Origin of the sequence: Bradyrhizobium sp. WSM1253 (genome assembly GCF_000244935.1) — a bacterium.
GTDB lineage: Bacteria > Pseudomonadota > Alphaproteobacteria > Rhizobiales > Xanthobacteraceae > Bradyrhizobium > Bradyrhizobium canariense.
Genome location: NZ_JH600073.1, coordinates 834,492 through 888,255, shown reverse-complemented (window position 1 = coordinate 888,255; position 53,764 = coordinate 834,492). Strand labels below are relative to the sequence as shown.

General features: G+C 64.7%; 54 protein-coding genes and 5 pseudogenes (2 of these 59 only partly in view). 28 read left to right on the top strand and 31 right to left on the bottom strand.

From position 1 onward, the window contains the following. On the top strand, positions 1-552 hold the 3' portion of the coding sequence (locus BRA1253DRAFT_RS06225) for an SDR family NAD(P)-dependent oxidoreductase (protein WP_007592248.1). 366 nt of this gene lie to the left of the window's left edge; the window shows 552 of its 918 coding nt (coding positions 367-918); its start codon lies beyond the left edge, outside the window; the stop codon is at positions 550-552. Further along, on the top strand, positions 549-1,775 hold the full coding sequence (locus BRA1253DRAFT_RS06220; protein WP_007592246.1) for a TIGR03862 family flavoprotein: 1,227 nt from the start codon (positions 549-551) through the stop codon (positions 1,773-1,775). Before BRA1253DRAFT_RS06225 ends, BRA1253DRAFT_RS06220 begins: the two co-directional genes overlap by 4 nt. 8 nt (positions 1,776-1,783) lie before the next feature. On the opposite strand, the gene BRA1253DRAFT_RS06215 is transcribed toward BRA1253DRAFT_RS06220, so the two are convergent. Further along, on the bottom strand, positions 1,784-3,001 hold the full coding sequence (locus tag BRA1253DRAFT_RS06215; protein WP_007592245.1) for an MFS transporter: 1,218 nt from the start codon (positions 2,999-3,001) through the stop codon (positions 1,784-1,786). 91 nt (positions 3,002-3,092) lie between these two features. Here BRA1253DRAFT_RS06215 and BRA1253DRAFT_RS06210 point away from each other — a divergent pair, with 91 nt between their 5' ends. Next, on the top strand, positions 3,093-3,995 hold the full coding sequence (locus BRA1253DRAFT_RS06210; RefSeq protein ID WP_007592243.1) for a LysR family transcriptional regulator: 903 nt from the start codon (positions 3,093-3,095) through the stop codon (positions 3,993-3,995). Here the strand turns inward: BRA1253DRAFT_RS06210 and BRA1253DRAFT_RS06205 are convergent, their stop codons facing one another. From BRA1253DRAFT_RS06205 to BRA1253DRAFT_RS06195, 3 genes are all read right to left on the bottom strand, one after another. Continuing rightward, complete coding sequence (locus tag BRA1253DRAFT_RS06205; protein ID WP_007592240.1) at positions 3,996-5,075, bottom strand: alanine racemase; 1,080 nt, start codon at positions 5,073-5,075, stop codon at positions 3,996-3,998. It lies immediately after the preceding gene. A 64-nt stretch (positions 5,076-5,139) separates the two neighbouring features. Next, complete coding sequence (locus BRA1253DRAFT_RS06200) at positions 5,140-6,945, bottom strand: ABC-F family ATP-binding cassette domain-containing protein (protein ID WP_007592239.1); 1,806 nt, start codon at positions 6,943-6,945, stop codon at positions 5,140-5,142. 8 nt (positions 6,946-6,953) lie between these two features. Continuing rightward, a complete protein-coding gene (locus BRA1253DRAFT_RS06195; RefSeq protein WP_007592237.1) occupies positions 6,954-7,451 on the bottom strand; it encodes a YaiI/YqxD family protein in 498 nt (165 codons plus the stop codon). Positions 7,452-7,592: 141 nt separating this feature from the next. Between BRA1253DRAFT_RS06195 and BRA1253DRAFT_RS06190 the strand changes: the two genes are divergently transcribed. Beyond that, positions 7,593-8,393, top strand: a complete 801-nt coding sequence (locus BRA1253DRAFT_RS06190) for a hypothetical protein (protein ID WP_007592236.1) — start codon at positions 7,593-7,595, stop codon at positions 8,391-8,393. Between the two features lie 173 nt (positions 8,394-8,566). On the opposite strand, the gene BRA1253DRAFT_RS06185 is transcribed toward BRA1253DRAFT_RS06190, so the two are convergent. After that, entirely contained in the window at positions 8,567-10,939 is a 2,373-nt protein-coding gene (locus BRA1253DRAFT_RS06185) for a xanthine dehydrogenase family protein molybdopterin-binding subunit (protein WP_007592234.1), read from the bottom strand. 212 nt (positions 10,940-11,151) lie between these two features. On the opposite strand from BRA1253DRAFT_RS06185, the gene BRA1253DRAFT_RS06180 reads away from it, so the two are divergent. Together BRA1253DRAFT_RS06180 and BRA1253DRAFT_RS06175 are read left to right on the top strand one after the other, a co-directional pair. Beyond that, positions 11,152-12,219 carry a Ppx/GppA phosphatase family protein gene (locus tag BRA1253DRAFT_RS06180; protein ID WP_035994944.1) on the top strand — a complete coding sequence of 356 codons (1,068 nt, stop codon included), beginning with the start codon at positions 11,152-11,154 and terminating at the stop codon, positions 12,217-12,219. A 1-nt stretch (position 12,220) separates the two neighbouring features. Continuing rightward, complete coding sequence (locus BRA1253DRAFT_RS06175; RefSeq protein ID WP_007592230.1) at positions 12,221-12,907, top strand: RlmE family RNA methyltransferase; 687 nt, start codon at positions 12,221-12,223, stop codon at positions 12,905-12,907. A gap of 104 nt (positions 12,908-13,011) precedes the next feature. On the opposite strand, the gene BRA1253DRAFT_RS06170 is transcribed toward BRA1253DRAFT_RS06175, so the two are convergent. After that, positions 13,012-14,502 carry an MFS transporter gene (locus BRA1253DRAFT_RS06170; RefSeq protein ID WP_007592228.1) on the bottom strand — a complete coding sequence of 497 codons (1,491 nt, stop codon included), beginning with the start codon at positions 14,500-14,502 and terminating at the stop codon, positions 13,012-13,014. Between the two features lie 390 nt (positions 14,503-14,892). On the opposite strand from BRA1253DRAFT_RS06170, the gene guaB reads away from it, so the two are divergent. Beyond that, the gene (guaB, locus tag BRA1253DRAFT_RS06165; RefSeq protein WP_007592224.1) at positions 14,893-16,383 is read left to right on the top strand and encodes an IMP dehydrogenase; all 1,491 of its coding nucleotides are present in this window, start codon (positions 14,893-14,895) and stop codon (positions 16,381-16,383) included. 100 nt (positions 16,384-16,483) lie between these two features. On the opposite strand, the pseudogene BRA1253DRAFT_RS06160 reads toward guaB, so the two are convergent. Continuing rightward, positions 16,484-17,898: pseudogene (locus BRA1253DRAFT_RS06160) on the bottom strand (IS30 family transposase). A gap of 148 nt (positions 17,899-18,046) precedes the next feature. Between BRA1253DRAFT_RS06160 and BRA1253DRAFT_RS06155 the strand changes: the two are divergent. Both BRA1253DRAFT_RS06155 and BRA1253DRAFT_RS06150 read left to right on the top strand, forming a co-directional pair. Then, entirely contained in the window at positions 18,047-19,069 is a 1,023-nt protein-coding gene (locus BRA1253DRAFT_RS06155) for an NADP-dependent oxidoreductase (protein WP_007592222.1), read from the top strand. A gap of 151 nt (positions 19,070-19,220) precedes the next feature. Continuing rightward, the gene (locus BRA1253DRAFT_RS06150) at positions 19,221-19,511 is read left to right on the top strand and encodes a hypothetical protein (protein ID WP_007592220.1); all 291 of its coding nucleotides are present in this window, start codon (positions 19,221-19,223) and stop codon (positions 19,509-19,511) included. 9 nt (positions 19,512-19,520) lie between these two features. Here the strand turns inward: BRA1253DRAFT_RS06150 and BRA1253DRAFT_RS06145 are convergent, their stop codons facing one another. The 10 genes and pseudogenes from BRA1253DRAFT_RS06145 to BRA1253DRAFT_RS06100 form a co-directional block, all read right to left on the bottom strand. Beyond that, the gene (locus tag BRA1253DRAFT_RS06145; protein ID WP_007592219.1) at positions 19,521-20,585 is read right to left on the bottom strand and encodes a LacI family DNA-binding transcriptional regulator; all 1,065 of its coding nucleotides are present in this window, start codon (positions 20,583-20,585) and stop codon (positions 19,521-19,523) included. Between the two features lie 142 nt (positions 20,586-20,727). Continuing rightward, entirely contained in the window at positions 20,728-21,756 is a 1,029-nt protein-coding gene (locus BRA1253DRAFT_RS06140; protein ID WP_007592216.1) for a succinylglutamate desuccinylase/aspartoacylase family protein, read from the bottom strand. A 63-nt stretch (positions 21,757-21,819) separates the two neighbouring features. Then, positions 21,820-22,164, bottom strand: a pseudogene (locus BRA1253DRAFT_RS06135) (RidA family protein). Between the two features lie 56 nt (positions 22,165-22,220). Next, positions 22,221-23,018: a transporter substrate-binding domain-containing protein gene (locus BRA1253DRAFT_RS06130; protein WP_007592214.1), complete on the bottom strand. Its 798-nt coding sequence runs from the start codon at positions 23,016-23,018 to the stop codon at positions 22,221-22,223. Between the two features lie 35 nt (positions 23,019-23,053). Continuing rightward, complete coding sequence (locus BRA1253DRAFT_RS06125; RefSeq protein WP_007592212.1) at positions 23,054-23,782, bottom strand: amino acid ABC transporter ATP-binding protein; 729 nt, start codon at positions 23,780-23,782, stop codon at positions 23,054-23,056. After that, positions 23,769-24,419 carry an amino acid ABC transporter permease gene (locus BRA1253DRAFT_RS06120; protein ID WP_007592210.1) on the bottom strand — a complete coding sequence of 217 codons (651 nt, stop codon included), beginning with the start codon at positions 24,417-24,419 and terminating at the stop codon, positions 23,769-23,771. The genes BRA1253DRAFT_RS06125 and BRA1253DRAFT_RS06120 overlap by 14 nt, the downstream gene beginning before the upstream one ends. Before the next feature lie 11 nt (positions 24,420-24,430). Further along, positions 24,431-25,090 carry an amino acid ABC transporter permease gene (locus BRA1253DRAFT_RS06115; protein WP_007592208.1) on the bottom strand — a complete coding sequence of 220 codons (660 nt, stop codon included), beginning with the start codon at positions 25,088-25,090 and terminating at the stop codon, positions 24,431-24,433. Between the two features lie 11 nt (positions 25,091-25,101). Next, entirely contained in the window at positions 25,102-26,397 is a 1,296-nt protein-coding gene (locus BRA1253DRAFT_RS06110; RefSeq protein ID WP_007592206.1) for an alanine racemase, read from the bottom strand. A 140-nt stretch (positions 26,398-26,537) separates the two neighbouring features. Continuing rightward, positions 26,538-27,380, bottom strand: coding sequence for a metallophosphoesterase (locus BRA1253DRAFT_RS06105; RefSeq protein ID WP_007592203.1), 843 nt, complete (start codon positions 27,378-27,380; stop codon positions 26,538-26,540). Positions 27,381-27,450: 70 nt separating this feature from the next. Then, positions 27,451-28,110, bottom strand: coding sequence for a hypothetical protein (locus tag BRA1253DRAFT_RS06100; RefSeq protein WP_007592201.1), 660 nt, complete (start codon positions 28,108-28,110; stop codon positions 27,451-27,453). 169 nt (positions 28,111-28,279) lie between these two features. On the opposite strand from BRA1253DRAFT_RS06100, the gene BRA1253DRAFT_RS06095 reads away from it, so the two are divergent. After that, positions 28,280-28,702 (top strand): MAPEG family protein, encoded by a 423-nt coding sequence (locus BRA1253DRAFT_RS06095; RefSeq protein ID WP_007592199.1) that lies wholly within the window; start codon positions 28,280-28,282, stop codon positions 28,700-28,702. A gap of 34 nt (positions 28,703-28,736) precedes the next feature. Beyond that, a complete protein-coding gene (locus BRA1253DRAFT_RS06090) occupies positions 28,737-30,035 on the top strand; it encodes an RsmB/NOP family class I SAM-dependent RNA methyltransferase (RefSeq protein ID WP_007592197.1) in 1,299 nt (432 codons plus the stop codon). 125 nt (positions 30,036-30,160) lie between these two features. Here the strand turns inward: BRA1253DRAFT_RS06090 and BRA1253DRAFT_RS06085 are convergent, their stop codons facing one another. From BRA1253DRAFT_RS06085 to BRA1253DRAFT_RS06075, 3 genes are all read right to left on the bottom strand, one after another. Then, the gene (locus BRA1253DRAFT_RS06085; protein WP_007592195.1) at positions 30,161-30,370 is read right to left on the bottom strand and encodes a cold-shock protein; all 210 of its coding nucleotides are present in this window, start codon (positions 30,368-30,370) and stop codon (positions 30,161-30,163) included. A gap of 258 nt (positions 30,371-30,628) precedes the next feature. Next, positions 30,629-30,961, bottom strand: a complete 333-nt coding sequence (locus tag BRA1253DRAFT_RS06080) for a DHCW motif cupin fold protein (RefSeq protein ID WP_007592192.1) — start codon at positions 30,959-30,961, stop codon at positions 30,629-30,631. A gap of 235 nt (positions 30,962-31,196) precedes the next feature. Further along, positions 31,197-31,568 (bottom strand): nuclear transport factor 2 family protein, encoded by a 372-nt coding sequence (locus tag BRA1253DRAFT_RS06075; RefSeq protein ID WP_007592190.1) that lies wholly within the window; start codon positions 31,566-31,568, stop codon positions 31,197-31,199. Between the two features lie 76 nt (positions 31,569-31,644). Between BRA1253DRAFT_RS06075 and guaA the strand changes: the two genes are divergently transcribed. Beyond that, positions 31,645-33,315 (top strand): glutamine-hydrolyzing GMP synthase, encoded by a 1,671-nt coding sequence (guaA, locus tag BRA1253DRAFT_RS06070; protein WP_007592188.1) that lies wholly within the window; start codon positions 31,645-31,647, stop codon positions 33,313-33,315. Positions 33,316-33,428: 113 nt separating this feature from the next. Here the strand turns inward: guaA and BRA1253DRAFT_RS06065 are convergent, their stop codons facing one another. Next, positions 33,429-33,821 (bottom strand): VOC family protein, encoded by a 393-nt coding sequence (locus tag BRA1253DRAFT_RS06065; RefSeq protein ID WP_007592186.1) that lies wholly within the window; start codon positions 33,819-33,821, stop codon positions 33,429-33,431. A 119-nt stretch (positions 33,822-33,940) separates the two neighbouring features. On the opposite strand from BRA1253DRAFT_RS06065, the pseudogene BRA1253DRAFT_RS46130 reads away from it, so the two are divergent. The 4 genes and pseudogenes from BRA1253DRAFT_RS46130 to BRA1253DRAFT_RS06045 form a co-directional block, all read left to right on the top strand. Further along, a pseudogene (locus tag BRA1253DRAFT_RS46130) lies at positions 33,941-34,033 on the top strand (integrase); the annotation flags it as partial. Positions 34,034-34,092: 59 nt separating this feature from the next. Next, the gene (locus BRA1253DRAFT_RS06055; RefSeq protein WP_007592184.1) at positions 34,093-34,476 is read left to right on the top strand and encodes a hypothetical protein; all 384 of its coding nucleotides are present in this window, start codon (positions 34,093-34,095) and stop codon (positions 34,474-34,476) included. A 76-nt stretch (positions 34,477-34,552) separates the two neighbouring features. Continuing rightward, positions 34,553-34,963 carry an SMI1/KNR4 family protein gene (locus BRA1253DRAFT_RS06050; RefSeq protein WP_007592181.1) on the top strand — a complete coding sequence of 137 codons (411 nt, stop codon included), beginning with the start codon at positions 34,553-34,555 and terminating at the stop codon, positions 34,961-34,963. Positions 34,964-35,207: 244 nt separating this feature from the next. Then, entirely contained in the window at positions 35,208-35,951 is a 744-nt protein-coding gene (locus BRA1253DRAFT_RS06045; RefSeq protein WP_007592179.1) for an SDR family oxidoreductase, read from the top strand. Positions 35,952-36,073: 122 nt separating this feature from the next. On the opposite strand, the pseudogene BRA1253DRAFT_RS06040 reads toward BRA1253DRAFT_RS06045, so the two are convergent. From BRA1253DRAFT_RS06040 to BRA1253DRAFT_RS06020, 5 genes and pseudogenes are all read right to left on the bottom strand, one after another. Next, positions 36,074-36,706 (bottom strand): annotated as a pseudogene (locus BRA1253DRAFT_RS06040) (methyltransferase). A gap of 17 nt (positions 36,707-36,723) precedes the next feature. Further along, positions 36,724-37,128: a nuclear transport factor 2 family protein gene (locus BRA1253DRAFT_RS06035; RefSeq protein WP_007592178.1), complete on the bottom strand. Its 405-nt coding sequence runs from the start codon at positions 37,126-37,128 to the stop codon at positions 36,724-36,726. 70 nt (positions 37,129-37,198) lie between these two features. Then, positions 37,199-37,798 carry an NADPH-dependent F420 reductase gene (locus BRA1253DRAFT_RS06030; protein ID WP_007592176.1) on the bottom strand — a complete coding sequence of 200 codons (600 nt, stop codon included), beginning with the start codon at positions 37,796-37,798 and terminating at the stop codon, positions 37,199-37,201. A 32-nt stretch (positions 37,799-37,830) separates the two neighbouring features. Continuing rightward, on the bottom strand, positions 37,831-38,583 hold the full coding sequence (locus BRA1253DRAFT_RS06025) for a glucose 1-dehydrogenase (RefSeq protein ID WP_007592174.1): 753 nt from the start codon (positions 38,581-38,583) through the stop codon (positions 37,831-37,833). Positions 38,584-38,635: 52 nt separating this feature from the next. Next, positions 38,636-39,370 (bottom strand): SDR family NAD(P)-dependent oxidoreductase, encoded by a 735-nt coding sequence (locus BRA1253DRAFT_RS06020; protein WP_007592172.1) that lies wholly within the window; start codon positions 39,368-39,370, stop codon positions 38,636-38,638. 262 nt (positions 39,371-39,632) lie between these two features. On the opposite strand from BRA1253DRAFT_RS06020, the gene BRA1253DRAFT_RS06015 reads away from it, so the two are divergent. From BRA1253DRAFT_RS06015 to BRA1253DRAFT_RS06005, 3 genes are all read left to right on the top strand, one after another. Next, the gene (locus tag BRA1253DRAFT_RS06015; RefSeq protein ID WP_007592170.1) at positions 39,633-40,529 is read left to right on the top strand and encodes a LysR family transcriptional regulator; all 897 of its coding nucleotides are present in this window, start codon (positions 39,633-39,635) and stop codon (positions 40,527-40,529) included. A gap of 104 nt (positions 40,530-40,633) precedes the next feature. Further along, complete coding sequence (locus BRA1253DRAFT_RS06010) at positions 40,634-40,876, top strand: type II toxin-antitoxin system Phd/YefM family antitoxin (RefSeq protein WP_007592169.1); 243 nt, start codon at positions 40,634-40,636, stop codon at positions 40,874-40,876. Positions 40,877-40,879: 3 nt separating this feature from the next. Next, positions 40,880-41,317, top strand: coding sequence for a type II toxin-antitoxin system VapC family toxin (locus BRA1253DRAFT_RS06005; RefSeq protein ID WP_007592168.1), 438 nt, complete (start codon positions 40,880-40,882; stop codon positions 41,315-41,317). Between the two features lie 49 nt (positions 41,318-41,366). On the opposite strand, the gene BRA1253DRAFT_RS06000 is transcribed toward BRA1253DRAFT_RS06005, so the two are convergent. Further along, entirely contained in the window at positions 41,367-42,272 is a 906-nt protein-coding gene (locus BRA1253DRAFT_RS06000; RefSeq protein WP_007592166.1) for a LysR family transcriptional regulator, read from the bottom strand. Positions 42,273-42,379: 107 nt separating this feature from the next. Between BRA1253DRAFT_RS06000 and BRA1253DRAFT_RS05995 the strand changes: the two genes are divergently transcribed. From BRA1253DRAFT_RS05995 to BRA1253DRAFT_RS05985, 3 genes are all read left to right on the top strand, one after another. After that, the gene (locus BRA1253DRAFT_RS05995) at positions 42,380-43,024 is read left to right on the top strand and encodes a DsbA family protein (RefSeq protein ID WP_007592163.1); all 645 of its coding nucleotides are present in this window, start codon (positions 42,380-42,382) and stop codon (positions 43,022-43,024) included. Between the two features lie 72 nt (positions 43,025-43,096). Further along, entirely contained in the window at positions 43,097-43,993 is an 897-nt protein-coding gene (locus BRA1253DRAFT_RS05990; RefSeq protein ID WP_198288229.1) for an MBL fold metallo-hydrolase, read from the top strand. A gap of 1 nt (position 43,994) precedes the next feature. Then, positions 43,995-44,399 carry a nuclear transport factor 2 family protein gene (locus BRA1253DRAFT_RS05985; protein WP_007592160.1) on the top strand — a complete coding sequence of 135 codons (405 nt, stop codon included), beginning with the start codon at positions 43,995-43,997 and terminating at the stop codon, positions 44,397-44,399. A 75-nt stretch (positions 44,400-44,474) separates the two neighbouring features. Here BRA1253DRAFT_RS05985 and BRA1253DRAFT_RS05980 read toward each other — a convergent pair whose 3' ends face one another. Continuing rightward, positions 44,475-45,119, bottom strand: a complete 645-nt coding sequence (locus BRA1253DRAFT_RS05980; RefSeq protein ID WP_007592158.1) for an NADPH-dependent F420 reductase — start codon at positions 45,117-45,119, stop codon at positions 44,475-44,477. Between the two features lie 141 nt (positions 45,120-45,260). After that, positions 45,261-45,707, bottom strand: a complete 447-nt coding sequence (locus tag BRA1253DRAFT_RS05975) for an Rrf2 family transcriptional regulator (protein WP_007592157.1) — start codon at positions 45,705-45,707, stop codon at positions 45,261-45,263. A gap of 376 nt (positions 45,708-46,083) precedes the next feature. Here BRA1253DRAFT_RS05975 and BRA1253DRAFT_RS05970 point away from each other — a divergent pair, with 376 nt between their 5' ends. After that, on the top strand, positions 46,084-46,542 hold the full coding sequence (locus BRA1253DRAFT_RS05970) for a suppressor of fused domain protein (RefSeq protein ID WP_157158548.1): 459 nt from the start codon (positions 46,084-46,086) through the stop codon (positions 46,540-46,542). Between the two features lie 71 nt (positions 46,543-46,613). Here the strand turns inward: BRA1253DRAFT_RS05970 and BRA1253DRAFT_RS05965 are convergent, their stop codons facing one another. After that, the gene (locus tag BRA1253DRAFT_RS05965; RefSeq protein WP_007592152.1) at positions 46,614-46,961 is read right to left on the bottom strand and encodes a hypothetical protein; all 348 of its coding nucleotides are present in this window, start codon (positions 46,959-46,961) and stop codon (positions 46,614-46,616) included. 323 nt (positions 46,962-47,284) lie between these two features. Here BRA1253DRAFT_RS05965 and BRA1253DRAFT_RS05960 point away from each other — a divergent pair, with 323 nt between their 5' ends. From BRA1253DRAFT_RS05960 to BRA1253DRAFT_RS05950, 3 genes are all read left to right on the top strand, one after another. Beyond that, complete coding sequence (locus BRA1253DRAFT_RS05960) at positions 47,285-48,166, top strand: GyrI-like domain-containing protein (RefSeq protein ID WP_007592151.1); 882 nt, start codon at positions 47,285-47,287, stop codon at positions 48,164-48,166. A gap of 168 nt (positions 48,167-48,334) precedes the next feature. Next, on the top strand, positions 48,335-49,093 hold the full coding sequence (locus BRA1253DRAFT_RS05955) for an SDR family oxidoreductase (RefSeq protein WP_007592149.1): 759 nt from the start codon (positions 48,335-48,337) through the stop codon (positions 49,091-49,093). Between the two features lie 111 nt (positions 49,094-49,204). Continuing rightward, positions 49,205-50,464, top strand: coding sequence for a serine hydrolase (locus BRA1253DRAFT_RS05950; RefSeq protein ID WP_007592147.1), 1,260 nt, complete (start codon positions 49,205-49,207; stop codon positions 50,462-50,464). A gap of 7 nt (positions 50,465-50,471) precedes the next feature. Here BRA1253DRAFT_RS05950 and BRA1253DRAFT_RS05945 read toward each other — a convergent pair whose 3' ends face one another. Further along, positions 50,472-52,022, bottom strand: a complete 1,551-nt coding sequence (locus BRA1253DRAFT_RS05945; protein ID WP_007592145.1) for a carboxylesterase/lipase family protein — start codon at positions 52,020-52,022, stop codon at positions 50,472-50,474. Positions 52,023-52,271: 249 nt separating this feature from the next. Here BRA1253DRAFT_RS05945 and BRA1253DRAFT_RS05940 point away from each other — a divergent pair. Together BRA1253DRAFT_RS05940 and BRA1253DRAFT_RS05935 are read left to right on the top strand one after the other, a co-directional pair. After that, a pseudogene (locus tag BRA1253DRAFT_RS05940) lies at positions 52,272-53,068 on the top strand (helix-turn-helix transcriptional regulator). Between the two features lie 56 nt (positions 53,069-53,124). Then, on the top strand, positions 53,125-53,764 hold the 5' portion of the coding sequence (locus BRA1253DRAFT_RS05935) for an SRPBCC family protein (protein WP_007592144.1). The gene runs 23 nt beyond the window's last position; only the first 640 of its 663 coding nucleotides appear in the window; the start codon lies at positions 53,125-53,127; the stop codon falls past the right edge of the window.

Genomic DNA, 53,764 nt, shown 5'->3' with positions numbered 1-53,764 from the left:
GTGCACCTCGTCGGGACCTTTTATTGCTGCAAGGCGGCCTGGGCCGGCATGCGCGATCGCAACTATGGCCGCATCGTCCTGACGACGTCGTCCTCCGGCCTCTACGGCAATTTCGGCCAGGCCAATTACGGTGCGGCCAAGTCCGGCATGGTCGGCCTGATGAACGTGCTGGCGGAAGAGGGCCGCAAGACCGACATCCGTGTCAACATCATCTCGCCGACGGCGGCAACCCGCATGACGGAAGAGCTGCTGCCGCCGCAGGCGCTGCAGTTGATGAAGCCGAACGCGATCACGCCCGCGGTCGAGTACATGCTGAGCGAGGACGCGCCGACCCGCACCATCATGGGCGCCGGCGCCGGCTCGTTCGCGGTAATCAAGATCGTCGAGAGCGAAGGCATCAACCTGCCGGAATCCGAGTGGACCCCGGACGCGGTCGCGGCGCATTTCGCCGAGATCAGCGACATGTCGAAGGCGAAGGCGCTGCAGGGGGCTTTCGAGCAGACGCAGAAATATGTGGCGCAAGCCGCTGCGCGTGCCGGGGTAAAACTCTGACAGCCGTCGCCGTCATCGGCGCCGGCCCTGCCGGGCTGATAGCGGCCGAAGTGCTCGTGCAGGGTGGTGCTCGCGTCACCGTCTACGATTCGATGCCGTCCGCTGGCCGGAAATTCCTGATGGCCGGCCGCGGCGGGCTCAATCTCACCCACAGCGAACCGCTGCCGCAGTTCATCACGCGCTACCGCGAGGCGGCGCAGAGGTTGCAGGCTGCGATCGACGCGTTTCCGCCGGACGCGCTGCGCGCGTGGAGCGAGGCGCTGGGCGAGCCGACTTTTGTCGGCTCCAGCGGGCGTGTGTTTCCGAAAGCGTTCAAGGCGTCGCCCTTGCTGCGCGCCTGGCTGCGACGCCTCGATGCGGCCGGCGTCCGCTTTGCCTTTCGCCAGCGCTGGATGGGGTGGGATAGAGACGGACAACTGGTCTTTGACACACCCGGCGGCGGCGCCGCCATCGCCGCGGATGCCACGGTGCTGGCACTCGGCGGCGCAAGCTGGCCGCGACTAGGCTCCGATGGCGGCTGGACGACGATCCTCGCCGACAAAGGCGTTGCGATCTCGCCGCTGCGGCCGGCGAACTGCGGCTTCACCGTCGCCTGGTCCGAAATCTTCAGCACGCGCTTCGAAGGCCAACCGCTCAAGGCCATCGCGCTGTCCTTCGGCCCACAGCGCGCGCGCGGCGAGGCCATGATCACAACCGGCGGGATCGAAGGCGGGGCGATCTATGCGTTGTCGGCCGAACTGCGCGAGGCGATTGCGGCGAACGGCGAAGCGGTCCTGCACGTCGCGTTGCGGCCGGATGTCCATCATGGCGAACTCGTCCAGCGCCTATCCGCCGCGCGCGGCAAGCAATCGTTCTCCAATTTCCTGCGCAAGGCTGCACAGCTGTCTCCGGTCGCGGTCGGGCTGTTGCAGGAAGCTGCCATCAGTGCCGGCCAGTCGTTGTCGGCGATGTCGGCTGAGCGATTGGTGGAGCTCATCAACGCCGTGCCGGTCAAGCTCACGGGCGTCGCGCCAATCGCGCGCGCGATCTCCAGCGCCGGCGGGATTTCCTTCGATGAACTCGACTCGGAATTCATGATCCGCAAGCTGCCGGGCGTGTTCGCGGCCGGAGAGATGCTGGACTGGGAGGCGCCGACGGGTGGCTATTTGCTCCAGGCCTCGTTCGCGACGGGGGCTGCGGCGGGTAGGGGTGTGTTGCGACGGCTCGCCCAATTGTCGCCCTGACCATCCCGTCATGACGTTCCGGTCCGGGTTGCGAGATCCGTGAGGAGGCCGAGCACGCCGAAGCTTGCCGCCACTGCGCAGACCATCGTCCAGCCGCCAAAACTCCAGGCCAGCGATGCCGCCGCCGCGCCGACGCCACCGCCAATGAAGAACAGCGCGACGAACAGGCCGTTCATGCGACCGCGGGCCTCGGGGCGCAACAGGTTGATGGCGCGACGGCCCAACGTCTGGTCGGTGGTGATGCCGACGTCGAGCAGGATCGTGCCGAGGCTCAGGACCAGCAGACCGGTGATCTGGGATTCAAGCACGCTCGCCCAGGCACAGAGCGCAAGCGACCCGATGATGAGCAGATGGGCGGCAAAGAACATCGGCCGCGCCCGGCCCCTGTCGCCCCAGCGGCCGGCCATCGGTGTCGCCGCGGCGCCCGCCACGCCGATCAGTGCGAAGGCGGCAACTCCCTTGGCGTCGAGGTCGAACGGCGCCTCCGGCAGCCGCAGCGCGACCGCCGACCAGAACGCCGTGAAGGAAGCCATGACCAGCGATGCGGTCCAGGCCCGCACGCGGAGCACGGGCTCTTCGCGGAGCAGTCTTGGAAAGGACAGGAGCAAGTCGGCGTAGCTCGCGCGTCCCGTCGGTTGAAGGGTTGGAAGGTAGCGGGCGAGCGCGCAGGCAAGCAGGGTCATCAGAATGGCCGAGACGACATAGTAGGCGCGCCAGCTCCAGAGATCGGCGATCAGGCTCGCCGCAGGTCGCGACAACAGGATGCCGATCATCAATCCGCCCATCACCTCGCCGATGGCCTGGCCGCGGCGATCCGGCGCCACCATCGATGCGACAAGCGGAACTATCATCTGGATCGCCGCGCAGCAGGCGCCGAGGATGAAGGTGGCGAGCAGCAGGAGCGCGGGCGTCGGCGCGAGCGCCGTCGCCACGGCGGCGAGGATCGCGCAGCCAAGCGTGCGGAGGATGACAAGCCGGTTCTCGACCAGATCGACCAGAGGCACGAGCAGCAGCAGGCCGAGTGCGTAGCCGAGCAAGGTCAGCGTGCTGATCAGGCCCGCCTGCCACGCGGGCATGGACATTGACCGGCCGATCAGGCCGAGCAGGATCTGCGGCGCGAACAGATTGGTGACGACGACACCGGCGGTGATCGCGCCGAGCCAGATCAGCGGCCGCTCGGCGAGCTGGTTTCGGGGCGCGGGCCTGGTGGTTTCGGAGATAGTCATGGGACCTCGCAGCTGTGGCGCGGGACCCTTTAAGCGGACCGAGCAATATGCTACAATTCAAATAAGCCGATAAAGAATATGCGGGTTTGTTATGAATACCCATGACCTCGTCGCTTTCGTCGCCGTCGTCGAGACCGGATCGATTGTCGCAGCCTCGGCGCGTCTCAATCTCACCCAGCCTGGCGTGACCCGACGTATCCAGAATCTCGAGGAGATGCTGGGGGCGCAGCTTCTGGATCGGCTCTCGAAGCCCCTGAAGCCGACGGCGGCGGGCCATGAAGCCTACGAGCAGGGCAGGCGCCTGCTCAGGATGCTGGACGACCTCAAGTCGGGCGTGGCCAACGACGGAATGGTCCGCGGCGAGTTCAGGCTCGGTCTGACGCCGTTTCTCTCCGAAGCGGGCTTGACCGCACCACTCGATGCAGTGCGTGCCGAATTTCCCGCGCTGGCCGTGCGGGTGGTCTCCGGTTGGTCGCCGAACCAGCTCGAGCGCGTCTGCCGCAACGAGCTCGATGCGGCCGCGATTTGTCTCCCCGACGGTGCAGTGCCGCCCGCCGATCTCGCGGCCGACGATCTCGGCGCGCAGCCCGTCGTCTTCGTCGTCGCACGCGAGATGAAGATCCCGCGCACCGTCGATCTGGAACGGCTGTCCCAACTGTCGTGGGTAATCAACCAGGATGGCTGTGGATTTCGCGATACGCTGAAGCGAAAATTCGATGCCTCGCATCTGCCGTTCAACATCGCGGTCGAGGCGCTGGATAGTGAGCTTCGCCTGTCGCTGGTGTCGCGTGGTCTCGGCGTCGGGCTGGTCACCCCGATCGCCCTGAAACGCAGCGCATTTCGCGACAAGCTCAAGCCGGTCGCTGCGCGCGACTTCAAACCCGCGGTGCGCGCATGGGTGGTGCATCGCGCCCCCGCCGGTCGGCTGGAGCGGCCGATCAAGCTCTTCCGCGATGGACTGGTCCGGGAACTCCAGGCGCTGATCGGGGGCTAGCTACCGCAGCTTCCCCCGTGCCGCCACCGGCAGCGTGCCGATGATCTCCTCGCCGCGCACCATCACGACTTCGTCCATCATGTTGACGACGACGCAGACATGATTGGGTACGACCCGCACGACGTCGCCGACATTGGGGCGGGTGTTGCTGCGGGAGAGGTCGAGGAAGCCGTGCTCCTCGGCGAAGCGTGCGATCTTGACTTCGGGGTGCTCCAGGATGAGGCCGTGGCCGTCGAGGCCGCCGGTGTCCGTCGTCAGAGTCTTCGAGCCGGCGTCGAGGATGCCGCGCTCAGGCGCGGCGCGGCTGACCACGGTCGAATAGATGTGCAGCGCGCAGTCGTCCCAGGTGGCGACGCCGGCCGCGACCTGCATGCGGTCGTTGTAGATATAGGTGCCGAAGCGATGCTCGGTGCCGCCCTTGAGCTTGCCGATATTTTTCAGGTTCGGCGTTCCGCCGGTCGAGACGATTTTTGCATCGAGTCCATGCGCGCGCACGCCAGCCAGAGCTTCGTCATAGAATTTTTGCGCGTCCGCCCAGCCTGTCTCGATCGGATACATCATGAAGCCGGCGAATTGCAGTCCCTTGGATGCAGCAATCTCCTGCGCCAGGGCAATGGCCTCGGCGGGCGTCTCGACGCCGGCGCGCTTGCGGCCGGTATCGCATTCGACCACAACCGACAGCGGTCGGCCTGAGGCCGCAGCGGCCTTGGGCAGGCCGGCAACGACGGTCGAATTGTCCGCGGCGACCGTCATGTTGGCCTTCGCCTGCAGCGCCCCTAACCGCGCCATTTTTTCTTCGCCGAGCAAATTGTAGCTGATCAGGATGTCGTCGATCCCGGCATTGACCATGATCTCGGCTTCACCGAGCTTCTGGCAGGTGATGCCCTTCGCGCCGGCCGCGATCTGCATCCTCGCGATCGTGGGGTTCTTGTGCGTCTTGATGTGGGGACGGTTGGCAACTCCGGCGTCGTCGCAGGCCTTCTGGATCCGCGCGATGTTGCGCTCGACCTTGTCCATGTCGATGACGGCGCAGGGGGTGCCGTATTCGCGGGCGATCTTGGCGGCAAGGGTCGTTGTCATGGAAGTCTCTGAGTTGGCGCGCATCCCGTTTGCAAAAGCGGTGCCCACTTTTGCGAAATGCACGCTAGGCCTGTTCAATCTCTTCGCGCCGCACTTCGAGCTCCAGCCATTTGTCCTCGGCCTCGGCCAGTTCCTTTTGCGCCTTCGTCAGAGCGTCGGAGGCCTGATCGAAGCGCTTGCGATCTTTCCGGAACAGATCGGGGTCGTCAAGGAAGCGCTGCTGCTTGGCGATCTCGGCCTGCAGCTTGGCGATGGTCTTGGGCAACGTCTCCAGCGCGTGTTGCTCGTTGAAGGTCAACCGTCGCTTCGCGACGCCGGAAGGCGCGACGGTTCGCTGCTCTCTCGTCTCTTCGACGGCCTTCGCTGTCGCGCGCTTCACGTCAGCGCCGCGCTGGGCGAGCATGTCGGTATAGCCGCCGGCATATTCGAGCCAGCGTCCGTTGCCCTCGGGCACGATCACAGACGTCACCACGCGGTCGAGAAAATCGCGATCGTGGCTGATCAGAATCACGGTGCCCTCGTAGTCGCTAAGCATTTCCTCGAGAACGTCGAGGGTCTCCAGGTCGAGGTCGTTGGTCGGCTCGTCCAGCACCAGGAGGTTCGAGGGCTTCGCCAGGGCGCGCGCCAGCATCAGCCGGCCGCGTTCACCGCCCGACAGCACCTCCAGCGGCGTGCGCATCTGTTCCTGGGCGAACAGGAAGTCCTTCATGTAGCTGACGACGTGCTTCGGCTTGCCGCCGACCATGACATGGTCGCCGCGGCCGCCGGTCAGCGCCTCGGCCAGCGTCGTCTTCGGATCGAGACTTTCCCGATGCTGGTCGAGCGTGGCCATCTCGATGTTGGCACCGAGCCGTATGCTGCCGCTGTCCGGTGCGCTGCCGCCGGTCAGCATCTCGATCAGCGTGGTCTTGCCGGCGCCGTTCGGGCCGACGATGCCGATGCGATCGCCGCGCTGGACGCGGATCGAGAAGCCGTCGACGATCTTTCGCTCGCCATAGGACCGGCTGATATTCTTGGCCTCGATGACGAGCTTGCCGGATTTGTCGGCTTCGGCAGCCGCGAGGTTGGCGTTGCCCGTCGCGCCGCGATGGGTGCGGCGCTGGTCGCGCAGCGCGTGCAGGTTCCCCAGCCGCTTGACGTTGCGCTTGCGACGGCCCGAGACGCCGTACCGCAACCAGTGCTCCTCGTTGACGATCTTGCGGTCGAGCTTGTGCTGGTCGCGCTCTTCCTCGGCGAGCACCTCGTCACGCCAGGCCTCGAAAGCACTGAAGCCGCGGTCGATCTGCCGGATCTGGCCTCGGTCGAGCCAGGCGGTGCTGCGCGAGAGATTGCCCAGGAAGCGCCGATCATGGCTGATGATCACCAGCGCGCAGCGGCGGCTCTCCAGTTCGCTCTCCAGCCATTCGATGGTCGGAAGATCCAGATGGTTGGTCGGCTCGTCCAGCAGCAGGATATCGGGCGAGGGCGCCAGTACGCGTGCCAGCGCAGCGCGGCGCGCTTCGCCGCCGGAGACATGCGCCGGATCTTCTTCACCGCTAAGACCGAGCTGCTCGACCAGATAGCGCGCCTGATAATGGTCGTCGCCGGCATTGAGGCCTGCCTCGACATAGGCCAGCGTGGTGGAGAAACCGGAAAAATCGGGCTCCTGCGGCAGGTAGCGAATGGTGGCGCCGGGCTGCACGAAACGGCTGCCGCCATCCGGTTCGACTAGGCCGGCGGCGATCTTGAGCAGCGTCGATTTACCGGAACCGTTGCGGCCGATCAGGCAGACGCGCTCGCCGGTCGAAACCGACAGTTCGACGCCCGCCAGGAGCGGCGTGCCGCCGAAGGTCAGCTTGATATCGCGCAGTTGAATCAGCGGTGGCGCCATGCGGTGTCTCAGTCCTGTCTTGTTGCGGCCTGGTCGGCGCGGCGGCGCTGAATGCGGCGGATGGTCTGGTCGAGCGTCGACAGAAACGTCGAGCGGTCGCGCGGTGAATACGACTTCGGGCCGCCGGTGACTTCGCCGGCCGAGCGCAGATCGGTCATCAGGTTGCGGACCGCGAGCGTCATCCCGATCGACTCCTCGGTGAACGCCTTGCCGTTGGACGCAATCACATCGGCGCCGGCCTTCACGCAGCGGCTCGCGAGCGGAATATCCGAGGTAATGACGATATCGCCGGGCCCGGCGCGTTCGGCGATCCAGTCATCGGCTGCGTCCATGCCCGACCCCGCGGCGACCCGCTCGATCAGCGGATCCTGGGGCACGCGGATGAAATTGCCCGCGACCACGCTCACGGGCAGGCCGTGTCTGCCGGCGACGCGATAGATCTCGTCCTTCACCGGACAGGCGTCGGCGTCGACATAGATGCGGGTGGTGTTTTGAGGGTTCGTCATTGTCCGTAGATGGGGCTTGCGAAGCGGTTCCGCAGCAGCCGCGTGGTACCCCATTCGGCCCGCAAAGGCGAGGGGATTGACCCCGGTTCCTCAGGGCCTACGATCGGCCCGAAACGACAAGAAATTGGGGAAAGCCAAGCCATGCCGAACCGGCTCGAGACCTATCGTGTCGAGGCCTACAACACGGCCAAACAGTCCGAAAACAAGATGCATGACGACAATGTGGCGCGCCGCTTCGGGTTTTCCGGTGGGCTGGTCCCCGGCGTCGACGTCTTCGCCTACATGATGCATGTGCCGATGGCGCGCTGGGGCCGCGATTTCCTGTCGCGCGGGCTGATCGAGGCGCGTTTCATCAAGCCGGTCTATGACGCCGAGACCGCCGAAATCGATGCGACCGAGCACAACGGCCTGCTCACCATCGAGGTGTTCAGCCGCACCGAGCTCTGCGCGACGGGGACGGCGTCGCTGCCGGCGATTGCGACTGCGGTGTCGTTGAGCGACTATGTCGCAGTCCCAGCAGTCGCGGAGCGCAAGCCGGTCAGCCCGGCAACATTCGAGACCGGCAAATGGCTCGGTACGACGCCGCGCCGCTGGGCCGGGCAGGATGCCGCCGACTATCTCGCTGATGTCCGCGAGGCCGATCCGATCTTCGCGCGCGAGGGGCTCGGCCATCCCGGCCTGATCCAGCGCGTCATGAACCGCGTGCTGGTGGACAACACGATCCTTGGCCCGTGGATCCATGTCGGCAGCCGCATGCAATTGCTGTCAGCCGCACGCGCCGGTGATGAGATCACCGCGCGGGCCAAAGTCACCGCGAATTACGAGAAGAAGGGTCACCGTTTCGTCGAGCTCGACGCGCTGGTGGTCGCCAACGGCACGACGCCGCTGGCGCACTGCCAGCACACCGCGATCTACCAGCCGCGCGAGCAGGCGGCGGCGTAGAGCGCGGGCGGCGAGAGGCAAGTACACCGCTCCAAGCTCGGTGTCATGCCCCGCGAAGGCGGGGCATCCAGTACGCCGCGGCTTCTCCGTGAATCACTGCTGCCTCGGAGTACTGTGATCGCCCGGTCGAGCCGGGCGATCACAGTGTGCGTGTGGAGGGCAGAAGGGCAGCTTTACGCCGCTTTCCCCTTCGCATCCTGGATCGCGCGCCACACACGCTCCGGCGTCAGCGGCATATCGATGTGCTTGATGCCGTAGTCGGAGAGCGCGTCGATCACCGCGTTCACGACCGTGGACAGGCTGCCGGCGCAGCCGGCTTCCCCGCAGCCCTTGCTGCCGAGTGGATTGGTCGTGGCCGGCACCGGGTGGTCGCCGACCGTCATGTTCGGAACGTCCTCGGCGCGCGGCAGGGCGTAGTCCATCAGCGAGCCCGTGATCGGCTGGCCGCTCTCGTCGTAGCGGACGTGCTCCATCAGCGCCTGGCCGATGCCCTGGACGACGCCGCCATGGAGCTGGCCGGCGACCAGCAGCGGGTTGATCACCGTGCCGAAATCGTTGACCGCGCTGTAGCGCACGATCTGCACGACGCCGGTCTCAGGGTCGATCTCGACCTCGGCGACATGGCAGCCGTTCGGGAAGGCCGACGGCACCGGTTCGCTGGTGTGATCGACGTCGAGGCTGTCGGGCACGCCCTCCGGCATCTTGCTGTCGTGCAGGCGCTTGGCCAGCTCCATGATGTCGATGCTGCGATCGGTGCCGGCGATCGTGAAACTGCCGCCTTCGAATTCGATGTCGGCTTCGGATGCCTCCAGCATGTGCGCGGCGGCGCGCTTGCCCTTTTCGATCACGAGCTTGGCGGCGCCCACGATCGCCATGCCGGTCGCGGTGATCGAGCGCGAGCCGCCGGTGCCATTGCCGGTGTGCACGATGTCGCTGTCGCCCTGCACCAGCTTGACGCTGTCGAAGGGGACGCCGAGCTGCTCGCACAGCACCTGCGCGAACGGCGTGGCGTGGCCCTGACCGTAATCGAGCGTACCGGTGATGAGCTGCACCGAGCCATCGGGATCGAACACGATCTTGCCGAGCTCGACGCCGGGAGGTGCGGTCACCTCCAGATAGGAACCGACAGCGATGCCACGCAGCTTGCCGGCCTTCTTGCTCTCCTTCTTGCGCTTGGCAAAGTTCTCGTGGTCGGAGATTTCGAGCGCCTTGTTGAAGACAGCCTGGAAGTCGCCGCTGTCATAGGTGACGCCGGAGGACGCGGCGAAGGGCATCTGGTTTTGCTTGATGAAGTTGCGCTTGCGCATCGTCAGGCGGTTGATGCCCATCTCGTCGGCGGCGCGGTCGATCAACCGTTCCATGTAGTAGTTGGCCTCGGGCCGTCCGGCGCCGCGATAGGCGCCCATCAGCGTGGTGTTGGTCAGCACCGTCTTGATATCGACGGCCATCAGCGGCGTGCGATAAACGCTGGAAAAGTTCTTGCTGGTGTTGAGCGAGAGCGGACTGGGAGCAACGCCAGTGATGTAGGCTCCGAGATTGCCGTAGCCCGAGAGCTTGGCGGCGAGGAAATGCCCCTCGGCGTCCAGCGCGAGCTCGGCGTGAATCTTCTGCGCACGGCCGTGGCTGTCGGACAAGAAGCTGGTCGAGCGTTCGTCCAGCCATTTCACCGGCCGCCCCAATTCCTTGGCCGCGTAAAGGATGCACATGTACTCGGGATAGTTGACGTTCTTCATGCCGAAGGACCCGCCGACATTGGCGGTGAGGATGCGTACCTTTTCGTTCGGCACCTTCAGGTTCTTGGCGAGGTTGGCGCGGTTGCCGGCGACGCCCTGCGTCGGCATCTGGATGGTGTAACGCTCGGTCTTCTTGTCGTAGGAGGCAAGGCCGGCGCGCGGCTCCATCGAGACCACGGCGACACGGGTGTTTTCGATGTCGACCTTGGTCACGTGAGCGGCGCCGGCGAAGGCCGCATTGACCTTCTCGATGTCGCCATAGTGGTAGTCGAGCGCGACATTGTTCGGGATGTGGTCGTAGAGCTGCGGCGCGCCGGGTTTTGCGGCTTGCTCGGGATCGGTCACCGCCGGCAACGGCTCGATGTCGAGCTCGACCGCCTCGGCCGCGTCGCGCGCCTGGGCCAGCGTCTCCGCCACCACGAAGGCGACGGGATCGCCGACGAAACGGACCTTGTCGGTTGCGAGCGGCTGGCGGTTGGTCTGGAGCAGGGGCGAGCCGTCGCGGCTCTTCAGCGGCAGGCCGCAGGTGAAGGGGCCGTAGCCGGCCGCATCGAGGTCTTTGCCGGTCCAGACCCCTAGCACGCCCGGTATCGCCCTGGCTGCGTCGACGTTGATGCCGCGAATGACGCCGTGGGCATGGGTCGAGCGGACGATCACGGCATAGGCCTGGCCGGGCAGGTTGAAATCGTCGGTGTAGCGGCCCTTGCCGCGCACCAGCGTATCGTCCTCCTTGCGGCGGACCGGCTGCCCGACACCATATTTTTGCAGTGCAATAGCGTTTTCGAGCGTGGAGGATTTGGTGTGTTCTTGCATGGAATTGACCTGAAAAGCCGGCAATTGCGCGGTTTTGGGGGGCGCCTGGGGGACCGGACCCCTCAAAAATAACCCACCGGCCCGTTCACGACAACGCACGAATGGGCATGGTCCCATGTGATGCGTTGTTGCGCAGGATTGGCGCGCTGCTAATGTTTCAGGCGAAAAAGCAATTCCAGCTCGGCCTAACCGGCCGCGGAAAGACAGTTTGTATGAATGACCACACGCGGCTCCGCGACGGCCTTGCGCCGCACGGTGAGCTGGGGTCGATGGCGGCGGCGTTCGCCACTGAACCGGCCGTCGGCGCGCAAGCGCCGGGAACCGGCGTCTACGCGGCGCTCGACCTCGGCACCAACAATTGCAGGCTCCTGATCGCCTGTCCGACCCACGACGGCTTCCGCGTGGTCGATTCCTTCTCGCGCATCATCCGGCTCGGCGAGGGCGTCGCGGCAACGGGGTGCATCAGCGAGGCCGCGATCGAGCGCGCCATCGTGGCGCTCGGCATCTGCCGCGACAAGATCAACCTGCGCAAAGCGCGGCGGTTGCGGCTGATCGCCACCGAAGCCTGCCGCGCCGCCTCGAACGCCGAAGGCTTTCGCAGCCGCGTCGCTGCCGAGACCGGAATCGAGCTCGAGGTAATCGACCGCGAGACCGAGGCGGCGCTCGCCGTGCTCGGCTGCTCGCCGCTGGTCGATCCCAGGGGGCGCGGCGCAATCCTGTTCGACATCGGCGGCGGCTCGACCGAGCTGGTACGGATCGAGCGTGACGCCGCAAATCCGGAGCCGCGCATCAAAGCCTGGATGTCCATTCCATTCGGAGTGGTCACGCTTGCCGAGCAATTCGGCGGGCGCGACGTGACGTCGGAGATCTACGCCGCGATGGAGCGCGAGGTCGCCCATCACATCAGGCCGTTCGCCGAACAGCATGGCGGCGATCTCGCCGACATGCATCTGCTCGGCACGTCAGGCACTGTGACGACGCTCGCCGGCATCCATCTCAACCTCGCGCGCTACGACCGCCGCCGCATCGATAGCGTCTGGATGAACGATACCGACGTCACCGCGACTATCAACAAGCTGCTCGGCATGAGCTACGAGGAGCGCGCCGCCAACAGCTGCATCAGTATCGAGCGCGCCGATCTCGTGCTGGCCGGCTGCGCCATCCTCGACGCGATCCGCCGCGCCTTTCCGCTGCCGCGCCTGCGCGTCGCCGACCGGGGCCTCCGCGAAGGCATGCTGGTCGAGATGATGCGCGAAGACGGCGCGCTCAGGAGCTGGTGAGATGGCCAAGGACACCACCGGCCGCTTGCACGTTCAGGTCAAGACCCACGGCAAGCGAAAATTGTCGTCGAAGCTCTGGCTGGAGCGGCAGCTCAACGATCCCTATGTGGTGAAGGCGAAGGCGCTGGGTTATCGCTCGCGCGCCGCTTTCAAGCTGCTGGAGATCGACGACAAATACCGGCTACTCAAGCACGGCATGGCGGTGGTCGATCTCGGTGCGGCGCCGGGTGGCTGGAGCCAGATCGCCGCCAAGCGCGTCGGCTCGGTCGACGGCAAGGGCAAGGTCATCGCAATCGACCTGCTGGAAATCCCCGAAATCGCCGGCGTCGAGTTCGCGCAGCTCGACTTCATGGACAATGACGCGCCGGACAAGCTCAAGGCCATGCTCGACGGCGGCGCCGACATCGTGATGTCCGACATGGCCGCCAACACCACCGGCCACCGCAAGACCGACCAGCTTCGCATCGTCGGCCTGATCGAGACCGCCGCCGCGTTCGCCTGCGATGTGCTGAAGCCGGGCGGGACCTTCCTGGCGAAGGCGTTCCAGAGCGGCGCCGACGCCGAGCTGCTCGCCCAGCTCAAGCGCGATTTCGCAACAGTGCGTCACGTCAAGCCGGCCGCAAGCCGTGCAGATTCCTCGGAGCGCTACGTGCTGGCGACGGGATTTCGCGGCGGGGCGACGGAATAGCAACAAACTCCGTCATTGCGAGGAGCTCTTGCGACGAAGCAATCTAGACTGTCTCCGCGGAGGGATTCTGGATTGCTTCGCTTCGCTCGCAATGACGAGATAGGCTACCCCAGCCGCTGATCCCGCACGTCCTGGGTATCCTCGGTCGCGGCCTTGACGGCCGCCTTGGCCGCGCCCTTGCCGGCACCCTTGCGGCTCGCGATCTCCACGGCCTTGCGGCCGGAGACTTCGTGGCCGGCATCGGCGGGCATCTGCCAGAAGAACCAGCTCGATGCCGCCGAGGTGAGCGCGACCACGACGAAGGCCGGCGCGAACACGGTGGCGTTGAGCTCGCTGACGTGGCTGAGCCACATCGTCGTCTCCACGGACGCGGCGCCGACGGCGACGCCGGCCGAGACCGCGAGCTGCTGGTTGACGCTGACGAGCGTGGTGGCGCGGCTCATCTGCGCCTGCTCGACCTCGGCATAGGCAACCGTGTTGATCGCGGTGAACTCGAGCGAACGGAAGAAGCCGCCGACCACCAGGATGATCATGATGATCAGCAGCGGCGTCGTCACGGTGAAGAGGGCGCAGGCGGCGAGAAAGACGGCACTGATGATCGCGTTCACCGTCATCAGGTTGCGGAAGCCGAAGGCGCGGATGATGCGTGCGGCCAGCGCCTTCATGCCCATGGCGCCGAGCGAGGAGCCAAACGTGACGAGGCCGGACTTGAACGGCGAGAGGCCGAAGCCGATCTGCATCAGCAGCGGCAACAGGAACGGCAGCGCGCCGATGCCGAGCCGGAACATGAATCCGCCGAGAACGGCGGCGCGTAGCGTCGGCAGCCTCAGCAGCGTGAAGTCCAGCACCGGCGACCCCGTTCGCCGCGCGTGAAGGACATACAGTGTCATCGAGATTGATCCGCCGACGACCAGGGCGGCAACCGTGCTCCATGGCAGCAGATTGAGTCCGGCAACCGACAGCCCGAAGGCGATGCCGGCGAGCCCGAGGCCCGCGAGCACCATGCCGTAGAGGTCGAACGGCTCTCGTTCCTCGCTTTTGATGGGATCGATGAAGCGCAAGGCCATGAAGATGCCGAGCAACCCGATCGGGATGTTGATCAGGAAGATCCAGTGCCAGGACGCATAGGTCGTGATGAAGCCGCCGAGCGGCGGCCCGATCACGGGGCCGATCAGGGCAGGAACCGTCACCCACGCCATGGCATTGACCAGCGCGCTCTTGTCGACCGACCGCAACAGCACGAGGCGCCCGACCGGCGTCATCATCGCCCCGCCCATGCCTTGCAGGATGCGCGCGAACACGAAATCGGTGACCGATGTCGAGAGCGCGCAGCCGACCGAGCCGACCATGAACACGCCGACGGCAATCGCAAACACCATGCGCGCGCCGAACCGGTCGGCGGTCCAGCCGCTCGCCGGGATGAACACCGCAAGCGACAGCAGATAGGAGGTGATCGCGAGCTTGAGCGTCAATGGGCTGGTGCCGATGTCGGCTGCGATCGCGGGCAGCGACGTGGCGATCACCGTCGAGTCCATGTTCTCCATGAAGAGAGCAGTGGCCACGATCAGCGGAATGACGCGTTGCTTGTCGACCATAACGGATTGGTAATGGAAATCGGAAGGAAGGGCGAGAATTGCGGCTTATCACCGGCATTGGGCCGCGACCATTGCGGATCGACGCATAGCACCTAAATCCTGCGTGACCCGAGGTGAGTGCGCCCGCGCCGGAGACCGTGATGATCGGCCGGCACGGGGACGCCGTTCGCCAGTACGAGGCGCCGCGAGGCTATCCCCCGCTGAATTTGCCTAAAAAGCCTGTGCATGGCTGGCCGGCGGTCCGATTTGCTTTGATTCGTCGTCCACCCGTGCTATCGACCCGCGTCAACCCCACCGATGGGCTCCGATTCTCCGGCGTTGCCGCAAGGTACGCCGAGGGCGGCGCTCATCCATAGCTATTTGCGGCAGGGCCGCGGAAGGAGTTGGCACATGGCCACCGTGCAACAAGGCATTCGCGAAGCCCTCACGTTCGACGACGTGCTGCTGAAGCCGGGCCTGTCGGACGTCATGCCGGGCGAGGTCGACATCCGCTCTCGCGTCACCCGCGCCATTCCGCTCAACATCCCGATCATGGCCTCCGCCATGGACACGGTCACCGAAGCCCGCATGGCGATCGCCATGGCGCAGGCCGGCGGCATCGGCGTCATCCACCGCAATTTCGATCCCGAAGGGCAGGCCGCCCAGGTGCGACAGGTCAAGCGCTACGAGTCGGGCATGGTGGTGAACCCGCTCACCATCAGCCCCGACGCCACGCTGGACGACGCGCTCAAGCTGATGAGCGATCACGGTATCTCCGGCATTCCCGTCGTCACCGGTGCCGGCAAGTCCACGCCGGGCAAGCTGGTCGGCATCCTCACCAACCGCGACGTCCGCTTCGCCACCGACCGCCAGCAAAAAATCTCCGAGCTGATGACGCATGAAGGTCTCGTCACGGTGCGCGAGAATGTCAGCCAGGACGAGGCACGGCGGATGCTGCATCAGCACCGCATCGAGAAGCTGCTCGTGGTCGACGAGCAGTATCGCTGCGTCGGTCTAGTCACCGTGAAGGACATGGAGAAGGCGGTCGCCCATCCGCTGGCCTGCAAGGACGCGCAGGGCCGCCTGCGCGTCGCCGCCGCCACCACGGTCGGTGATAGCGGCTTCGAGCGCACCGAGCGGCTGATCGATGCGGGCGTCGATCTCGTCGTGGTCGACACCGCGCACGGTCATTCCCGTCACGTGCTCCATGCGGTCAACCGCATCAAGCGCCTGTCCAATTCCGTGCAGGTCGTTGCCGGCAACGTCGCGACCTCGGAGGGTGCGCAGGCGCTGATCGATGCTGGCGCGGACTGCATCAAGGTCGGCATCGGCCCGGGCTCGATCTGCACCACGCGCATCGTCGCCGGCGTCGGTGTGCCCCAGCTCACCGCGATCATGGATGCGGTGGAAGCGGCGAAGAAGTCCGACATCCCCGTGATCGCCGACGGCGGCATCAAGTTCTCCGGCGACCTTGCCAAGGCGCTTGCTGCCGGTGCCGACATCGCGATGGTCGGCTCGTTGCTCGCCGGCACCGATGAGACGCCCGGTGAGGTGTTCTTGTGGCAGGGCCGCTCCTATAAGGCCTATCGCGGCATGGGTTCGGTCGGCGCGATGGCGCGCGGCTCGGCCGACCGCTACTTCCAGCAGGACATCAAGGACACGCTCAAGCTCGTGCCCGAAGGCATAGAAGGCCAGGTGCCTTACAAGGGCCCGGTCGGCAACGTCATGCACCAGCTCGCCGGCGGCCTGCGCGCCGCGATGGGCTATGTCGGTGCAGGCACGCTCCAGGACTTGCACAAGAAGGCGCAGTTCGTGCGTATCACCGGCGCGGGCCTGCGCGAGAGCCACGTCCACGACGTCACCATTACGCGCGAGGCGCCGAACTATCCGGGCGGGGGTTAGGCGCTCCACATTCCGCTGTCATGCCCCGGCTTGACCGGGGCATCCAGTACGCCGCGGCCTCTCGGCTCAACCACGACCGCCTCTGGAATACTGGGCGGATTCAACCGATCGTCGCAACAGTTTCTGTATGGCTCATCCGTAGCAATACGTCGAGAGCTTCCGCCGGTGTTTTCCAGCCGAGGGTTTTCCGGGGCCGGGTGTTGAGTGCAAGAGCCACGGCCTCAAGGTCATCGGCGATGTGTGCATTGAGATCGGTGCCCTTTGGGAAGTACTGGCGCAGCAATCCGTTGGTGTTCTCGTTGGTACCGCGCTGCCAAGGACTATGAGGATCGCAGAAGTAAACTTGCACGCCTGCGTCGATCTTCAGGCGTGCGTGCTGGGCCAGCTCAGCGCCTTGATCCCATGTCAGCGACCGCCGCAGTTGCTCGGGCAAGGTGATAATCGAGCGGGTGATGGCGTCGCGCACGGCCTCAGCGCCATGCCCGGCGAGTGCAGGTCCATTCTTCACGCGAGCTTCGTGGCTATGGCCCGTCATCCGCGGCAGATGCAGCAGCATGGTGAAGCGTGTCGTGCGCTCTACCAAGGTGCCGATCGCGGAACTTCCAAGGCCTACGATGAGGTCGCCCTCCCAGTGGCCCGGCACGGCTCGATCGGCTGCCTCCGCCGGACGCTGACTGATCATGATCTCGGGAGGAATGAAGCTCCTGCCTTTACGGGCGCGCGCCCTCGGCATCCGCAGCGCCCGCCCGGTGCGCAAGCAGGCCGTCAGCTCGCGACGCAAGGCTCCTCGACCTTGCACATACAGCGCCTGATAGATGGCTTCGTGACTGACGCGCATCGTCTCATCCTCGGGAAAGTCGAGCCGAAGGCGGCGAGAAATCTGCTCCGGGCTCCACGCCGTCGCCCAGCGTCGGTGCTGTCGATGCACCGCCCGGCGCCCCTTCCACAGGACCTTCGGGCCGACGATGAGCACCCCGTTCGGCCTGGCGATCATACCGGCAAGCCTGTCTTGCACATAACTTTGCAGAACCGGATTAGCCGCCAACTTCGTCTGCTTTGGCCGTCGAGCAGACCGATCGGCGTGCCATTGTGCCGTGGTCGCTCGGTACTCCCGAGCACCATTGCGCCTGGCGGCATTGCGCTTGAGTTCGCGCGATATCGTACACGGCGGCCGCTTCAGCTGCCGAGCAATGGCTCGTATGCCAAACGACTGCGCACGCAGGATCGCAATCTCCTCGCGTTCGGCGAACGAAAGATAGCGCCCAGACGGCACTCCTGATGACGGTGAGAGATGCGTTGGTGGCATACCGCCCGCCCTTCGGAACCGTCGCACTCCGCCAGCCGGCGACATCTCGGCATCAGTTGCAGCCTCTTCGCTGGAACGTCCCAATGCAATGGCGGTCCAGGACTGCCTGCAATTCTCCCGCCACGCCCGATTCCATAACCGCATCGCAACCCTCCTTCGCTTGGGGTGTTGCGACGACCGGTTGAATCCGCCCTGGATCGCCCGATCAAGTCGGGCGATGACAGCGAGGGCGCGGTTGGTGTGTACCAAACTCCATTTGCGGCGCTATCCTGCAACTACGCTCCGTCGCTTTTGTATTGACGTGCTCCGCTCCCTCCGCTTCCGTTCGCGCCGAAGCATAATCAGGAGGAAGCCAACATGTCCCAAGGCAAACGCATCGTTCTCGCGGCGCGTCCCGTCGGCGAGCCAAAGCCGTCCGATTTCCGCATCGAGGAATTCGGTGTACCGACGCCCGCCGCAGGCGAAGTCCTGCTGCGCACGATCTGGCTCTCGCTCGATCCCTATATGCGCGGGCGCATGAGCGACGGTCCGTCCTACGCGACCCCGGTGCCGGTCGGCGGCGTGATGGAAGCCGGTACGGTCTGCGAGGTCGCAGCCTCCAACAATCCGAACTTCGCCAAGGGCGACATCGTACTCTCGCGCGCGGGCTGGCAGACGCACGCGATCTCCGACGGCAAGGGGCTGAACAAGATCGACCCGAAGCTCGCGCCGATCTCGACGGCCGTCGGCGTGCTGGGCATGCCCGGCATGACCGCCTACACGGGCCTGCTCGATATCGGCAAGCCGCAAGCGGGCGAGACCGTCGTCGTCGCCGGTGCCTCCGGTGCGGTCGGTTCGGCCGTGGGACAGATCGCGAAGATCAAGGGCGCACGCGCGGTTGGAATCGCCGGCGGCAAGGACAAATGTGATTTCGTCGTGAAGGAGCTCGGCTTCGACGCCTGCATCGATCACCGCGATCCCGATCTCGCGGCGAAGCTGAAGGACGCCTGCCCGAAAGGCATCGACGTCTATTTCGAGAATGTCGGCGGCGCCGTGTTCGAGGCGGTCTTCCCGCTGCTCAATGCGTTTGCGCGCGTACCCGTCTGCGGCCTCATCGCCCACTACAACGACACTGAAGCGAAGCCGCCGAAATGGGCCGCCAGCATGATGCGCGCGACGCTGACCAAGCGGCTGACCTTCCGCGGCTTCATCGTCTCCGACTTCGCCTCCCGCCATGGCGACTTCCTGCGCGACATGTCCGGCTGGGTCCGCGAGGGCAAGGTCAAGTACAAGGAGTTCGTCACCGAGGGCCTGGAGAGCGCGCCTGAGGCCTTCATGGGCCTTCTGAAGGGGGCCAATTTCGGCAAGCAGCTGGTGCGGGTCGGGCCGGACAAAGCTTGATCGGCCGCCTCGGCCCCCCTCGGGGGCCGGGTATGGTTAACAAACAGTGACCGATCGGCCACACCCGCCCGCAAAAGCCGCGGGTGTGACCGTCGGTTCATTGACGGGCTCGCGAAGGCATTGAATCATTGCGCATATTTCAGGTGCGATGATGTTAGAGCTTGTTGTTTTCTGCGTAATCCTTGTGGCCGCCGGTTATTGGGCGACGATGTTTGTCATGGGCCGTCGCGACGACGTGATTCATGGCAAGTTCGTCCATACCGAGGACGTGTTCGCGCTATCTGCGATGCCCACACCCACGCCGCCATTCCCCAAGCGCCCGGTCAAAGCCGCGCGGCCTGCCATTGTTCAGCCCGCCAACACCGGGGCCAAACCGGTGAACAGCGACGCGCTGCAGTCCTTGCTTGCCGCGATCCAGCAGGATCTCAAGAGCGTCGCTTGATCCGCGCGTTCAGACGCTGCCGCGCTCGACCATGAACAGCTCGACCGCAAGTCGCTGCTCGGGCCGTGGCGCGCCGGTCAGGCGCGCCAGAAGCAGTTCGCCTGCGATACGCCCCACAGCCGCGGCATCGAACGAGATCGTGGTGAGGCCGGGCGTGATCTGATCGGCGACGTCGTTGTCGCCGAAGCCGAGCACAGCCAGATCGCGCGGCACCGACAGGCCCCGGCCGCGCGCCTCGATCAGTGCGCCGGTCGCGAGCAGATCGTTGGCGCAGAACACGGCATCGATGCGGTCGCCGCGGTCGAGCAGGGCGGTGAAGGCGGCGCGGCCGTCGACGAGCCCCGTGATTTCGCCGACACCGATCTCATGGATGATCTCGAGCCCGAGCTGTGCCGCGGCCGCGCGAAAACCGTCGCGGCGCAGCGCACCGCGCCCAACGCTGCGTCCGATGAAACCGACGCGGCGATGCCCGGCCTCAGCCAGCCTTCGCGCCGCCATCGCACCGGCATCGGCGTTGGGAAGGCCGACCAGCATGTCGATGGGATCGCGCGGAAACGCCCAGGTCTCGATCACGGGAATGCCGAGCTCTTCGAGCGCGGCGCGATTCTCCTCGAGTTCGATCACGCCGGTGAACATCACGGCCGCAGGCCGGATGCCGCGCAGCGACTGGATCATCGCGACCTCCTTGGCATAGGAGTAGGAGGTCTGGCCGATCAGCACTTCAAAGCCTTCCGGCTCCAGCGTCGCGGCGAAGCTGCGCACCGCCAGCCCAAACTGCTGGCTGAGGATGTTGGAGACGAAAGCCATGACCACGTTTGATCGGCCCGAGCGCAGCGCGCGCGCGTGCGGGTTGGACGCATAGCCGGTCGCCTCGATCACTTCGAGGATACGCTCGCGGGTCTCGCGATTGACCTTCTCGGGATGGCGCAGCACCCGCGACACCGTGATCGGCGCAACGCCCGCGCGCTCCGCCACCTCCGCGATGCGCGGCGGCCGTCCGGTCGCGCTGCTGCGGCCGGGCGGCGCCGGAATGCGCACCACGTCGTCATAGGTCGGCTTTGCCGGATCGGTCATCGAATCCCGAGGCTAGAGCATGATCCGGAAAAGTGTGAAGCGGTTTTCCGAAAAGATCATGCTCAAATAACAACCTAAAGCGCGATGACGATTCATCCCAATCTCATCGCGCTTTAATCGAAGTCGGTACCGTCTCCAAAGCTCAGTGCGTCCCCACCTCATCGCGTGCCAGCGCGCGGCCGACCTGGACGAGGCAGTCGCCGCTCTGGCTGTCGGTGTGCAGCCTTTGCGAGATAACGATGCCGTCGGCTGGAAAGCGCAGTATCTCTTCGGCCAGCTCCGGGCGCTCGAAATCATGATACCAGCCCGCGACGTCGCCGGCCGCAACCCGCGCGCCGACCGTGACGGCAGGCTCGAACCAGCCGCGCCGCGTGGCGAACACCGCTTGCGCATGGCTTTGCAATGCCAACAGCTCGGTGGCGCGCTCGACCGGCGCATGTGGCCCCAGCACCGGGGCCTGGACCAGGCCGAGCGCGAGCAACAGGCGATCGACGGCGCGCGCGGTCAGGGCCATCGTCTGCGGCGTGACGGTGCCGCCGCCGCCGAACTCGCCGGAGAGTCCGATCGCGCCGGCACGTGCGGCGGCCGCCATCGAGGTCGGCGCAGTGGCGCCGTTCTCGGCGACGAAGGCGAAGGGCATCCCCAGCCCTTCCATCAGGCGCAGCGCGCGGCCGAACATCTCGGGCGGTCCCTGGCGCTCGATCAGCGCGCAAGGCACATGCGCCATCGAGGTGCCGCCGGAGTGGATGTCGAAGACGACATCGTGCCGCGGAAATAGCTCGTGCTCGAGGAAGTGCGCGAGGCGGAACGTCGGCGTGCCTCCGGAATCGCCCGGAAAGGCGCGGTTGAGATTGCCCTCGTCGAGCGGCGAGCGGCGCCGTGCTGCCATCACCGCCGGCAGGTTGGCGAAGGGCAGGATGGTGATCTCGCCCTTCACGGCGGCGTCATCGAGCCGGCGATACAGCCGCGTCAGCGTGATCTCGCCCTCATATTCGTCGCCGTGATTGCCGGCCATCAAAAGGAGTTTTGGGCCGGCACCGTTCTTGATCCGGAAGATCGGGATCTTGAGCTGGTAGTAAGGAGAGCGGTCGATCGAGAAGGGAATGCCGAGATGTCCGGACCATTTCTGGTCCTTCTCGAAATCGATGTCGTGGAAAAGTCCGGTATGCATGGCTTGCCTCGGGGCCGCGTCGTCGCCGACGCCGGCCGAAGGTTGAATGAAAGGGCGGCGCCGCTACAGCAGGGCAACCGCGGTCATCTCGACCCGCAGGTCGGGATCGGCGAGGCGGGCTTCGACTCAGGCGCGCGCCGGCGGATTGACCGGATCGATCCAGGAATCGTAGACCGAGTTCATGGTGTCGAAGTCGATGATGTGCGGCAGGAAGACGTTGACCGCGATCAACCTGGAGCAATCGGAGCCGGCTTCCTTCAACAGCGCGTCGATCTTGGCGAGCACCTGCTGGGTCTGGGATACGATTCCGGCCTTGCGGTCGTCCGCGACCTGGCCGGCGATATGCACCATGCCGCCGGCGGCGACGGCCTGGCTCATGCGCGAGCCCACGACGTAACGTTTGATCATCTGAAATACCTCCTCGTGACAGTGGCTCCCGCGGGGTCGCGGGAGCGCGTGCTGGCTCACAGCGTCGGCAGCGACTGCTCTTCCTTGAACCACTTCAACTGCAGCGCGCCGAGCTTGCCGTTGAGCTTGTTGGTGAAGATGTCGGTGTTGATCCAGTTGAGCAGGTTCTGCTCGCCCTGGCGCACGCCGACATGGGCCGGCGACTGGCGGATCAGGAATTTGAGCTCGACTTCCTTGGCGGGGTTCTGCTCCTGCACCTTGAGTGCGATCGCGCTGTTCTCGGCGAAGGTCTCGGCCTGGCCGGCGAGAAACGCGGCGAGTGCGGCGGGCGTGTCCTCGAAGCGCACAAGCTTCACCTTCGGTGCATTGTCGGTGAGCCAGACATCCAGCGTCGAGCCCTTGGCCACTGCAACGCTGCGGCCGTCGAGATTGTCCGGCTTCTTGCCGGTCGCGGCGGGAAACGATTTGGCGCCGTAGACGCCGAGATTCACCACCGCATAAGGCTGCGAGAACATCACCTGCTGGGCGCGCTCGGGCGTTGCGCCGAGGCCCGCGATCAGCATGTCGATCTTGTCCGACAGCAGGCTCGGGATGCGCGCGGCGCCGGTTACCGGGACGAGTTCGAGCTTCACGCCCATGTCGGCAGCAATCAGCCTGGCGAGATCGGCGTCGAGACCTGCGATCTCGCCCTTGTCGTCCTTGAAGCCCCATGGCGCCGCATCGGTGAGGATTCCGATGCGCAGCTTGCCTGAGCCGAGCACGTCCTGGAGCTTGTCGGCGTTCGCGAGGTTCGGCGCTGCGAGAACGGCAAGCGCCGCGGCTGCGATGGTGAAGAGTGACTTCAGTTTTCTCATGGCTCTCTCCTGGTGGCGGATTTGGTGAACGATGGTCATCTCGACGACGCGATGAAGCTTGCGAGCTCGGGCGTGTCAGGACTGGCGAACAGCTTTGCCGGCGGCCCCTGTTCCCAGACTCGGCCCTGGTGCATGAAGACGATGCGGTCCGCGACATTGCGGGCAAAGCCTATCTCGTGGGTGACCAGGATCATCGTCATGCCCTGTTTTGCCATCGCTTCCATCACCTTCAGCACTTCGCCGACGAGTTCGGGGTCGAGCGCGGAGGTCACCTCGTCGAACAGCATGAGCTGAGGCGCCATGGCCAGGCACCGCGCGATCGCGACGCGCTGCTGCTGGCCGCCGGAGAGCTGCTCCGGCCAGGCGTCGATCTTGTCGGCGAGACCGACGCGGGTCAGCACATCCTCGGCCAGCGCCCGCGCGCGGGCCTTGTCGATGCGGCCGGTGAGGAGCGGGGCGAGCGTGATATTGCGCTCGACCTTCAGATGCGGAAACAGGTTGAAGGCCTGGAACACGATGCCGACGCGCTGACGGAATTTCTTGAGGTCGCGCATTTCGGCATGGACCTTCAAGCCCTCGACGCGGATATCGCCGGAATCGACGCTCTCGAGCGCATTGATGCAGCGGAGCAGCGTCGACTTGCCCGAGCCGGAGCGGCCGATGATCGTGACGATCTCGCCTTCCTCGACGTCGAGCGAGACGCCCTTGAGGACCTCGACCCGGCCGAATGTCTTGTGCACGTCGCGGATTTCAACGAGAGCCATCGAGGCGGGCCTCCAGGGAGCGGGACCAGAGCGTGAGCGGCAGGCACAGCGCGAAATAGATCGCGGCGACCAGTGCGTAGGTGAGCAGCGGCTGGAATGTCGCCGCGCTCACCACCTGGCCGGCGCGCGCGAGCTCGACGAAGCCGAGGATCGAGGCGAGCGAGGTGCCCTTGATGAGCTGCACCAGGAAGCCGACGGTCGGCGGCAGCGACAGCCGCAGCGCCTGCGGCGCGATGATGTGGCAAAACTGCTGCCAGGCGGAGAGGCCGAGGCAGGCGCCAGCCTCCCACTGCGCCTGCTTCACGGCCTCCAGGCCGCCGCGCCAGATCTCGCCGAGAAAGGCGGCCGTGTAGAGCGTGTAGGCCACCGTCACCGCGACGGTCGCGGGCACCTGGATGCCCAGGAACACCGGCATGCCGAAATAGAAGAAGAACAGCAGGCCGAGCAGCGGCACGCTTTGGATGATTTGGATGGACGCCGCCATCGTCCAGCGCAGGGCGGCGGACCGGCTGATGCGGCCGACGGCGAGCCCGAGCGCCAGCGGCGTACCGACGGCGAGCGCGAGCACGACGAGCGCGACAGTCCAGCGCAGGGCTTCGACGAGCGAGACGAGATCGATGAGGGAGAAGGAACGCATCGCCCGATCCCTCAGCGCCGTCGCGGCCAGCGGAAGGCCGCCGCGCCAATGACGGCAAACAGCGCCTTGAACGACATCGCCATGGCGAAATAGACCGCGCAGATCACCGCGTAGACTTCGAAGCTGCGATAGGTACGGCTTTCGATGAAGCCTGCGACGTGGAAGAGCTCGTCGGTGGCAACCTGCGAGGCAAGCGAGGTGCCGAGCAGCAGGAGCACGAACTGGCTGGTCACGGCAGGATAGGCATTGCGCAGAGCCGGTGGCAGCAGGATGTGACGGAAGACCTGCCAGGTGGAGAGACCGAGGCACTGGCCGGCCTCGATCTGGTTCTTCGGCACGGAGTCGAGGCCCGCGCGGATGATCTCGACCGAATAGGCGCCGAAATAGAGCGACAGTGCCACACAGGCGGCTTCGAACGCCGGCAGCTTCAGGCCGAAATTCGGCAGCACGAAGAAGACGATGAAGATCTGGATCAGCGACGGCGTGTTGCGGAACAGCTCGATATAGGCGCGCACGAGCCAGCGCAGCGGCGTGACGCGGCCCTTCAGCGCGACCGCGCCGGCGACGCCGATCAGAAGCCCTGCCACCGCTGCGATCACGGTCAGCTCCAGCGTGACGATGGCCCCGTCGATGAGCTGGTTCTGATAGCGCCAGAGCGGCAGGAAATTCATCGTGCCCGCTCTCAGCCGAACTGGGTGGGGAGGGCGCGCGTCACCACGCCATCGGCATCGAGGGCGAAGATGACACGCCAGCGGTCGAGACAGGTGCAGGGATGCGAGATGCCGAAGGCGATGACGTCGCCGACCGCAAGCGTGCTATCGGGCGCGAGCGACAGGAACGCATGCTGGTCGTTGAGACGTGTGACCGACAAGGTCGCGGCGAGCCCTTGCTGGGCGACGCCGTCGCGGAAGACGCGCAGCGGCACCGGCAGTCCCTGGTCGAACGAGGCATCGCGCATGCCGAAGCCCCCGATGGCAAGGCCTGCTTCCGGCCGCGACAGCACCTCGGCCCACAGCGTGAGCGCCGGGCGAAAACCTTCGGCGGCGGAGCGTTGCGCGCCGTCGACGAGTAGACCGCCGCGCCGGTCGAGCTCGGCGAGGGCGCGGGCATAGATGCCGTGATCGGCGAAGAACAGCGCGCCCGAGCGCAGGAGAACGATGGCGTTGCCGTCGCCATGGGCGACGGGTGCGAGCGCGCGTGCCACGATGTCGAAATAGGCGGAGCCGCCCGCGCTGATGATCAGCGGCAGGCGCGGGGCCGCAGCGCGCACCAGCGCGAAGGTCTCGATGGTGCGCTCCATCAGCGCTGCGATCGCGCGCATCGTCTCATTGGAATCGGACGTTGCGACCGCGCCTTCGTAAGTCGCGACGCCGCCCAGCACGAGCCGGTCGGCCGCGAGCACCGCGGCAATTGTTGCTTCGACCGCGGCGCGATCGCGCGCGCCGGCGCGGCCGGCGCCGAGTTCCACCAGCACGGACAACTCGCGCCGGTCCGCGATCAGCGCAGCCTCCGCCAGTGCCGCGACCGCGGCCGGTGAATCCGCGAAGGCGTAAAACTCCGTCTCGGGATACGCGCCGAGGACAGCGCCGAGCCGCCGGCCGGCTGCGAGCCCGCCGATTTCGTTGGCCAGCAACAACCGCCGCTCGCCATGCGCAAGCAGCACCGCGGCCTGCTGGATGTTGGCGACCGTCGTGCCCCAGGCGCCGGCCTCGCGCAGCGAGCGGGCCAGCTCCGGCGACATCGGTGTCTTGGCGTGCGGCGCGACAGTGACGCCGGCGCCCTTGCACCAGCGCAGGAAAAGGTCGCGATTGGCGGCGAAGGCGGTCTCATCGAACGTGAGCGCGGGGAGGGCGAGGTCGCCACGAGAGGGCCGCCAATGCTGATCGGCGATCTCATCGATCGACAGACCGGCGACCAGGGGAATACCCCGCGTGGTCGTTGAAAGACGTTGGCTATCCCACCGGGACAAGAAATGCATCGTCACTCCGCCCGCGGCCCTTGCCCGCTTGGAGAACGATATTTCGGAATGACAACGTTGTCATTAGTATCTTTTAGCCATTTTGGATCGAATTCGGTGCAATGAGGTATCAGGATAAGGAATCGTGCCCGCCAATTGGGCTAGTGCTCGCCACCCATCTGGGCCAACAGCTCCTCGATGTCGACGTCGACCTGGCCCGCGGCCCTGACGTGGCGTACCTCAAAGCTGTCGGGCTGGAAGCGGTACTCCACGAGCCCGACCTCCTTGATCGCGATCCGGTCCTGGCGCTTGTCGTTGATCTTGAAGCCGGCCGAGGGCGCCCAGACGTGGCGGGTGTGGCGCCAGGTGAAGTCGCGCCGCTGGTGCACGTGACCGCTGGCGATGAGGCGCAGGTCGACATGCGCAAACATCTCGATCAGCCGCGCGCGTGCCGGCTGCGGCACGTAGCGGATCGAGGTCTCCGGCGTCTCGGGGTCGTCGGGCAGGTTGAGAAACAGCGGCTTGTGTACGAACAGCGCGACCGGCCTGCCGTTCGTGCGCGAAACTTCCGAGGCGAGCCAGTCGAACTGCTCGGCCTCGAAGGCGAGCCCTGAGTTCATCACCAGCGAATTGACGCCGATGAAGCACCAGCCCGCGGCCTCGAACGACCAATGGTCCTCGCCGATGATCTCGCGGAATTGCTGGCGATGCGCTTCCGCGACCGGCGGCTTCGGCGCAGGGCCGATCGCGGTCGGATTGTCGCCGATGTCGTGATTGCCGGGGATGTAGCGGCAGGCGACGGGCAGGGCATCGTGCAGGGCCTTGGCGAATTCGACATCGTCGCGGCTGGTCGGCCCGTCGAACGAGACATCGCCGGTGTTGACGACGAGATCGGGCCTATCGGTGTCGATATGCTCACTGAGCGCCTGGAAGTTTGCGATCAGGCCGGGGAAGCGCCGGCCAAGATGGGTGTCGGAGATCTGCGTCAGGCGAAATTCGGACATGTATCGATCATAGGCCACGCCCGACGTCGGAACGATGACGGCGGGTCCGCGGTCAGCGATCGAACAAAGTTTAAAGCACGCGATAGCGGATCGTGTAGGCGTCCTGCGGCGCGACCGGGCTTGCCAGCGGCGAGGCGATGCGGTCGGCGAGGTGCCAAGGACCGAACTGAGGACCGAACTGAGGGCCGAACTGCTCGGAGCGATGCGGCTCGGCCGGCAGGCGAAGGCGGAATTCGAAGGTGCCCTTGCCGGGCAGGTTCACGACCAGCACGCGGTCCGCGGTGCGGTGGTTGAGCGCCACCGCGCCGCGCAGCACGGAGCGGCCATCACCGAGCTCCTGCACGCCCTCGACCAGCGCCAGCGTCTGGTTGCGGTCGGTATGCAGCTCGATCTGGGTGTCGGTCGCCGCCGCCAAGGTCTCCCTGGGCATGCTGATCTCGAACTCGACCGCGGGTTTCGATGGATTGAGGCCGAGATAGGCCAGCGCGGCATGGCGCATGTCGTAGGCGGCAAACGCGAACAGCGCGAGGGCGGCGAGCGCAGCGACGCCGTGCCTGAGGACATCTCGCCAGGTCCGATAGCTCATTCGGAAGTAGACCGTCATCGCCAGCGCCACCGCAAGCGCCGTCGCGATGCCGGCCAGCGCCGACATCAGGATGCCGAACTGCCCGTCGGCGGACTCGGTCAAAGCGCCGGTCAGGCTGGCGATCAGGCTGAAGAGGGTGTTCATGGCGGTCTCTCGCCTTGCGCGCCCCGAGGGGCAAAATCGCTTTAACTGTCGACCGTTGGTCGCCTCATCGGGAACGCCGGTTCAACTCGTTGATTGTCAGGACCAGCGGTGACCGCTAAGGGACGCTAGCTATGCCTTCCGCCGGATGGGAAAATCCCGGGAAATTCCGATGTCCATTCAAATGGTTTTGCTGCCGGTCTTCGTGCAGGTCGGTCTCACCTTCGCGCTCCTGATCGCCATGGCGATGGGACGCCGGCGCGCGCTCGTCTCCGGCGAGACCAAGAGCCGCGACATTGCGCTCGGCGAGCCCAACTGGCCCAAGGGCGCCACACAAATCGCCAATTGCTACCGCAACCAGTTCGAGCTGCCGGTGCTGTTCTACGCCCTGATCGCGCTGGCGCTCCCGTTGCGCCATGCCGATCTGTTCATCGTGCTGATGTCCTGGGTGTTCGTGGTGACGCGCTTCGTCCATGCCGGAATCTTCGTCTCCTCCAACAATCTCGGCCGCCGCTCCACGATCTGGCTCGCCGGCGTGCTTGTCCTGCTCGCGATGTGGATCTACTTCGCGTTGAAAATGCTGTTGCTGATCTAGGCGCTACTCGCCGATCCTGATCTGAAAGATTCAAATGACTCCCGCTGCCCGGCTGTCCGCAGCCATCGAACTGATCGACACCATCGAGAAAGACCGCGTGCCTGCGGCCAAGGCGCTGAAGGAGTGGGGCACCGCGCACCGCTTCGCCGGCTCCGGCGACCGCGCCGCCATTGCCGGCCTCGTCTGGGACGTGCTGCGCCGCTACGCCTCGAGCGCCTACCTGATGGATTCGGACACCGCGCGGTCGCGGCTGATCGGCATGCTTCGCCTCGAGCGCAACATGGATACGGCCACGATGGCTGCGCTGTTCGACGGCAACCGCTTTGCCCCGGCGCCGTTGACTGAGGCCGAGCAGGCCGCGCTCGCCTCGCGGTCGCTGGAAGGTGCCCCGGCCGCGATCGCCGGCGACTATCCGGAATGGCTGGATCCGTATTTGGCAAAAGCCTTCGGCGACGAGCGCGTCGCGGAGGCGGCCGCGATGGCGAGCCGGGCGCCGCTCGACCTGCGCGTCAACACGCTAAAATCCAATCGCGACAAGGTGCTGGGGGCGCTTGCTCATCTTCATGCGAAACCGACGCAGTGGTCCGCAACCGGCCTGCGCATCGAGCTTTCGGCCGATGCGCGCAACCCCGGCATCCAGGCCGAAGAGGATTTCATCAAGGGCGCCATCGAAGTGCAGGATGAGGGGTCGCAGCTTGCGGCTGCCTTGACCGCGGCAAAACCCGGCGAGCAGGTGATCGATCTCTGTGCGGGGGCCGGCGGCAAGACGTTGGCGCTCGCCGCGATGATGCAGGGCAAGGGCCGCCTGATCGCGACCGACAGCGACAAGCGGCAGCTTGCGCCGATCCACGACCGCCTGTCGCGCGCCGGCGTCCACAATGCCGATGTGCGCACGCCCAAGGGCGACGCCGATCCGCTGGCCGAGATCAGCGCCACCGCCGACCTCGTCGTGATCGACGCGCCCTGCACGGGAACTGGAACCTGGCGCCGCAACCCCGATGCCAAATGGCGCATGCGCCCGGGCGCCCTGGAGATTCGCCTGCGGGACCAGACCGAGGTGCTCGATCGCGCGGTTCCGCTGGTCAAGGCCGGCGGCCGCATCGCCTACATCACCTGCTCGGTGCTTTCGGAGGAGAACGGCGAGCAGGTGAGGGCGTTCACTGGCCGCCATCCTGAGTTCGCGGTGGTGCCGCCAGAGCAGACCGCGAGCGTGCTCTGGGACAAGGCGGAGGAGTTTGCGCAAGCCGCGCTGCAATCGCCGGAAGGCTGGCTGATGACGCCGCGGCGGACCGGGACGGACGGGTTCTTCGTCTCGGTCTTCAAGAAGGCATAGCCCTCCCCGTCACCGCGGGTTGCGGCGGCCCCCAAAACAAAAACCCCGCAAACCGGAACCCGGTCGCGGGGTTTTCTAACTTGACGTTCTGCCGGTACGTCCGTGGTCAGAACGGTGCGCTGGCGTTAGCCGACGCGGAGATTGTCAGCCGAGGACTTGCCGCTGCGACGATCGGCGACGATGTCGAACGAGACCTTCTGGCCCTCATTGAGGGTCGACAGGCCGGCGCGCTCGACGGCGCTGATGTGCACGAACACGTCCTTGTCGCCGTCATCCGGCTGAATGAAACCAAAACCCTTTTGATTGTTGAACCACTTCACGGTGCCCATAGCCATGGGAATTTCCTTTGCTTAAGAAGTTAACACGCGGACCGGTACGCACTATTGCGCCCATAATCCTGATCAGTCGATGTTGGAGAAATCATCTGAAGCGTGCGCGCCCGTCAGCAACGAAGCGAAGCGGCCCAGTCGTTCGGCCAAGTATCGATGATCACAATATAGCGAGATTTTGGGGCCACTTCAAGGCACCACCCGTCGCTCGGAATGTCGCCGCATTTTGCTATTTTGCGGTGCAAATTAACCCTTCCCGGGCGCTCAATCGACGATAAACAGCGTCGCCCCCGTCGCGGTCGAGGACCGGTGCGCTGCGTCGCCGAAATCCGAGACCTGATAGCTCATCCCCGCCGTGAGCTTGAACTTGCGGCCGTCGCGCAGCTCGCTGTCGAGCTCGCCCTGCAGCACGTAGAGCACGTGGCCGCGGTCGCACCAATGGTCGGCGAGATAGCCCGTCGTATATTCGACCATCCGCACCCGGAGATCGCCGATGTTGAGCGTGCGCCACTGGGCTTGCCCGGTCTCGCCGGGATGGATGGTCGGCTCGACCTTGCTCCAGTCGGTGACGGTGAAGGGGGAGGTGGGGAGCTTCATGGGGAGGGTCCTGTCTCGGTGCCGGCGCCGGTGTTGTTAGCGTATGCGCTCGCCACAGTCTCCGTCATTGCGGCGCCCGCACTATCGCGCTTGGGGCATGCTCACGCCTGACACGCGCTGTCATCGCCCGCGAAGGCGGGCGATCCAGTATTCCAGAGGCCGCACTAATTGAATCGAGAGGCCGTAGCGTACTGGATTCCCCGCCTTCGCGGGGAATGACAGCGGTGGGTGAGCGTCAGCCCACCAAATGATTCGCCGATCCCTGCACGATCTTTCCGGCCGCATTCACCCGCAGATATTCGCAGATCCGCTTTCCCCGCTCGTTCTCGTAGAACACCACCACGCTATCTGGGCTGACGAACAATTCGATGAGCGAGAAATGCAGCTCCGGCAACAGGGCGAGCGCCTTGCTCCAATAGGCCCGCAACGAATCCTTGCCGCGGACGGTGCCGCTTTCATCGAATCCCATCGCGGGGATGCGGTCCGAGGTCATCACGACGTCCTCGGCATAGAGCGTGAGCACGCGCTCGAGATCGCGTGCGTTCCAGGCCTCGACCCAGGTGCGGCCGAGCGCGGCGAGATTCGACGGCTGATGATGGTGTGGCATGACGTTCTCCCTGATCGGCCCTTGGTGAGTGGCGGGCCATATTAGGTCAATAATACTTACCTATATCGATTTGTCCATGCCCAAAGAAGAATGTGGGCGCGCGGCCCGCGCGGTTGCGGGAAAAGCCCCCGTCGCGTATCTGCTTGCCATGACAGCAGCACAGACCGACCGCTCCGCGTCGACGCCCTCGGTGGCCTCGGCGCACGACAAGATTCTCATCGTCGACTTCGGCAGCCAGGTGACGCAGCTGATCGCGCGTCGCGTGCGCGAGGACGGCGTCTATTGCGAGATCGTCCCGTTCAACAAGGCCGAACAGGCCTTCAACGAGATGAAGCCGAAGGCGGTGATTCTCTCCGGCGGCCCTGAATCGGTGCATGAGGCCGGCTCGCCCCGCGCGCCGCAAGCGATCTTCGATTCCGGCGTGCCCGTGATGGGCATCTGCTACGGCCAGATGGCCATGGCGGAGCAGCTCGGGGGCACCGTCGAGGGCGGCCATCACCGCGAATTCGGCCGCGCCGATGTCGAGGTGAAGGCGCCGAGCAAGCTGTTCGAGGACGTCTGGTCACCAGGCGGCAAGAACCAGGTCTGGATGAGCCACGGCGACCGCATCACCAAGATGCCGCCGGGCTTCTCGGTGGCCGGCACCTCGCCGAACGCGCCGTTCGCGATCATCCAGGACGAGACGCGCAAATATTACGGCCTGATGTTCCACCCCGAAGTGGTGCACACGCCCGACGGCGCCAAGCTGATCCGCAATTTTGTCCGCAAGATCGCCGGCCTTTCCGGCGACTGGACGATGCGCGCCTTCCGCGAGGAGGAGATCGCCAAGATCCGCGCCCAGGTCGGCAAGGGCAGGGTGCTCTGCGGCCTCTCCGGGGGCGTCGATTCCGCGGTCGCGGCCGTGCTGATCCACGAAGCGATCGGCGAGCAGCTCACTTGCGTGTTTGTCGACCACGGCATGCTGCGCCTCGACGAAGCCAAGACCGTGGTCGATCTGTTCCGCCACCACTACAACATCCCGCTCGTGCACGTGGATGCCTCGAAGCAGTTTTTGGGCGAGCTCGAAGGCGTCACCGACCCGGAAGTGAAGCGCAAGACCATCGGCCGCCTCTTCATCGAGGTATTCGAGGCGGAGGCCAAGAAGATCGGCGGCGCCGACTTCCTCGCGCAAGGCACGCTCTATCCTGATGTGATCGAGAGCGTCTCCTTCACCGGCGGCCCCTCGGTGACGATCAAGTCGCACCACAATGTCGGCGGTCTCCCCGAACGCATGAACATGAAGCTCGTCGAGCCCCTGCGCGAGCTGTTCAAGGACGAGGTGCGCAAGCTCGGTCGCGAGCTCGGCCTGCCCGAAATCTTCGTCGGCCGCCACCCGTTCCCAGGCCCCGGCCTCGCCATCCGCTGCCCCGGCGACATCACGCGCGAAAAACTCGATATCCTGCGCAAGGCCGACGCCGTCTACATCGACCAGATCCGGAAGCACGGCCTCTACGACGACATCTGGCAGGCTTTTGCGGTGCTGCTCCCGGTCAAGACAGTCGGCGTCATGGGCGACGGCCGCACCTACGACTTCGTCGTGGGCCTGCGCGCCGTCACCTCAACCGACGGCATGACCGCGGATTTCTACCAGTTCGATATGAAGTTCTTGGGCGAGACCGCCACGCGCATCATCAACGAGGTGAAGGGCGTGAATAGGGTGGTGTACGACGTGACGAGCAAGCCGCCGGGGACGATTGAGTGGGAGTAGGGGGATAGCGGCGCTATCGCCCGATTGGCCCTGTTGATGCCATCGGAGCAATGCTCTGCCACTCGCCAATGAGAACCGCTTTGGTGCAGACGTCCCGGTGCGGATGACGGATGTTAGGAGGGTATCTCCTGTGCGATCTCCCACATATGACCGGATGGGTCGGAAAAGGCGGCGGTGCGGCGACCCCAGGGACGATCGATCGGGCCGTTCACCAAGTCTACGCCGTTTTGCCGGAGCCTCTCACAGGCATCATCGACATCGCCGACTCGAATGGTCATGAGCATGCGAGGTCCGGCGCTCGAAGCAGCCGGCACCACCGGCTGCACAAGCTGCAGTGCCTCCGTCTCCTGTAGCAAATTGACCATTACGCCACCGAGCCCGATCACGCTGCATACGGCGTCGGAATAGATCGGCCTGGCGTCGAACACGGACTCGTAGAATGCCCTCGCGCGCGCGAGGTCGTCAACGAAGAGGGTCACGCACTCTAGATTGTTCAAGCTTTTCATTCGCAGGGCCTCAGTTGACAGGGCAGTCGAGTTTCTTTTGACAAAAAGATAACAACGTATTTGAGAATAATGAAGCAGTACCATGATAGTATCTGGCGGCGAACCGAACGGAGAGTACCTTGTTGACCGATACGGGACTTCCGAAGCTTAAGCCTGGCAAGAAGCTCTACAAGCGCGGCGACCGCGACGGCATGTACGTTACCGTCCTGCCCATCAATAGGCGCAAGCAGATCTGCGAAAGTGGCGACCACTCGATCAAGGTGGTGCATTGATGCGCGCCGCGTTGAAAGTGGTACTGGCCGCAATATTTGTGATGCCGGCTGCGGTGGCTCTGGCGAAGTCTCCGGACTGCGCGAGTTGGCCCACGAACATGGCCCTCGTGCACCTCAAGAACGCCGGCCTGATCGATATTCCATCCGTGATCGAGGCGCAGACCAAGGCCGTTCGTCTCGCATCCGAAAAGATCGGCAAGGACCTCCACCAGGAGGTTTACGACATCACGTTTCACACCAAGGATGGCAAGACAATCGAGGTCATCACGAAAAGCCAGGCATCAAGCGAGGAATGCTCGATGAGCGGCGTCGACGTCTATGTGGTCGCGAAGAAAATCGGCGGGTCGGCAGAGCAGTCATCTGACGGCAGGGCCCAAAAGTGATCCGGCTGACCGAAAGCTCAAGAACGAGGGCGGGATGACGATTGAGCCAGAGCGGGCCGAGCGCTAGCATCGCGTTATGGACGCCGAACGACGAATTGAGAGCTTGGAAGCAGCGCTTGGGGCCAGCTTGCCCGTGACGTATCTCGCCTTCCTGCGGTCACACAGGGAAGAGCCGTCTCGTCCGGTTCAGGTCGTCTCGACCAATCCAGACTACTGGGATGTGAGCTGCATCTTCGAAATCGGGGACGCTGAAGACTACCTCCAACTCGATGGTTGTTATGAACTGGTTGGCGACGTCCTTCCCGAAGGGATGCTGGCAGTTGGCGAAGACCAAGGTGGTAACCTCTACCTTTTGGATTGCCGCATGGGTCCGAGCACCGGAGCCATCTATTGGTGGGATCACGAACAGGAGCCTGGCGAGGACCGCGTGGAGTTGGTCGCGACGAGCTTCCCGGAGTTTCTCGCCGTTCTGGTCCCCGATTCATAGCAGCACGCGCGTGGGCGCCGACGATCAACTTCGCTGTCAGGTCGATGCCCAGCGGCCGGTTTGGAGCTGCTGAAGCCCGCCGCCAAAAGCGAAATCCGTCGCATTCGTATTGGGGCTTGCTGCTGCTGCGCGGCAGCCTCGCCTCGGATACTCGCGCGTCCGCTCCGCACAAGCCGCACCGCGATTTCGTCAAGAAGTCGTTCAATGCTGTGAGCCGCGGGAGCAAGACGAACGGAGACATCGCATGGGCACAGGCAAACTGATCGGAAAAGTCGCGCTGGTGACCGGAGCGTCATCCGGGATTGGAGCAGCAACGGCCGTGGCTCTTGCAGCCGAAGGAGCGCGCGTGGCGATCGCAGCCCGGCGCATGCAGCGCTTGGGAGATCTTGCGGAGCGGATACGCCAAGCCGGCGGCCAGGCGCTTCCGCTCGAAGTCGATGTTTCGGACGAGGCGCAGGTCTCGGCGATGGTGCTGCGCGCTATCGAGGAGTTTGGGCGGCTCGACATGTTGCTCTGCATAGCCGGCGTTGGCGTCGCCGCGCCGTTCCAGAACACCACGACAGCTGAATACCGTCAGATGATCGACGTAAACTTCCTGGGGCTGCTCTACCCGATCCATGCCGCGCTGCCGGGAATGAAGCGGCAAGGTTCGGGGCATATCGTGATCCTCTCATCCGGCACCGGACGCTATATCCATGCCTCAACGGTCTATTCCGGGACCAAGCATGCTGCCAGCGCCATGGCGGAATCGCTTCGACGCGAAGTCGGGAAGGACGGCATCCGCGTCACGACGATCGAGCCGGGGGCCGTCAAAACCGAGTTTGTCGCGCAGATGCGTCCCGATGTCCGCCAGGCGGTGGAGACCAGACTGGGAGACATGGAGCAGCTCGAGAGCGAGGACATCGCCGCTGCCATCCTCTACGCGGTGACGCAACCGCCCAGGGTCAACGTCAACATCCTCACGCTTTATCCCACCCAGCAGGCCTGAGCCCGCCGTCATGCCGGGTAACAAACATTCAGGGATTTGCCGCATCCTGATCGGCGCGGGCATCCCGGCGCGGTCGATTGTGCGGGAGTGAAGGGTCGCGCGCTGCTTTCGCGGGGAAGGCGTCACGGCTTCACGAACCGATAGGCGAAGCGATCGGTGTTGCCTTTGATGGCGGGATCGAACACCTTGATCGTGTGCGGGTCGTCCTTGTTCGCGAGCAGGGTGCTTTGTGCGTCCAGCACGAAGCCGGCCGCCTCCACCTCCTTGCGAACGGATGCAGGCTCGATCCGATGCAGCGACTGGGCCTCGCTCGTGCCCGCCCCGAGCGCGGCGGCGTGGTCGACGATGACGTAGCACCCGCCGGGCTTCAGCCGCTCGTAGACGGCTCGATTGAATTGGGCCGCCGTCGCGCCCCGGGCCTGGATCAGTGCGGTGTGGAGATCGTGGTAGAACAGGTGCAGCCACAGCACATCCGCCGGTCGCGTGACCTCCGGCATCGCCACGAGGTCCGCCGAGACGGCTTCGACGTTGTCTCGACCCGGCTCCCTTGCAAGCGCCTGGATGCGACCGAGCGGATCGTTCTTGAAGTGGGCCACTTCGGCCGGCACGAAGCTGTCAACCCGTCCTTAGCCTCCCACGATCTCGGAGAAGAGACGGGTCCAGTCGCCATCGCCTGGGTAAACGTCGATGACGGTGGAGCCCGCATTGATGCGTGCGAACCGGATCAACTTGGACAGCTTGGATTGGTCGTACATCTGGATCTCCTTTAGGCTTAGGCATTCGACACGCGCGCGGCTCGTGCCAGTGCCTGCGTGTCGATGTATTCCCTGATGTTCGTCAGTTTGCCGTTGCGAACGGTGATGGCGAAGACCCAGTCGTCCCTAAACGTCTTGTTCGTGGCTTTGATCTTCCCCTTCGCGAAGCCGACGACCAGGACCCGGTCGCCTTGCGCGACGAACTCCCGGGGTTCGGTGGACGTTTCGACCGACCTGGATGCCGTCTCCAGCAGATCCGTCACCCCGTCGTGCCCGCGATGCGTTCCGGCCAGCGGCCAGTCCTCGCCCGGAATGATCCACTCGATGTCCTCAGTGACCAGCGCCAGCAGAGCCTCTCTGTCGCCACGGCCGATCGCGGCGAAGAAGTCCTTCACGGTCTGGATGTTCTTCTCGATACTCATGGGAATTTCTCCGTTTCGCTCGGATCGGATCGCGCGCGATCCGATCGCATGCTTCGTGTCCCCGTGTTCATCAGCCGAACTTGACCAGATCCTTGAAGATCAGGTGGCCCCAGCTGTTTCCGCGCGCCTGCACGAGCAGTCCGCCTTCGGAAAGCCCGCCGAGTTTGATCGGCGCGAAGCCGAGCTTTTCCGCAAGCGCGACAATTTCCGCTGCGGCAGCGTCGTCGTCGCTCGCCAGGAATACGACTCTCCTGCCACCATGGACGGCCGGATCCTGGCCAAGCACGGCAGCACCCAAATGGTTGAAGCCCTTGACCAGTCGACCGCCGGTGAAGGCTTGCGCGAGGGCCTTGGAAGAAGGTCGTCCTCCCAGTTTCTCAGGCGGCACGCCGTAGGCATTGGTCACATCGACGATCGTCTTGCCCTGCCAGGTGGGCAGCGCCTTCGCGACATCCTGGTGCGACTCGAAACGGACGGCCAAAACGATGATGTCCGCCTTGACGGCGTCCGCCAGCTTTTTGGGAATGATCGTGGGTCCGATCGCGGCCGCGGCGGATGCAAAGCTTTCCGGGTCGCGCGTGGTTGCAACGGATACTTCGATGCCATTGCGGGCAAACGCCCTGGCCAGGGCCTGGCCGATATGGCCGAAGCCGATAATTGCGTAGCTCATGATGTTTCTCCGATCTTGTGTCGATGGCGCGGTCAGACCTGCGCCATGCCGCCATCGACGGCGAGATCCACGCCGGTGACGTAAGAACTTTCATCGGAGGCGAGGAACGTGACGGCAGCCGCGATTTCCTCCGGCTTGCCCCTGCGACCCATCGGGACCTGTGAAGCAAATCCGGCGGCGGCTTGCTTGGCTTGCTCGGCGGTCAAGCCCGTCGTTGTTTCCAGGGCAGGGGTTTCGGTTGGTCCGGGGCTCATCGTGTTGACACGGATCTTGCGGTCCTTCAGCTCCAGCGTCCAGGCGCGCGAGAAGCTGCGCACCGCCGCCTTGCTCGCGGCGTAGACGCTGAACCCTGGCAACCCCTTCACGTTCGACACCGAAGAGTTCAGGATGATCGAACCGCCGTCCCTGAAGAGGGGGAGGGCCTTCTGCACGGTGAAGAACAGCCCCTTCACGTTGACGTCGAAGGTCTGGTCGAAATGGGCCTCGGTAGCCATCGCGAGCGGTGCGATCGTTCCCGCGCCCGCGTTCGCGAAGAGAATGTCGATGTGACCATGTTTCTCTTTCACGACGGCATAGAGCCGGTCCAGATCTTCCAGGCGCGACACGTCGCCGATGACCGTCGTCACGTTTCTCTCGATGAAGGCCGTGGCTTCCTTCAGTTCTTTCTCGCGTCGTCCGGTGATCACGACATGCGCACCTTCGTCCACGAAGCGCTTGGCTGTGGCCAGCCCGATCCCGCTGCTGCCGCCGGTGATGACTGCGATCTTGCCTTCTAGTTTTTTCATGATCTTTCTTCCTTCGTTGTGTGTGTGGGCCAGGCGCGGGACTGCGCCGGGATCAGAGTTGCGCCAGGCCGCCGTCGACGGCGACTTCGCTGGCGGTCATGAAGCTGCTGTCCGACGAGGCGAGAAAGGCCGCGACGGCTCCGATCTCCGAGGGATCGGCCATGCGCTGCAGCGGAGTCATCGCGGCGAAGACCTTCTGTCCCTCTTCGCCCAACGCTTCCTTCGCGAGTTCGGTCGCAGTCGCCCCGGGCGACAGCACGTTGACGCGGATGCCGCTGCCCTTCAGGTCCTCCGCCCAGGTCCGCGCGAGGTTACGCACGGCCGCCTTGCTCGCGCTGTAGGCGCTCATGGCCGGCGCGCCCGTGGTGCCGGCGCTCGATCCGGTCAGGATGATCGAACCGCCCCGGCGCATCAGCGGCAGCGCCTTCTGCACCGTGAAGATCGTCCCCTTCACATTGGTGTCGAAGGTTTCGTCGATATGCGTGGCGGTGATCTTGCCGAGCGCAAGCTGGCTTCCCGCGCCGGCATTGGCGAAGACGATGTCGAGGGTTCCGCGCTCAGCCTTCACCGCCGCGTAGAGTCGGTCGAGGTCGGGCTCATCCGAGACCGAGCCCTTCACCGCGCGGGCATTGGGCCCGAGGGCGGCGACGGCCGCGTCGAGCGCTTGCTGCCGGCGGCCGAAGATGAAGACGAAGGCGCCGTCCTCGATGAAGCGCCTTGCCGCGGCGCGGCCGATGCCGGTCGCGCCACCCGTGATGACTGCAACCTTGCCGTCAAGCTTTCCCATAATTTCTCCTGTCGTGGTGCCGGGACAGCATCTGCCCCCGACGTCCCCGACATAGGTCCGCCGGCGTCAGGCGTTGAGTGCGGAAGCGCGCACATCGGTGGTGCAAAATCGATCCGGCCGCGCGTCCGACGCCAGCCGCGACGGTCCGCCGTTCGGAACTGGGTCGTATTTGTCGGAACTGGCTATGATGACCCCTCGGACTGCTGTAGGAGGCGTCAGATCCGGGCTTTGGAAGGCGCACCGCGCGGTGCGGGATTGCACCATGATCGACTGGGATGACGTTCGCTATTTTCTAGCCGTCGCGCGCGGAGGCTCGGTGCGGGCGGCCGCCGAGCACCTCGGTGTGAACCACGCGACCGTGCTGCGACGCATCGCCCAGCTCGAGGAACGCCTCGGGGTGCAGATGTTCGAAAAGCTGCCTTCGGGCTACCGCCTGACGGCTGCGGGCGAGGAGGTCCTCGAATTCGCGGACCAGATGGAAGCCTCCTCACACCTGCTGGAGACGCGTGTGTTCGGGCGCGACCAGAGCGTGCGTGGGCGTCTGCGGGTGACGCTGGCGCCGCCGCTTGCGACGCACCTGCTGATGCCCGATTTCGCCGATTTTGCGCGCCTGCATCCTGATATCGAGATGGATATCTTGTCGGCCGGCGAGCTGGCTAATCTGACCAACCGGGAGGCCGACGTCGCGATCCGCGTCGTCTATGACCGCAAAACCCTCCCGCAAAATCTTCACGGCATGAAGGGACCGGAGCTGTTCGGCGCCGTCTACATATCCAGGGATCGGCTGGCCGCCTGGCGCGCGGGCGCGCCTGATCCCTTGCGCTGGATCGTCATCAGCATGCACGGCATCCCGGACTGGGCCAGCGCGGGCGAGGTCCGCACCACGGGCGTTCCATTCAGGACCTCAGACGCCGGGACGCAGATCGCTGCGGTCCGGCAAGGGCTCGGGATCACGACGCTGCCGTGCTTCGTCGGCGATGCCGACCCCCTGCTGGTGAGGGTGCCGGGCACCGAGCTACACATGTACGGAACGGTTTGGCTCCTCACACAGGGCGAGACACGCAAGACCAAGCGCGTGCGGCTCTTCACCGAGTTCGTATCCCGCAGGCTCGCCGCGTACGCGCCGCTTCTCGCGGGGCTGTCCGTATCGCGCGACTGACGGGGCAGGTCGGTCCATTCGGATGCCGTCCGGTGGTCGGCCGGGAATGCCTTGAAATACAAGCCGCCCTCCAATATGACTACTGTAGTCATATTGGAGGACTCATGCGAGAGATTCAGCTTCGTGACGCAAAGGCTAACCTCTCCGCGGTCGTCGATGAAGCGGTCGATGGCAAGCCCGCGATCATCACGCGTCACGGTAAAAAGCAGGCGGTGGTCTTGAGCTATGAGGAGTGGCGGCGTCTGTCGCAGGTGCCGAGCTTCGGGCGCCTGCTGATGGCGGCCCCCGTGCGGGCCGGCGATGTGCCGACGCGTAATCGCGCCAAGCTGCGCAAGACCGACTTCTGAGACGTGTATCTCGTCGATACCAATGTCATATCTGCCGCCTCGCCGAACCGGCCGACGCCTGCGGCACTCGTCGCGTGGATGGATGCGCAATCCGCCTCCTTGTTCTTGTCCGTCGTGACGATTGCGGAGGTTGAGGACGGAATAGCCAAATTGCGACGCGAGAAAGCCACGCGCAGGAGTAGAGATTTGGCTCAACGGCTGGAAGCCGTGCTGCACCTGTATGAGGATCGAATCCTGGCGTTCGATACCCCCACTGCGCGGATCGCCGGACAATTGTCGGACCGCGCGCGAGGGCAGGGGCATTCTCCGGGATTTGCCGATATCATGATTGCCGCAACTGCGCGTCAGCACTCGTTGACGGTCTTGTCACGCAACGCGAGGCATTTCCTGCCGCTCGGCGTACCCGTGCATGATCCCTTCGACGAGCTGCCGCCGTCCTGATCATCGCGCAGGCATAGGGAGGGCGTGGCCTCTAATTGGCTGCCCACCGCTACTCCGCCCCAACCGAACCCGCCTGTCGCTGAGCCGCGATCAGCATCTCCACGAACGCCGTCACCTTGGGCGGCCGGAAGCGGGCCGCGGGGTAGACCGTGTGAATGCCGCCGGATGGCAGTTGCCATTGCGGCAGGATGTGAATGAGGCGGCCCGCCGCGAGATCGTCGGCCACCAGGAAGTCTGGCAGCACCGAAAGGCCGCCGCCGGCGAGCACGGCCGCGAGTACCCCCGGCGTCGTGTCGATCGCGATGCTTGCTTGCAGCCGCACAGCGCGTCGATCGAGATCGCCGCGCGAAAACTGCCACAGCAGCGGCTCGCGCAGCGCCATGTTGGCGATGAACGGCAGCGTGACGATGTCGTCGGGATCGCGCGCGGCGGCGATCCGATCCGTGAACGCGGGAGCGCCGACCAGACATTGCCGGAACGATCCGGTCTTGCGCGCCTGCAGGCTGGAATCGACCAGCCAGCCGACACGGATCGCCATGTCGATCTGGCCTGAGGCGAGATCGACCGTCTGATCTTCGAGCGTCAACTCCACGCGGCAGTTGGGATAGCGCGCCGCGTAGGCGGTGACGACGGCAACGACGACGGCCGTGCCGTAGTCGTTGGGCGCCGTGATCCGCAATGTGCCGGTCGGCTCGGCGGCTGCCTGGGCGAGCTCGTCGAAGGCATCCTCCGCTTCGCGCAGGATCATGACGCAGCGCGCATGAAACGTCCGGCCCGCCTCGGTCGGATGGACCCGGCGCGTCGTGCGCACGAGCAGGCTGGTGCCGAGGTCGCGCTCCAGCTGCGCCACCTGCTGGCTCACCACGGCCTTGGTGATGCCGAGCCGTTCGGCTGCCCGCGTGAAGGATCCGGTGTCCACGACGGCTGCGAAATAGGCGAGGCGGTTCAGGTTCATGGCTCGTCCGGTCATCTATTGTCAGTCAATAGCATACATTCTGTATATTCTGTTGATATTTATCTACCAATGTGCGCGTGCGCACATTGCGGTTCAAGGAGATCGCCATGTCCGCGCCCATTCCCATCACCTACCTGTTCGATCCGCTCTGCGGCTGGTGCTACGGCGCCGCCGCGCTGCTCGAACAGCTCGTCGCCCGGCCGGATTTCGCTGTCGAACTTGCGCCGACAGGCCTGTTTGCCGGCGAGGGCGCGCGTCCGATGGACGACGGCTTTGCCGCTTATGCCTGGAGCAACGACCAGCGGATTTCGCGCTTGAGCGGCCAGCCCTTCAGCGAAGCCTATCGCCGCGATGTGCTGGGCGACCGCACGCGCCTGTTCGATTCCGGCCCGACGACACTGGCGCTCACGGCAGTCGCGCTCATGGCCCCGGATCGGGAGTTCGCGGCGCTGAAGGCCTTCCAGCTCGTCCGCTATGTCGAGGGCCGCGACAGCACGGATATCTCCGTTCTGTCGGACGTGCTGCGCACGATGAATTTGCCTGAGGTTGCCGCGCGTCTGGCGAGCCCCGACACCGCATTGATCATCGCCTACCGCGCGCGCCTGGAGGCTGCGCGTGCCGAGATGCGCCGGTTCGGCGTCAACGGTGTCCCGGCCCTCATCGTAGGGACGGGCCATGATCGCCGCCTGATGCAGGCGAGCGCGCTGTTCGGCAGCCTCGACGTCCTCGTCGACGGACTCAAGGCGGCCTGAGCGCCGCGCTCAACAGAGACCGGACCATCCAGTTTGAATTTCGCGATCCCAGACCAGCACCAGGAGACCAACATGCCGACAAGGAGAACCATCATGAAAACCACTCTCGCCGCGGGCGCCGCCGCACTCTTCGCACCCGCAGGGCTTGGCCATGCCGCCGGCGGGCTCACCTGGAAGCATTTTCCAGCCGGACAGAACGGTTTCTTCCGGGCTCCCGTTCTGGTGTCCGGGCCGAGCGAAGCCGTACTGATCGATGGCGGCTTCACGCTGTCAGATGGCAAGGCTGTCGCAGACGCCATCAAGGCCACCGGCAAGAAGCTCACCACCATCTACATCACCCAGTCGGACCCGGATTATTACTTCAGCCTCGGCGCCATCAAGGCGGTCTTCCCCGAGGCACGCGTGCTGGCGGCGCCCGCGACGGTGGCGGCCATTAACGCCAGTGTGGAAAAGAAGCTTGCGGTCTGGGGACCGCAGCTCAAGGCGAACGGCCCGCAGGTGCTCGCCGATGTGGTGATCCCCGAAGCGTTCGACGGCAAGACGCTCAGCGTGGACGGCGAGAGCATCGAGATCGTCGGCGCAGACGGCCTGGTCAACCGGCGCTATCTGTTCGTGCACTCGCTCAACGCGGTGTTCGGCGGCGTGCTGATCTTCTCCGGCGTCCATGTCTGGACCGCCGACACGCCGACCAAGGAGCAGCGCGGGGCCTGGATCGCCAATCTCGAAAAGATCGCGGCGCGCAAGCCGGCGATTGTCGTGCCCGGCCATCTGTCGGTGGATGCGAAGACCGACCTGTCCGGTGTCGAGCACACCATCGCTTACCTCAAGGCGTTTGACGAAGAGCTGGCCAAGGCCAAGGATTCCGCCGCGCTCAAGGCAGCGATGGAAGCGCGCTTCCCCGGCCTCGGCATGGGCGTTGCGCTCGACATCGGCGCCAAGGTCGCCACCGGCGAGATGAAGTGGGGCTGAGATGGCTCGCAACCTCGATCTGATCCGCGCCACCTATGAGGGATCATCGTCGGAACAGAACGGCCGGAATCTCCTGGCCGCTCTCGCTCCCGATGCCGCGTGGACCGAAGCGGAGGGGTTTCCATACGCGGGCACCTATGTCGGACCCGACGCGATCATATCAGGCGTATTCCGGCGTCTCGCCACCGAATGGACCGGCTACCGCGCCGATGTTCACACCTATCTCGAAGACGGCGACCGCGTCGCCGCCTTCGGCGTCTACTCCGGGACCTACAACGCGACCGGCAAATCCATGCGCGCGACGTTCGCGCATCTCTATCTGCTGAAAGACGGCAAGATCACCAGCATGACGCAATATGTCGACACCGTGATGGTGCAGAAGGCGCTGGAGCCTGCTGGCCGCTAACAGCCGGCTGACGTCGGAATGTAGAGGAGGGGAGCCCGCGACATGCGGGCTCCCTTTTTTCATTTTTGACGGCTGCTAAACCTTGATGAAGTTGTGTGCGGCCAGCGCGCCGAAGGGCAGGGTTGCCAATCGTCCGCCGACGTCGAGCGATCCCAAATCGACCGGGAAGAAGCCGGTGTCTTCGATGAGCTTGCGGACCTCTGCCTTTGCGGCAGCGTCATTACCCGAATAGAACAGCACGCGCCGGCCACCCGCCGCTTCCGGCTCCGACAGCGCCGCAACGTCGTTATGGTTGAACGCCTTGACCACGCGGGCGCCCGGAACGAATTGGCTGAAGATCTCGCTCGAATGCTTGTCGCCGAGATCGACGGCCTTGATGCCGTAGGCCGCCAGTGGATTGCTCGGGTCCTTCGCATCCGCCGAGTTGGGATCGAGGAATTCCACCGGATTGGTGGCGTCGATGACGATGCGACCGTTCCAGGCCGGCAAGCGGCTGAACACCTTCTCCACATCAGTCCAGCGGATGGCGGCGATGACGATATCGGCGCCGGCTGCCTCTTGCACGGTGCCGGCCTTGATTGAAGGGCCGAACTCCTGAATCAGCGACGCCAGCGATTCCGGTCCGCGGCTATTCGAAATCGTGGCCGATATCCCTTTTTTGGCCAAGGCACGTGCGAGGCTCGAGCCGAGGGCGCCAGAACCGATGATACCAATACTCATGATGGACTCCTGTGAGGTGAGGGGCTTGAAAACCAGGACCGCCGGCGCCCCGAAGGCTGGTCGGCCATCCGCTGATCAATGCCGTTCGGCATCGAAATTATTGTATGTCAATGACACGATTACATTTACAGGCAAAACAAATCACCAGGCGAGCGGAATGGAGAACTTGCCCAGCCGCGCCACCTCGGCTGCAACATCCGCCACTGTCGTTTTTGCGAGTTCAGCCTCGAGCGCTTTGCGCGCGCGGTCTAGGGCGGGTTGTATCGCCGCGATGATATTGCCGCCGACCGCGCAACTCTCGCAGGGCGGGGTCCGGTGCAGCGAAAACAGCTCGGTGTCCTCGACCGCCGCATAGACATCGAGCAGCCGTATCTTCTTTGCCGGTTTCGCCAGCAAGGAGCCGCCACCCGCTCCGAGCTGCGAACGCGTCAGCCCGGCATCGCTCAGGCGGGACAAAAGCCCGCGGATGACGACGGCACCGGTGTTGGCCGACCAGGCGAGATCCTCGGACCGCAGCGGCTTTCCGTCGCTCACGGCAAGTCCGGTGAGGATATGAACGGCAACGGCGAAGCGGGTGCTGGTCGGCATGACGATCTCGTTTGTGTGTAACCATCACTATTACACACTTTCGGCGATGTCAACACTGGTGCGTCTGCAAGCGGCTGGATGCGCGGCTGTGCCGGAGCTAAAGGCCAGCGCCTTTGGCGACGCGCGTGCACGAGGTCATGGATATGACCACCGGCCCCGTCTATACCGAGGTCGCACGACAGGACAGAGCGATGATCGTATGCTCGCAGTCATCACGGTGAAGATATGACTGCCGACGATCTTGGATTTGACGTGAGGAGCCATGGTGGTTTCGGAAGACAACAGATCTCTCGCCCGCTATTTGAGAGATGCTACGCAGGGCTCACCGACGGTTACGAAATATTGGGATGATGCCCACGTCTGCGACGTCGATATCATGATCATCAAGAACGTCCCGGCAGGAGGCGTTTCCACCTATGCCAGCCTCGCGCTCTCCGACGCGAAGACAGGCCTGACGTCCGGCGGCAAGGCCCTGGGCGTCGAGATTTTGCTGGCTCTGGCGACGGAATGCGCCGAGGGCGCCAACATGATCGCGACCTGCGCTTTCAGCATCAAGAAGGGCGAAATCACACTCTTGCCCGGCGTCGTCATTCCGCGAGCCCTGGAACTGTATGGCGAAGGGCGCGAGATGAAGCACGCCATGCTCATCTCTCCGTTCTTGTGGAACCTTGAAACACAGTCCTTCTCGGCCAAGTCCGTCGCCTGGCTGCAGGTGCTACCTATTTCGGACGCCGAGCGGGACTACGCGCTGGCGAACGGGCCCGAAGCGCTGGAGGATCTGTTCGAGGACCGACAGATCGACGTATTCGATATCGATCGTCCCAGCGCTCTTTGATACCTTGACCGCCGCTATCCTCGTGGACGCCTGCGACTCGCCTGGCCCGAAGGGTATCGCTTCGCGTCTCGCTACCGCGGCGCCAGCCCCGCGCCGTTTTGAAATGCCAACAGCCCAATGCAGAAAATCGCTGCGCCAACCCACAGCACCACCGGCACCAGGTACGGCGACGAAATGACCTCCAGCACCGGGAATGCTTTGTCTGAAACAAACCTTCTGTGCGCCACCCATGCGGTTGCGACGAGGGGCGTAAAGGCGACAACGAAGTAAAGCGCCCCCAGGACCCAGCCAAAGGCGGTCAAATCCCTGGATCGCGTGACCTCTCCCGCAAAGCCAAGCGCGGCAATTGACACGAACGCGCCCAACGCGCTGATGAGGAGCTCGGCAGCCAGGACGACGATGGATAGAGTTGCATTCATGCTTGAATTCCGTTTGCGAATGAGAATTCCCCGAAGCCGCAGCCCGGATGGCCGCTGACCGCATCAGCCACGATTGAAGTCCTCGAGATCGCGGATAAAGCGTTCGAAGTCGGGCGTCAGCTCGTGCATGTTCGGGAAGTCGGCTCGAAGGGGAACGCCACTTGTGGGTCAAGGGGGTTCCGACAGTTTAGCGCGGAGAGGAAGGTGCTTGCAATCGGCGTGGTCATTCGAACTAGGATTGGCCAGACTCGGCCAAACCGCAAGATCGGTCGAGCGTGTCATTGCCGTCAGCGACTAGATGGAGCCGCCACGGAGGAGGGACGATGAAGGCGGCGCTGCAAAACTATCAGGACCGGATGCGACGGGTGCTGGATCATATCGATCGGCATCTCGACGGTGATCTGGATCTGGACACGGTGAGTGCTGTTGCGGCTTTCTCAAAGTATCATTTCCACCGGCAGTTCTCGGCAACCTTCGGATTATCAGTGCATCGCTATGTCCAGCTGGCCCGCATGAAGCGCGCTTCGCATCAACTAGCCTATATGGACGCCCTTGATGTGACGGAGATTGCGATGGATGCCGGTTACGATGCACCGGATGCCTTCGCTCGCGCCTTTCGGCAACGGTTCGGGCAATCGCCGTCGTCCTTCCGGAAGTCTCCCGACTGGGAGCCGTGGCTTGCGGCCTTGGGGCCTCTCGACAATGCCAGGAGCAAGCTCATGCAGAAGATTTTTACCACCAACGACGTGACGATCCGTGATGTGCCCCCGACGCCGGTGGCAATCATGGAGCATCGCGGCGACCCGGCGACGCTTCCCGCCACCATCCAGCGCTTCATCGCGTGGCGCAAGGCGGCGAACCTGCATCCCAGGACAAGTCCGACCTTCACTGTTTGGCATTCCGAGAGGCGTCCGGCGCAGCGGGACGAATACAGCATCGACCTTTGTGTCGGCACCGACCAGCCGATCGCGGCGAACGGCGAAGAGATCAAGACCGGCGAGATCCCTGGCGGGCGCTGCGCGGTGCTGCGCGTCGTCGGCTACACCGACAATCTGGAGCCTGCCGCGCTCTTTCTTTATCGCGACTGGCTTCCAGCCAGCGGCGAGGAAGCCCGCGACTTCCCGATCTATTGCCAGCGGCTGAGCTTCTTCCCGGAGGTGCCGGAGCACGAGACTGTTGCGGACGTTTTCTTGCCGCTGAAGTAGCGACCGCTGACGGCGGCCTGTCGCTTCCAATCACGGAAACCGACAGGCCGCCATTCCCCGATCAAGTCCGCCGCGATCCGCTCCCGCGTTCAACTCGGGAAACGGGTGGCAGCTCGCCGGTGCCTGATGTCTTGTTCGGATCCTGTTTGACATCAGGAGAGTCTCGCGGTGGAACTGGCAAACAAGACGATCATCATAACCGGCGCCAGCAGCGGTATCGGTGCTGCCGCGGCGTCGCTGTTCGCGTTCGAAGGCGCCGATGTGGTGCTCGGGGCTCGTCGCGTCCCCGAGCTGCAGGCGGTTGTTGCAAGCATCGAGAGCGCCGGAGGGCGCGCGACTTTTCTTGCGGGCGACGTTCGGGACACCGGCTATGCTGCCCGCCTTGTCGAGCACGCCGTCACGACGTTCGGAAAACTTGACGGCGCTTTCGACAATGCCGGCATCGTCGGCGAGATGACGCCGGTCCCCGAGATGAGCGTCGAAAACTGGACCGATGTGCTCGCGGTGAATCTCACCTCGGCGTTCCTCAGCGCAAAGGCGCAGATCCCGGCGCTGCGCAAGCAGGGCGGCGGTTCGATCGTTTTCACGTCGTCCTTCGTTGGGTTCAGCAACGGCGGCATGCCGGGAATGGCGGCGTACGCAGCCTCCAAGGCAGGACTGATCGGCCTGGCTCAATCGCTGGGCGCCGAGCATGCGGCCGAAGGCATTCGCGTCAACGCGCTTCTGCCTGGAGGGACCATCACCCCGGCGGCAGGCGAAGGAAATCCCGACGCCCTGAATTTTATCGCCGGGCTCCACCCGATGAAGCGGATGGCGAGTCCCAAGGAGATCGCGCAGGCGGCGGTTTTTCTCCTGAGCGACCGGGCATCGTTCATGACGGGCAGTCCCATGACGGTTGACGGTGGCATGTCGGTGCGCCTGACCTGACGACGAACCCGCCAAGCGCACGACGACGGTCACCTCGGCGCAAACACGGGATGTTCGCCACCAATCGCCATGATACGAAATCCCGTCGTTCGCTTCCGGAGCCCAATATTGATGTCCGCCGCCACCGCCCCGACTCAGCCGCCCGCAAGCGCCGCCGAAACCGATCCCGAAACACTCGGCTGGATGAAAGGCTTCCCGCCTTCCCCCGACCGCACCATCAGTTTCCAGGACGGCTCGTTCCGCAGCTTCCCCGAGCTGCGCTGGGCCTGGAGCAACATCCGCCAGCTGGTGCCGACCGTGAACGTCTGGCGCGGGGCGGGGCCTGCGTCGGCGCTGCCGCGCGAGGACCACGACATCGGCGCGGTCGCCTGCGTCACGATGGACGGGCGTCCCATCACGTTCGCGAAGATGCTCGACGAGACTTACACCGACGGCATCGCCGTGCTGCACCGGGGCAAGCTGATCTATGAGCGCTATTTCGGCGCGTTGAAGCCGCACAAGCCGCATATCGCGATGTCGGTGACGAAGTCGTTCACGGGCGTGCTCGCCGGCATTCTGGTCGCCGAGGGCAAGATCGATCGGCAGGCGCCTGTCGCGGAGTATGTGCCTGAGCTGAAGGCCAGCGCCTTCGGCGATGCGCGCGTGCACGAGGTCATGGATATGACCACCGGGCTCGAATACACGGAGGTCTATACCGACAAGAACTCGCATGTGTGGGGACTGCGGCGCGCCAACGGCATGGCGCCGATTCCACCCGGCTATGACGGTGCGACCACCATCTTCGATTTCCTGGTCGCGCAGAAGAAGCAGGGCGAGCACGGCAAGGCCTTTGCCTACAAGACCGTCAACACCGACGCGTTGGCCTGGATCATCCGCCGCGTCAGCGGCATGACGTTGTCCGATCTGCTCTCCGAGCGGATCTGGCAGCCGATGGGCGCGGAGGAAGACGCGCATTACCACGTCGATCGCATCGGCACCGAAAGCGGCGGCGGCGGCCTGTCGACCACCTTGCGCGACCTCGCCCGCTTCGGCGAGACCATGCGCAATCACGGCCGCTTCAACGGCCGGCAGATCGTGCCTTCGTCTGTCGTCGAGGACATCGTGCGCGGCGGCGATCCCGAAAAATTCAAGCCGGCCGGCTACACCACGCTAACAGGTACGTCCTATCGCAATCAATGGTGGGTCACGCACAACGCCCACGGCGCCTATATGGCGCGCGGCGTTCACGGCCAGGGCATCTATATCGATCCCAAGGCCGAGATGGTGATCGCGCGCTACGCCTCGCACCCCGTAGCGGGCAACGCCGCCAACGACCCCGTGACGCTGCCGGCCTACATGGCGCTGGCGAAGCAGCTGATGGCGGGCGGGTGAGGCCGCCTCACGGCAGCTCCCGCCAGCGCATCGGCAAAATGCCGTCCTGCCTGAAGCTATCGAGGAAGCGGAAGCGGGCGGCTTGCGGATTGGGGCGGGATTCGATCGGTTTGCCCAGGATCTGCACGACGTCGTTCTCGTCATAGGCGGGCCAGGGTGGCAGGTCCGATCGGTTGGGATCGCCATGCGCGGCGAAATTGACCCAATAGGCCATCATGGTCCGCGCCAGCGCGCGGTCCTCTTCGGCCGGCGGTGCCGAGCTGCCGATCACCTGTTGCGGTGTCAGTGTGCCGAACACGAACGGAATTTCAGTGACGTGCGAGGCGATCGGCGTGTAATGCGAGGTATAGCTGAAGTGATAGCCGTAGACCGGCGCTTGTCGCCCGCGCCGATGCAGACGCAGCCACTGCCAGCATTGCTCCCCGACCACATAGTCGCCGTTAAGCGCCGCCGCGGAAGTCCTGGCCTCCGCGTCGGTCGCCGCGGGATAGACCCTCAGGAAATCGGCCATGCGCTCCTTGCCGAACATCGCCTCAGCCGCGGCGACAAAGGCTTGCGCCGATTGGTCGGGGAGTGACTGCGAACGGAAAGGAAATTCTTCGGCGGCATTCCAGCCTGCCAGCAGCGGGATGTGCATCTGTTCGCCGCGAAGGAATCGCCGTGCGGGCACATCAGGCACAACATGACCATCGATACTCGGCGAGAAGGCCGTCACGACCGGGCTGGTCCTGAAACTCCATGGCGCGGCTGCATTCAATCGATCGGCCGGCATGCTGCGCAAAGCTGCGATCGACCCGTTGCCCCGTTGCCGGGCAAAAGCCAGACCACGCGCGCGGGCTTCTTCAAAGCCCTGGAGTGGGCCGTGCTTGCCGTCCCAGAACGCGCCGCTCTGTCCAATGGCCTTGTGAAACAGTCCGTGCGCGAGCGGAGAGGCCATCAAGATGCCGACGGCCATGGCGCCGGCGGATTCGCCGAACAGGGTGACGTTGTCGGGGTCGCCGCCAAAGCCGGCGATGTTGGCCTTGACCCAGCGCAGCGCCGCCAGTTGATCCTGCAGGCCGTAATTGCCTGATGGCGCCTCCATGTCGAGATCGGGATGGGCGAGGAAGCCGAAGATGCCGAGGCGGTAGTTGAAGCTGACGACGACGACACCTTTCACTGCTAGCGCGTTGCCATCGGTTGCAGGATTGGCCGAGGAGCCGAACTGAAAGCCGCCGCCGTGAATCCACACCATCACGGGCCGCTTCTCATCCGCGCGCTTCGCCCCGGTCCAGACGTTGAGATAGAGGCAATCCTCGTCGCGCGGTCCCGGCCGCTGGTCGTTTTCGAGCGCCGATAGACAGCCCGCGCCGAACACGCGCGCATCGCGCACGCCATCCCAGGGCGCCGGCGGTTGCGGTGCGCACCAACGCAGAGGTCCGGCCGGCGGTGCTGCGTAGGGAATGCCTTTGAACGCGATCACGCCGCTTGCATCGCGCGGGCCGCCACGCACGAAGCCTGCTTGCGTGCGGACCACTCGTTGCAGCCCGGCTGCTGTCACACTTGTGGAACCATGCATGGTCACATCTCCAGGGCATTCGCACACAAAGCTTGGCCTTCATGGTTCGAGACGCCCGCCTGAGAGCGGGCTCCTCACCATGAGGATTTGCGATTGTGCCGCGAAACAAGACCTCATCCTGAGGAGCCCGCCGACGCGGGCGTCTCGAAGGATGGCCACAGCGAAACCGCTGCCACGCCGAGATCCTATCGACTTTCTTGTTCGCTCGATTTAGATATTCTGCCAATCGATTGCTAAAAACCGGCAAGCATGCGGCAGCCGCTCCGTTTTCCATGGCCTGATCTCGACGTGGATGATGTCTCCGCGCCCGTTATCGCGGTGCGCGTCGACGTGATCGGGACCAAGGGCGAGGTGCCCGATCACAGGCACCGGAAGGGGCAACTTGTCTTTGCGCTGGGAGGCGCCGTGACATGCCGCATTCCCACCGGTCTGTGGATGGTGCCGCCGCATTGCGCAGTGTGGGTGCCCGGGGGCATGCAGCACAGCAACCTCGCGACAGAAAATGCCCGGCTGTTCTTCGTCTATATCGAGCCTGACCGCGTGGACCTGCCGGATCGTTGCTGCACGCTCTCGATCTCCCCGCTGCTGCGTGAAGTGATCGTCGAATTGTCCGATCAGATCGCGGATGACGAGGCGAGGGTGGACCTTCTGGCCAGCGTCCTTCTGCGCGAGCTTCCCCGCATGCCCGTTCAGCAGCTTCATCTGCCGCTCTCGCCCGAGCCGCGGTTGAAGAAGATTGCCGCAGCGCTGGCGAAAAACCCTTCCGATCGCAGGCGCTGGCCGAATGGGCCGATCGCGTCGCGCTGAGCGAGAGCAGCCTCGCGCGTCTCGTCGTCCGGGAGACGGGCTTGAGCTTCGGGCGCTGGCGCCAGCAATTGCATCTGATCGTCGCCTTGCGGGAGCTGACGTCCGGCGCGAGTGTCCAGCAGGTGTCCGCCGATCTCGGCTACGACTCCGTCGCGGCCTTCATCACCATGTTCAAGAAGGCGCTCGGCAAACCGCCGGGGAAATATCTGAGCGGCATTTTCCCTGAATATAAGAGTTGACTTATATTAGCTTCAACCGATATTCATCCTGGCACGAAACGACGAGGAGGAGCGCCATGGAGATCGACGTCGTCAGGGTATTGGGGCTGGTTACGCGTTCGGTGAGGAATTTCGACAAGGACGGGAAAGCGGCCAGTGCGGTGATACTGACGCGGCTTTACGAAACCAGCGTCGACGATCTCTGGGACGCAGTGACCAGCGAACAACGCATTCCGCGCTGGTTCTTGCCGGTCGAGGGAGATCTCCGGCTCGGCGGAAAGTACCAGCTCAAGGGGAATGCCGGCGGGACCATCACGGCGTGTACGCCGCCGACCCATTTTGCGGCGACGTGGGAATTCGGCGGCGCGATGAGCTGGATCGACGTCAAGCTGACGGCAGAACGAAGCCAGGCGCGGCTGACGCTTGAGCACACCGCGATGATCGAGGATCATTGGAATCAGTTCGGTCCAGGGGCAGTCGGGATCGGCTGGGATCTCGCCATTGCGGGGCTGGAGCGATATGTTGCGACCGGGGCATCGGTCGACCATGAGACGGCTGAGGCATGGATGGGCTCTCCCGCGGGCAAGGAATTCATGACGAGCAGCGGCGAGTCTTGGCGCGCAGCGCATGTCGCAAGCGGCGTGGATCCTGCCACCGCGAAGCAGCGCTCGGACCGCACCATCGCCTTCTATCGCGGCGAGACGCCGCCCGACGCGG

Bases quoted from the DNA above. Each gene is read 5' to 3' on its own strand.
- BRA1253DRAFT_RS06215 (WP_007592245.1), bottom strand. From the start codon at position 3,001: ATGACTATCTCCGAAACCACCAGGCCCGCGCCCCGAAACCAGCTCGCC.
- BRA1253DRAFT_RS06210 (WP_007592243.1), top strand. From the start codon at position 3,093: ATGAATACCCATGACCTCGTCGCTTTCGTCGCCGTCGTCGAGACCGGA.
- BRA1253DRAFT_RS06205 (WP_007592240.1), bottom strand. From the start codon at position 5,075: ATGACAACGACCCTTGCCGCCAAGATCGCCCGCGAATACGGCACCCCC.
- BRA1253DRAFT_RS06200 (WP_007592239.1), bottom strand. From the start codon at position 6,945: ATGGCGCCACCGCTGATTCAACTGCGCGATATCAAGCTGACCTTCGGC.
- BRA1253DRAFT_RS06195 (WP_007592237.1), bottom strand. From the start codon at position 7,451: ATGACGAACCCTCAAAACACCACCCGCATCTATGTCGACGCCGACGCC.
- BRA1253DRAFT_RS06190 (WP_007592236.1), top strand. From the start codon at position 7,593: ATGCCGAACCGGCTCGAGACCTATCGTGTCGAGGCCTACAACACGGCC.
- BRA1253DRAFT_RS06185 (WP_007592234.1), bottom strand. From the start codon at position 10,939: ATGCAAGAACACACCAAATCCTCCACGCTCGAAAACGCTATTGCACTG.
- BRA1253DRAFT_RS06180 (WP_035994944.1), top strand. From the start codon at position 11,152: ATGAATGACCACACGCGGCTCCGCGACGGCCTTGCGCCGCACGGTGAG.
- BRA1253DRAFT_RS06175 (WP_007592230.1), top strand. From the start codon at position 12,221: ATGGCCAAGGACACCACCGGCCGCTTGCACGTTCAGGTCAAGACCCAC.
- BRA1253DRAFT_RS06170 (WP_007592228.1), bottom strand. From the start codon at position 14,502: ATGGTCGACAAGCAACGCGTCATTCCGCTGATCGTGGCCACTGCTCTC.
- guaB (WP_007592224.1), top strand. From the start codon at position 14,893: ATGGCCACCGTGCAACAAGGCATTCGCGAAGCCCTCACGTTCGACGAC.
- BRA1253DRAFT_RS06155 (WP_007592222.1), top strand. From the start codon at position 18,047: ATGTCCCAAGGCAAACGCATCGTTCTCGCGGCGCGTCCCGTCGGCGAG.
- BRA1253DRAFT_RS06150 (WP_007592220.1), top strand. From the start codon at position 19,221: ATGTTAGAGCTTGTTGTTTTCTGCGTAATCCTTGTGGCCGCCGGTTAT.
- BRA1253DRAFT_RS06145 (WP_007592219.1), bottom strand. From the start codon at position 20,585: ATGACCGATCCGGCAAAGCCGACCTATGACGACGTGGTGCGCATTCCG.
- BRA1253DRAFT_RS06140 (WP_007592216.1), bottom strand. From the start codon at position 21,756: ATGCATACCGGACTTTTCCACGACATCGATTTCGAGAAGGACCAGAAA.
- BRA1253DRAFT_RS06130 (WP_007592214.1), bottom strand. From the start codon at position 23,018: ATGAGAAAACTGAAGTCACTCTTCACCATCGCAGCCGCGGCGCTTGCC.
- BRA1253DRAFT_RS06125 (WP_007592212.1), bottom strand. From the start codon at position 23,782: ATGGCTCTCGTTGAAATCCGCGACGTGCACAAGACATTCGGCCGGGTC.
- BRA1253DRAFT_RS06120 (WP_007592210.1), bottom strand. From the start codon at position 24,419: ATGCGTTCCTTCTCCCTCATCGATCTCGTCTCGCTCGTCGAAGCCCTG.
- BRA1253DRAFT_RS06115 (WP_007592208.1), bottom strand. From the start codon at position 25,090: ATGAATTTCCTGCCGCTCTGGCGCTATCAGAACCAGCTCATCGACGGG.
- BRA1253DRAFT_RS06110 (WP_007592206.1), bottom strand. From the start codon at position 26,397: ATGCATTTCTTGTCCCGGTGGGATAGCCAACGTCTTTCAACGACCACG.
- BRA1253DRAFT_RS06105 (WP_007592203.1), bottom strand. From the start codon at position 27,380: ATGTCCGAATTTCGCCTGACGCAGATCTCCGACACCCATCTTGGCCGG.
- BRA1253DRAFT_RS06100 (WP_007592201.1), bottom strand. From the start codon at position 28,110: ATGAACACCCTCTTCAGCCTGATCGCCAGCCTGACCGGCGCTTTGACC.
- BRA1253DRAFT_RS06095 (WP_007592199.1), top strand. From the start codon at position 28,280: ATGTCCATTCAAATGGTTTTGCTGCCGGTCTTCGTGCAGGTCGGTCTC.
- BRA1253DRAFT_RS06090 (WP_007592197.1), top strand. From the start codon at position 28,737: ATGACTCCCGCTGCCCGGCTGTCCGCAGCCATCGAACTGATCGACACC.
- BRA1253DRAFT_RS06085 (WP_007592195.1), bottom strand. From the start codon at position 30,370: ATGGCTATGGGCACCGTGAAGTGGTTCAACAATCAAAAGGGTTTTGGT.
- BRA1253DRAFT_RS06080 (WP_007592192.1), bottom strand. From the start codon at position 30,961: ATGAAGCTCCCCACCTCCCCCTTCACCGTCACCGACTGGAGCAAGGTC.
- BRA1253DRAFT_RS06075 (WP_007592190.1), bottom strand. From the start codon at position 31,568: ATGCCACACCATCATCAGCCGTCGAATCTCGCCGCGCTCGGCCGCACC.
- guaA (WP_007592188.1), top strand. From the start codon at position 31,645: ATGCCCAAAGAAGAATGTGGGCGCGCGGCCCGCGCGGTTGCGGGAAAA.
- BRA1253DRAFT_RS06065 (WP_007592186.1), bottom strand. From the start codon at position 33,821: ATGAAAAGCTTGAACAATCTAGAGTGCGTGACCCTCTTCGTTGACGAC.
- BRA1253DRAFT_RS06055 (WP_007592184.1), top strand. From the start codon at position 34,093: ATGCGCGCCGCGTTGAAAGTGGTACTGGCCGCAATATTTGTGATGCCG.
- BRA1253DRAFT_RS06050 (WP_007592181.1), top strand. From the start codon at position 34,553: ATGGACGCCGAACGACGAATTGAGAGCTTGGAAGCAGCGCTTGGGGCC.
- BRA1253DRAFT_RS06045 (WP_007592179.1), top strand. From the start codon at position 35,208: ATGGGCACAGGCAAACTGATCGGAAAAGTCGCGCTGGTGACCGGAGCG.
- BRA1253DRAFT_RS06035 (WP_007592178.1), bottom strand. From the start codon at position 37,128: ATGAGTATCGAGAAGAACATCCAGACCGTGAAGGACTTCTTCGCCGCG.
- BRA1253DRAFT_RS06030 (WP_007592176.1), bottom strand. From the start codon at position 37,798: ATGAGCTACGCAATTATCGGCTTCGGCCATATCGGCCAGGCCCTGGCC.
- BRA1253DRAFT_RS06025 (WP_007592174.1), bottom strand. From the start codon at position 38,583: ATGAAAAAACTAGAAGGCAAGATCGCAGTCATCACCGGCGGCAGCAGC.
- BRA1253DRAFT_RS06020 (WP_007592172.1), bottom strand. From the start codon at position 39,370: ATGGGAAAGCTTGACGGCAAGGTTGCAGTCATCACGGGTGGCGCGACC.
- BRA1253DRAFT_RS06015 (WP_007592170.1), top strand. From the start codon at position 39,633: ATGATCGACTGGGATGACGTTCGCTATTTTCTAGCCGTCGCGCGCGGA.
- BRA1253DRAFT_RS06010 (WP_007592169.1), top strand. From the start codon at position 40,634: ATGCGAGAGATTCAGCTTCGTGACGCAAAGGCTAACCTCTCCGCGGTC.
- BRA1253DRAFT_RS06000 (WP_007592166.1), bottom strand. From the start codon at position 42,272: ATGAACCTGAACCGCCTCGCCTATTTCGCAGCCGTCGTGGACACCGGA.
- BRA1253DRAFT_RS05995 (WP_007592163.1), top strand. From the start codon at position 42,380: ATGTCCGCGCCCATTCCCATCACCTACCTGTTCGATCCGCTCTGCGGC.
- BRA1253DRAFT_RS05990 (WP_198288229.1), top strand. From the start codon at position 43,097: ATGCCGACAAGGAGAACCATCATGAAAACCACTCTCGCCGCGGGCGCC.
- BRA1253DRAFT_RS05985 (WP_007592160.1), top strand. From the start codon at position 43,995: ATGGCTCGCAACCTCGATCTGATCCGCGCCACCTATGAGGGATCATCG.
- BRA1253DRAFT_RS05980 (WP_007592158.1), bottom strand. From the start codon at position 45,119: ATGAGTATTGGTATCATCGGTTCTGGCGCCCTCGGCTCGAGCCTCGCA.
- BRA1253DRAFT_RS05975 (WP_007592157.1), bottom strand. From the start codon at position 45,707: ATGCCGACCAGCACCCGCTTCGCCGTTGCCGTTCATATCCTCACCGGA.
- BRA1253DRAFT_RS05970 (WP_157158548.1), top strand. From the start codon at position 46,084: ATGATCATCAAGAACGTCCCGGCAGGAGGCGTTTCCACCTATGCCAGC.
- BRA1253DRAFT_RS05965 (WP_007592152.1), bottom strand. From the start codon at position 46,961: ATGAATGCAACTCTATCCATCGTCGTCCTGGCTGCCGAGCTCCTCATC.
- BRA1253DRAFT_RS05960 (WP_007592151.1), top strand. From the start codon at position 47,285: ATGAAGGCGGCGCTGCAAAACTATCAGGACCGGATGCGACGGGTGCTG.
- BRA1253DRAFT_RS05950 (WP_007592147.1), top strand. From the start codon at position 49,205: ATGTCCGCCGCCACCGCCCCGACTCAGCCGCCCGCAAGCGCCGCCGAA.
- BRA1253DRAFT_RS05945 (WP_007592145.1), bottom strand. From the start codon at position 52,022: ATGCATGGTTCCACAAGTGTGACAGCAGCCGGGCTGCAACGAGTGGTC.